Source organism: Acidocella aquatica, assembly GCF_030160635.1.
GTDB lineage: Bacteria > Pseudomonadota > Alphaproteobacteria > Acetobacterales > Acetobacteraceae > Acidocella > Acidocella aquatica.
Map to the genome: position 1 here is coordinate 56056 of NZ_BSOS01000007.1, position 56126 is coordinate 112181.

Below are 56126 nucleotides of genomic sequence, written 5' to 3' on the forward strand. Positions count from 1 at the left end.
AGATCATGCCGCGCTTCAAGCATCTGGTCGAAGGCGATGTGCGGACCAAATCCGGCCCGCTGGACCCGGTGACGGTGGCCGATGAGGCGGCCGAACGGGCGCTGGATGCGGGGTTGCGGGCACTCTTTCCGGGCGATGACGTGCTGGGCGAAGAGGCGGCTTCGGCCGATGAGTCGCTGCTGGGGCGCCTGGCGCGGCCGGGGCGGGTTTGGATTATCGACCCGATTGACGGCACCGCGAATTTTGCCGCCGAGCTGCCGCTGTTTGGCGTTATGGCGGCGCTGGTGGAGGAAGACCGGATTTTAGCCGGGTTCATCCATGATCCGGTGAGCGATGATACCGCGGTCGCGACGCTGGGTGGCGGCGCCTGGATGGTGGCGGCCGATGGCGCGCGGCGGCGGCTGCGGGTGGCGGCGCCGGTTCCCGTGGCGCGGATGACCGGCTCAATGTCCTGGCGGTATATGGAAGAGCCATTGCGCAGCCATGTGCTCCACCGGCTGGACCGGATGGCGGCGGTGACCGATTATCGCTGCGCCGCGCATCAATACCGCATGCTGGCCGCCGGGCATTGCCACGCGCAGATGTTCCGCAAGCTGCTGCCCTGGGACCATGCGGCGGGGTTTTTATTGCACCAGGAGGCTGGCGGCTATGGGCGGCGGTTTGATGGCTCGGCCTACACCCCCTCGGTCACCGGCGGCGGGCTGCTGCTGACACCCGATGCGGCAAGCTGGAAGGAACTGGCCGAGGCTTTGCTGCGATGAGCGCAGGGGGGCGCAAGGCGGTGCTGGTGCTGGGGATGCATCGCAGCGGCACATCGGCGCTGGCCAGATTGTTGAACCTGTGCGGCGCGGCGTTGCCGGAGGGGCTGGTTGAGGCGGCGGCGGATGTGAATGCCGCCGGATTCTGGGAAGCGCGGGCGCTGCTGGCGCTGCATGATGAGATTTTGGAAGCGGCGGGCGGCTCCTGGCATGATCTGCGGGCGCTGGATGCGGGCTGGTTCGCCGGTGCGCCGGCGCGGGCCTTTCGCGCGCGGCTGGGCGCATTGCTGGCCAGCGAATATGGCAAAGCGCCACTGCTGCTGGTGAAAGACCCCAGGTTGTGCCGGTTGCTGCCGCTGTGGCGCCCGGTGCTGGCGGAGCTGGGCATTGAGCCGCTGGTGGTGCTGGCGGTGCGCCATCCGCTGGAGGTCGCCGCCTCGCTGCGCGCGCGCGACGGGTTTGGCGAAGGCAAGGCGCTGTTGCTGTGGCTGCGCCATGTGCTGGCCGCCGAGCATGCCAGCCGGGGCATGAGGCGCGCGTTCGTGACCTATGAGCAGATGTTGGCCGATGCGCCGGGCACGGTTGAGCGGCTGGGCCGGGAGCTGGAGTTGGACTGGCCCCGCCCGCCAGAGACCGTGGCGGCGGAAATGGCGGCGTTTTTATCCCCTGCCCTGCGTCACCATGAATGTGATGCGGACGAGGTGCTGGGAAACTCGGCTGTACCCTGGGAAGTGCGCGAGGCGTATCGCTGGCACATAGCGGCGGCGGCCGGTGAGGCGCCCGGTGATGGGCTGGATGCGATCGCAGCTGATCTGGCCGTGGCGGAGCCGCTGTTTGGCGGTGCGCTGGCGGCGCTGGAGGATGCGGCACGCACCCGCGCGGCGGAGCTGCGGCACTGGATTGGTTCAGCCGTGGAACGCTATGAGGCAATTGTGACATTGCGGGCGTATATCGAGCATCAGCAGCGGGAAATTGATGCGCTGGCGGCGCATGCGCGGGCGATTGAGAGCAGCCGCATGTGGCGGGCGCTGGCGCCGGTGCGCGGGGTGGTGCGGCGGTTGCGCGGACGGGGGGAAGTGGCTTGAGGCTTTTCAGGCGGGGTGTGCTGGCCGGGCTGGCCGGGCTGGCGCTGAGCCGGGCCGCGCGGGCGGCCGGGCCGCTGCGCATTGTGGCGGCGGAGAATATGTATGGGGATATCGCCGCGCAGATAAGCGGCGGGCTGGCGCGCGTGACCAGCATACTGAAGAACCCGAACGAAGATCCGCATATGTTCTCGGCCAGCCCCTCGGTGGCGCGCGAACTGGCGGCGGCGGATGTCGTCATTGTCAACGGCGCCGATTATGACCCCTGGATGGCCCCCCTGCTGGCGGCCTCCGCGGCGCCGGGGCGGGTGGTGATAAATGTCGCGGCGCTGCTGGGGCGCAAGCCGGGGGATAATCCGCATCTGTGGTACGACCCGGCGGCGGCGCCGGCACTCATCGCGCGGCTGGTGGCGGTGCTGGCGGCGAAGGATGCTGCCAATGCCTCGGTGTATCAGCGCAATGGCGCCGGGTTGCTGGCCGCGCTGGCGCCGGTTTATGCGCGCGTGGCGGCGCTGCGTGCGAAATACGCCGGGACGCCGGTAAGCGCGACCGAGCCGGTGTTCGGGCTGATGGCGCGGGCGCTGGGGCTGGTGATGCGCAACCAGGATTTTCAGCGCGCGGTGATGAACGGCACGGAACCCGCACCTTCTGACGTGGGGGCGTTCGAGGATGATCTGCGGCTGCGGCGGGTGCGGGTGTTGTTCTATAACGCGCAGGTCACGGATGACCTGACCGCCTCGCTGCTGGCGCTGGCGCGGCGCTCCGGCGTGCCGGTGGTGGGGGTGAGCGAAACCGAGCCAGCGGGGGTGAATTATCAGGCCTGGCTGGCCAGTGGACTGGACGCGGCGGATAAGGCACTGGGTGGCTGATGATTTCACTGCAAAATGTCACCATCACGCGCGGCGGGCAGGATGTGTTGCGCGACATATCGCTGACGTTTCGCGACAGCGAATTTGTCGGCGTGCTGGGGCCGAACGGGGCCGGGAAAACCACGCTGTTCCGCGCGATTCTGGGGCTGCAGCCGCTCAGTGCCGGGCGCATTGAGGTGTTCGGCGCCCCGGCGCGGCGGGGGAACCAGGATATCGGCTATATGCCGCAGACGCGCAGCACCCTGCCCGCCTCCAACATCTGTGGGTTCGATGTTTTGGCCAATGCCGCGCGCGGACATGAGTTTGGCTTGCCGCTGAGCAGCCGGCGGCTGCGCGAAGAGGTGATGGCGGCGCTGGAGGATGTGGACGGGGTGGAGCTGGCGGCGCGGCCGCTGGCGCGGCTCTCCGGCGGGCAGCGGCAGCGCCTGTTGCTGGCCGCCGCCCTGTTGGGGGCACCGAAGCTGCTGCTGCTGGATGAGCCGCTGATCAGCCTGGACCCGGCGGCCCAGGCGGCGATGATCGCGCTGATCGCACGGCTGCGGCGCACGCGCGATCTGACCGTATTATTCGCCGCGCACGATATAAATCCGCTGCTCGGCAGCATGGACCGTGTGCTCTATCTCTCCGGCGGGCATGCCGCGCTGGGCACGGTGGACGAGGTGATCACCAGCGAGGGGCTTTCGAAGCTCTATGGCTCCGAAATTGAGGTGCTGCGCGCGGGGGGGCGGATTTTCGTCCTCTCCGACCGGCCCGATGCCCACCATGCGTGCGACCATGCTTGATTACGATTTCATGCGCCATGCGTTTCTCGCAGCCGGAATTGTGGCCGTGCTGGCGGGGTTTGTCGGCTATTTTCTGGTGCTGCGGGGGCAGGCATTCGCCGGGCATGCGCTGAGCCACGTCGGCTTTGCCGGGGCCACGGGGGCGGTGCTGCTCGGGGTGTCCCCACTGGCGGGGATGCTGGGGGTGACGGTGCTGGGCGGCGTGCTGATGGGCGCGCTGGGGGAAAAGCTGGCCGAGCGCGATATCGCCATCGGGGTGATTTTAACCATGTCGCTCGGGCTGGGGCTGTTGTTCCTGCATTTTTTCACCAGCTATGCGACCGCTGCGACGGCGCTGCTGTTTGGCGATGTGCTGGGGGTGGATCTGCCGACGATCTATGCGCTGCTGGGTCTGGCGGCGCTCTCGCTGGGGATATTGGGGGTGATTGCACGCCCGTTGCTGTTTGCCAGCCTTAACCCGGAGCTGGCGGAGGCAAAGGGGGTTTCGCTGCGCGGGCTGGGGCTGGTGTTTCTGGGGATCGTGGGGCTGACCACGGCGGCCAGCGCGCAGATTGTGGGCGTGTTGCTGGTGTTCGCGCTCATGGTTGGCCCGGCGGCGACGGCGCAGCGGCTGAGCACGCGGCTGGCGCCCGGGCTGGGGCTGGCGGCGGGGATTGCGCTGGCCGAGGCATGGGCGGGGATCGCGCTCAGCTATTACACAGACTGGCCGGCGAGCTTCTGGATTTCAGCGCTCAGCGGCGGGATGTATCTGTTGAGTCTGGCCCGCCGCAGATAGTTAATTCCGGTCTCCCATCAGGCAGCCCGGAAACTCACATTCGCGCCAAATCGCTCCAATCTATCCGAGCAGACCGCGCAGTTCTTCAAGCGCGGCGAGCGTTTCACTGAGCAGGGCGCGCAAACGCTGGTTTTCCTGGGTGACAGATGCATCGCTGACGGGGGCTGGCGCCGGGGCGTGCGGGAGCACCTCGAGCGGCTCGATCTCCGGCTCAGCCTCAGGCTCCGGCAGCAGCCCGGGCATCGGCAGTTGCGGGATGATTTGCGGCGCGGCGGCCTTTTTGGCTGTCACCGGCGCGGGTACGGGAACCACGCCGCGCACGGCCTCGGCCTCGGCCGCCAGGCGTTCTTCCTGCGAGGCGGGGGGGATGTTCTCATGCAGGGCGCCGCCGCCTTCACGCAGCAGGCGCTGCACACCCTTGATGGTATACCCCTGGGTATAGAGCAGATCGGCGACACGGCGGAGCAGCAGAACATCCTCGGGGCGGTAATAACGCCGCCCGCCGCCGCGCTTGAGCGGGCGCACCTGCGGAAACTTGGTCTCCCAGAAGCGCAGCACATGCTGCGGCACATGAAGCTCGTCGGCTACCTCACTGATGGTACGGAATGCATCAGCGGTTTTGCGCGGCCGCACCCGCCCAGACTCGGCGGCGGCTTCCGGCAATGCATCGTCATCTTCGGGATAATCTTCATCCACCATGCGAACCATCAATTATTCCGTTACTGCCCAACCGACGGGCGGGGCGGGGCATTTACCGCGTCCCGCAGCATCTGGCTGGGGCGGAAAACAAGCACACGGCGCGGCAAAATCGGAACCTCGACGCCGGTTTTCGGGTTGCGGCCCACGCGGCGGCCCTTCTGACGGACTGAAAATGTACCGAACCCGCTAATTTTAACGGATTTTCCCGATGTCAGCGCGTCCGCCATGCGGGTCAGTGTCAATTCCAGCAAATCAGCCGATTCGTTACGCGACAGACCAACGGCGGCATAGATCGCCTCGGTGAGTTGCGCGCGCGTCAATGTGTTCATTTTACAAGATTAGCACGCGTTCGCGCGTGGTCAACAATTGGTTTTAACTTTCCGTCATAAACGGAGAAGCGCAGAACCCCATGTCAAGCCACCACCGAGCGCTTCCAGCAGAACCAGCTGCCCGGGCTTGATCCGCCCGTCGTTGATCGCCTGCGCCAGCGCCAGCGGGATGCTGGCCGCCGAGGTGTTGGCGTGCTGGTCAACGGTGACCACCACCCGCTCCTGCGGCATGCCCAGCTTGCGGCCCACACCATCAATAATCCGGCGGTTGGCCTGATGCGGCACCAGCCAGTCAATATCCTTTGATGTTATGCCGTTAGCCGTTAAAGCTTCGTTAACGGCTGAAGCCAGCAGGGTAACCGCATGGCGGAAAACCTCGCGGCCATTCATCACCAGATGGCCCGGTTTATCGGGTTGGCCGACCGCGCCGTCGACATAGAGAATATCAGCCAGCGTACCATCGGAATGCAGATGGGTGGAGAGAATGCCGGGGCCATCCGCCGCCACATCGCGCGCGCTGAGCAGCACGGCGCCGGCGCCATCGCCGAATAATACGCAGGTGCCACGGTCGGCAAAGTTCAGAATCCGGGAATAAACTTCCGAGCCGATCACGAGAATGTGATCCGCCTGGCCGGAGCGGATCATGCCGTCGGCGATGCCGAGGCCATAAATAAAGCCGGAGCAGGCTGCCGCAATGTCAAACCCGAACGCATTTTTGGCGCCCAGCATCCCCTGCACATGCACGGCGGTTGAGGGAAATGCCTGGTCAGGCGTGGAGGTCGCGAGGATGATGGCGCCAACATCCTCAGGCGCCACGCCAGCCGTCGCCAGAGCCCCGCGCGCGGCGGCGGCGCCCATGAAGGCGCAGGTTTCATGCCGGCCGGCAAAATGGCGCTGGCGGATGCCGGTACGCTCCACGATCCACTCGTCGGAGGTGTCCACGCGCTCCGCCATTTCGGCGTTGGAGACGATTTTTTCCGGCAAATAGGTGCCGATGCCAGCCAGGATCGCGCGGCGGCGCAAGGGTTCAGACATCGGGGCTGCCGGCCTGCTCGGTGGCGAGAATCGCGCTGTCCATCGCAGCCAGCCCTTCGGCGATGCGGCTGTTGAAGTCGTTGGTTATCATATCCATCGCCACATCCACCGCATGCGCAAATCCTTCAGCATCCGTTCCGCCGTGGGATTTCACCACAACGCCGTTTAATCCCAGCAGCACCGCGCCGTTATAGCGGCGGGGGTCGAGCAACTCGCGCAGGCGCCTGAGGGCGCCCCGGGCCAGCATGTAACCGGCTTTGGCCAGCGGGCCGGAGGTGAACACCCGCTTGAGCAGGTCGCCAACCAGCTTGAAGGCGCCCTCCCCGGTTTTCAGCGCGACGTTGCCGGTGAAACCATCGGTGACGATAACATTCACAGTGCCCGCGGTGATGTCATGGCCTTCGATGAAGCCGTGAAACTGCGCGCCGATCGGGCTTTCGCGCAATGTGGCGGCGGCGGCGCGGAGGATGTCGTTCCCCTTGCCTTCCTCGGAGCCGACATTGAGCAGGCCGATGGTAGGTGCTGGCAGGCCCAGCACGATTTTGGCGAACATCTCACCCATCAGGGCGAATTCAACCAGATTGCGGGAGTCGCAGACCACGTTGAGGCCGAGATCAAGCATCACCACATCGCCCTTGGCCGAGGGGGCGGTAGCCGCCATCGCCGGGCGGTCGATGCCTTGCATGGTCTTGAGGACAATTTTGGACAGGGCGAGCAGCGCCCCTGTGTTGCCTGCCGAGATCACCCCGGCGGCCTCGTTATGGTGCACGGCATCGATCGCGCGGCGCATCGAGGAGTCGCGCATGCGCAACGCCACGGTGGGCTTCATATCCCCGGTGACGATGGCGCCGGCATGGTGCAGCGTGCTCTGGGCCTTGAGCCGCCTGGTTTTGGCAACCAGCGGCGCCAGCACCGCCTCGTCGCCAAACAACAGGAAGCGGGCCAGCGGATGCCGTACAGAGGCAATTTCGAGCCCGGCGATAATCGCCTCGGGCGCGTGATCCCCCCCCATGGCATCCACAGCCAGTATGTTGCTCCGGCTCATTGCATACCCTTGGGGGAGTTTCCTGTTGCCGATTTTACCGAAAGGAAGGCGCTAGACGCGAACGACGCCCTTGGCGGTCTTGCCGGAGGCAACGACTTCACGGTTATCGTAATGGCCGCAATGGGCGCAGACATGGTGCGGGCGCTTGAGTTCACCGCAGTTGCCGCATTCCGCATGCGCTTCCGCGCGCAGGGCCAGATGGCTGCGGCGCATGCCGGCGCGCGAGGGGGAGGTTTTACGTTTAGGAACGGCCATAGCTGCTGCAACCTTAAAAAATACGGTAAAGAGGAACGAGAGGCGCGGCGTAGCAGAGGCGCCGCCGTGTCGCAAGTCATAGATGCCACGCGAAGCCGGAAGGGCTGGCGCCGGGCCTAATTATTTAAGTATCCAAGCCGCCTTTACGGGCCTTGAGCACGGCAAACGGGTTCTCCGGCTCGCCTGTGAACTCATCCGGGAGGGTGGCGCCGGGCTTGCGCGGATAGGGATCGAGCGCCAGGGCGAGCTGTTCGGCCAGGGCCTCACCGAGGTCGAGCAGGTCGGCTGTGTAGGGGATTTCGTCAGGGCCTTCGAGGGTTTCCGGGTCCAGCTCCACCCCCTCTGACTCCGGCAGGCTTTGCGCCGGGACGAATCGCAGCTCACATTCCTCGTCGATGCGGGCATCGAAAGGCTCCAGCGTGAGGACGCAGGTTTGCGTGACCTTGGCCTGCATGCGCAGGCGCGCCGCGATAACCCCGGCGCGCTCATGGCGCAGCGTGAACTCGCCCCGCAGCAGGGCGATGCCCGGCAGGCTGAAGCGTGACGCCAGCTCACCGCGCGTGGCCTCGTCAGCCAGCAGTATATGTTCCTGCGTGGCGTCTTTAATGTGTGAGGCCCTGATGGGCCGGTGAAAATTCTGTTCCATGCCCTAGATATAGACTGACTGCATTGACACGGAAGCCCCTGCCGTGAGACCCAACCGCCTGAGATACCCTCTCCAAGCTCTTTAAGGACCTTAAGCGTGCGCCCTGCCCCGCTGACATTAACGACCCTGCTCTGCGCGATGCTGGCCTTGCCGGGCTGCGCCGTGTTTTCGGATGCGCCGCACTACCGTGGTATCGCCGTGTCGCAGCACGATCTGAACGAGCTGACGCCTGGCATTTCCAGCCAGACCGATGCGCAGGCGCTCCTGGGGCCGCCAACCTTCGTCGAACAGTTCGACAACAACAACTGGGACTATGTCAGCCAGGTCACGAAAATCCGCATCGGCCAGACCGAAGGGGTCAAGCAACAGCATGTCGTGGTGCTGAGCTTTGATAATAACGGCATTTTACAGGGCGTTTCGCAAAAAGACCTGAAAGACGGCGTGCGTGTGGCCATGGATGGCGCGCAGACGCCGGTGCCGGGCGGCAAGCCCGGATTCTTGCGCCAGCTGATCGGCGGGGTCGGCAGCTATAACCCGCTGGGAAGCGCCTCGGACACCAGCAGCGCCCGATCGAGCGCCAGTGGGCTTGGCGGCGCCGGTGCTGGCGCCCCCGGCAGCAGCAGCGGATTCTAGCCGATGAAACGGCGGGATCTGCTTAACGGCCTCTCACTCGCCACCCTCTCAATTACCAGCGCGCGGGCGCAGTCGATGCTGGGCGTTTCCAGCGCGCCCGCCCCCTCGGTGCCAGCCCCCGCCGCGCCGCTTGCGGCAGCGGCGCAAACGCAGGCGCCCAAACTCGACGATACCGTGGGCGCCGGGTTCAATCGCATTGTGATCGCCCGCTGGGGCGATGCCCTGTTGCCCGATGCACCGGCATTCAACCCGAACGCGCTCACCGCCGATCAGGCGCGCTCGCAATTTCCCTATGATGCCGTGATCGCCGGGCTGATCGCCCCTCCCCCGGCGCAGGATGGCATTCCCCGGCTGGTCATGGTCGTGGCCAACCCCACGGCCCCGGCCAGAATGGTGTTCCCCGGCGGGGTTGATATTCCCGATGTGGCCGGGCGGCTGCAGGGGGCGACCATCCTGAACCTGCAATACATGTCCGGCCGCTGGGTGACGGTGGATGGCGGCTATCAGTCGCGCCGCATCTCGGACGGCACGCTCTGCGAGATAACCGGGCCGGTGGCGGCCGTGATCGGGAGCACCGTGCAGGGATTGCTGGCGCCGCAGGCGGGATGCGCCACGCCCTGGGGCAATGCGCTGCTGGCCGAGGGCAACGCCGCCCCCTGGCTGAAGCGCCTCGCCGGGGTGGGTTATGGCTATGACGACCCGGCGCAGGCGCCGCGCTTTGGCTGGGTGGCGGAGCTGAACGCGCTCGACCCCGGGGCATTTCCGATTAAACGCACGGCACTGGGGCGGTTCGCGCGCGCGGGCATCGCCGCCACGGCAACGCAGGACGGGCGGGCGGTTATATTCATGAGCCAGGATGCGCCCGGCGGGTATCTGTTCCGCTTTATCGCCGCAACCGCCGCGACCGACGGCACGGCGCTGGATTCCGGCACGCTGGCGGTGGCACAGATTACCGGTGATGGCATCGGCTGGATTGATTTGCCCAATACGGTTCCGGCCCTGGTGGGAGCGGTGGACGCCGCCGCCAATGCCGGAGGCTCGCCCTTTGATGCGCCAGGCGGGATCGCCATCGCCACGGATAACAGCGCCATCTATCTTGCCTGCGGCGGCAACGCCGCGCGCACCGTGCCTGATGCGCTCAACCCGCGCACGGGCGATGACAACGGGCATATCGTGGCGCTAACCCCGCCGGGCGGCGATGTGACCGCGAAGAGTTTCGCCGGGAAGGTTGTCCTGAGCGCGGGCAACCCGGCCACCACGCCGGGCACGGACTATGCGGCAGGCTCCAACGGCTGGCTGCGCAAGCCGCGCACGCTCAATCTGGCCCCCTCGGGGGCGTTGTGGATCGGCACCGACCAGAAAGGCGATACCAGCCTGGGGGCGGATGGGTTGTTCATAATGCAGACCGGCGGCCCCAGCCCTTATCTGCTCTCAACCGCCTATCTGGCGCCCATCGGCGCGGCGATGGGCGGCGTGGGGTTTGGCGGCAAGACTGTTTTTGCCGCTGTGCGTCACCCCGGCGCGACGCCGGGTGCAAGCTTCAACGCGCCCGCGACACGCTGGCCGACACTGCGGCCGGACATGCCGCCGCAGACCACCATTATCGGGCTGGTGCGGGTTTAAGCCGCAGGGCATTATAAGCCTCCCGCAGGGCGGGGCTGAGCGGCACCGAGCGGCGCGCCTGAGGGTCAACCTGGACCATCACCGCCTCCGCCGTGGCCACGCAGCGCCCGTGCTGGAACAAGGCCTGCACCACGGTGAGCGAACTATTGCCCACGGATTTTACCGCCGTGCCGATTTCCACGGTGCCGGGCCAGGTGATTTCAGCCAGGTAATCAACCGTGATGCGGGCCAGCACGAAATTATAGCCTGGTTCGCTCAGCGGCCTGTCCCCGGCCTCGAGTACCGCGATGCGCCCGGTCTCGAACAATGTGGTGAACACGGCATTGTTGACATGGCCCTGGCGGTCGGTATCGCCATAACGGAGCTTGTCATAAGTCTGGGAGGGGAAATCCGTCAGCAGCGAGTGGGAGGTCATTCAGCTCAGGTCTTTCACTGGCAGCAGTTTGCCCGGATTGAGGAGGTTTTGCGGGTCCAGCGCGGCCTTGAGGGCGCGCATGAGGTCGAGTTCCACCGCTGATTTATGCGCGCGCATGCCCGCGAGGCGGAACTGGCCGATGCCATGCTCGGCGGAGAAACTGCCGCCACGGGCCACCGCCAGGGCTTCGACATCGATGGTGATGGCGGTTTTGCGGGTGGCAAGGCTGGCGAGGGTCTGGCCCGCCGGCGGGCGGATGTTGATGTGCAGATTGCCATCGCCCAGATGGCCGAAAATGTTCAGGCGGCAGTCCGGGTATTTTGTTGCCACCAGGGTTTCGATGGCGGCCACGGTTTCAGGGATGGCTGCCAGAGGCACGGCGATGTCATGCTTGACCGCGCCGCCCTCGCGCAACTCCCCCTCGGAGACAGCCTCGCGCATGGCGATGAACCCCTGCGCCTCGCGCGTGGACTGGGCGATCACGGCATTCTGGGCGAGGCCGGATTCGAGGGCTTCCGCCAACAGGCGCTCCAGCGTGGCGGCGGGGGTGGCGGCGGCATCAAGGGCTGAGAGTTCGAGCAAAACATAGGCGGGCGCGCCAAAGGGCAGCCGCCCGCCCGGGGTGTGGGCGGCGCCGAGCTGCATCGCCGGGCCGTCGATGAACTCGCATAAGGTAAGCGCGGGGCCGCATTGATGGCGAAGCCGCGTGAACAGCTCCAGCGCCGCCGCGACATCCGCCACCCCCGCCAGGGCGCAGGCCTGGGCGCTTGGCGCGGGGTAGAGCCGCAGGGTGGCCGCGGTGATGATGCCGAGCGTGCCCTCCGCGCCGATGAAAATCTGCTTGAGGTCGAGGCCGGTGTTGTCCTTGCGCAGGGCGCCGAGGCCATTCCAGATGCGGCCATCGGCCAGCACGGCCTCCAGCCCCAGCACCTGGGCGCGGGTGGAGCCGTAGGAGAGCACCTGCATGCCACCGGCATTGGTGGAGATGATCCCGCCGATCTGGGCCGAACCCTCCGCGCCGAAGCTGATGGGGAAAAGCTTGTTCGCGCGCGCCGCCGCCTCGCGCACCGCGTGCAGGGTTGCACCTGCCTCGGCGGTGATGGTGTCACCCACAGGGTCCAACGCGCGGATTTGGTGCAACCGGCGCAGGTTGAGGATGATCTGGTTGCCGCCAGGGGCTGGCACACCGCCCGCGACGAGGCCCGTATTGCCGCCCTGGGGGACGATTTTGACCCCGTTGTCCGCGCATAATTTCACAATTTCAGTGACTTGTGCTGTGGTTTGAGGAAATATGACGGCCACGGCTGGATTTTGCGCCAGCCCGCGCCAGTCGCGCTCAAACGGCGCGCGGTCTTCTGGGCCCGTGAGAACTGCGGAGTCGCCAAGAGCGGCGCGCAAGGCGTTGATGAGCTGCATGGTAGTGTGCCTGACGCTAGAGGCTGACTTGATCTAATGCCCGGCGCAAGCAACTGTGCCGCCGTTGGGGTTAAGTCCTGACCCACAAATTACGCTGAGCAAAGTATCTTCGTTAGATGAAATAACAGGCACCGCATCGGTGTTTGATTTAACGTCGGATACGTCACTTGCTATGCTGTCTAAGTCACGTTGAATTGTGGATATATCCGGGGCGCCTGGCTGGGAGTTCACCGCGTTCAGCGTCATCACGGTAATAGCTACATTTACCCATATCCCGCATGCAATAACAGCAAGTAAAACCCTGGTTGAACGGTCAGCCATCTCTATTTTCCCTTTATAAAGGCATACCCACTGACGCAGGTATACCGGGGAGCGTGAGTTTGAAAATCTTAGTCTATCCGGCCGGTTTCGCGGCTTTGCCCAGTTTATGGGCCAGAGCCTCCTCCGCCGTGCCGACGCCGCCATGCGCCGCCGACCAGGCCATGGGGTTCTCCAAAAACTTGCGCACGCCGGTGAGCGCCGAGTCGGAGAAATAGGGCTGGCTCTTGGCTGCCTCCAGAACGTCCCACCAGGTGCATAGGTGATGCAGCGAAATATCCATGCTCGCCAGGGTCTCGAAGCTGCCGGGGAAGACGCCGTAGAAAAACACCACGAAGGTATGGTTGCAGATGGCCCCGGCGTCGCGCAGGGCCTTGGCGAACTGGATTTTGGAGCCGCCGTCGGTGGTTAAATCCTCCACCAGCAGGGTGTTCATGCCCTCCGGCACATCGCCCTCGATGAGGGAATTACGGCCAAAACCCTTGGGTTGCTTGCGGATATAGGCCATGGGGGCGCTCATGCGCTCGGCGATCCAGGCGGCGAAGGGAATGCCCGCGGTCTCGCCGCCAGCCACGGCCTGGATGGCCTCATAGCCGATATGGCGGCTGATTTTCTCGACCGCGAGGTCACAGATTTTGGCGCGCGCGCGGGGGAAGAAGATGATCTTGCGGCAGTCGATATAAACAGGCGATTTCCAGCCGGAGGTGAGCGTATATGGCTCCTCCGGGCGGAAGTTCACCGCCTTGATCTCCAGCAGCAGCTTGGCTGTGGTCAGCGCCGCGTCCCTGTCCCAGTCGCTCGCCCAGTCAATTTTCGCCGCAATCCGCCCACTCATGGTTCAACTCCTCAGAATCCTGGGGTTTTCCTATCCCGAGTTGCGCAACCCGTCCATGCGGGGGCTGACCCTTGGGCAGGCTTGTCTCCCCGGCCTGGAATGATATGGAAGTTGCCATAATACAAGGAGCGTTGCGCATGGCGAAAATCAAGGTAAAAACCCCGGTCGTGGAGATGGACGGCGATGAGATGACCCGGATCATCTGGGGGTTCATCAAGGAGAAGCTGATCCTCCCGTATCTCGACATCGACCTGAAATATTACGACCTCGGCATTGAATATCGCGACCAGACCGACGACCAGGTGACGCTGGATGCCGCCCATGCCACCAAAAAATACGGCGTGGGCGTTAAATGCGCGACCATTACGCCTGACGAGGCGCGGGTTGTTGAATTTGGCCTGAAGAAGATGTGGCGCAGCCCGAACGGGACCATCCGCAACGTGCTGGACGGAACCATCTTCCGCGAGCCGATCATCTGCAAGAACGTGCCGCGCCTGGTGCCGCACTGGTCAGAGCCGATCGTGATCGGCCGCCACGCCTATGGCGATATTTACCGCGCGGTTGAGATGAAAATCCCCGGCGCCGGCAAGGTGGAGCTGACCTACACCCCCGCCGATGGCGGCGCGCCCGTGAGCCTGGAAGTGCATGACTTCAAAGGTGCGGGCGTGACCATGGGCATGCACAACACCCTGGCCTCGATCGAGGGGTTCGCGCGCGCCAGCTTCAACTACGGGCTGATGCGCAAATACCCGGTTTATCTCTCGACCAAGAACACGATTTTGAAAGCCTATGACGGCACCTTCAAGGATGCCTTCGAGGCGATCTTCAACAACGAGTTCAAGGCGAAATACGATGCCGCCGGGCTGACCTATGAGCACCGGCTGATCGACGACATGGTCGCCTGCGCGCTGAAGTGGAGCGGCGGGTATCTGTGGGCCTGCAAGAACTACGATGGCGATGTGCAGTCAGACATCGTGGCGCAGGGCTTTGGCTCGCTCGGGCTGATGACCTCGGTGCTGCTCAGCCCCGATGGCCAGACCGTTGAGGCCGAGGCCGCGCACGGCACGGTGACGCGCCATTACCGCGACCACCAGAAGGGCAAGCAGACCTCGACCAACCCGATCGCCAGCATTTTCGCCTGGACGCGCGGGTTGATCTATCGCGGCCAGTTTGACGGCACGCCAGATGTGGTGGCCTTTGCCGAGACGCTGGAGAAGGTCTGCGTGCAGACGGTGGAAGCCGGGTTCATGACCAAGGATCTGGCAACGCTGATCTCCAAGGATGCACCCTGGATGAACACCCAGGACTTCCTCGACAAGCTCGACAGCAACCTGAAAATCGCGATGAAATAGCCCCTGCCCTGGCCGCCGGTTTTTGCCGGTGGCCAGGGAGTTGTTTTTTAACGAAGGTCAGGCGGGGTTGCTTCGGCCTTGAGCAGGGCGATGGCTTCGGCCAAAGGCAAAACTTGCTGCGCGGCACCGCCTAGGCGGCGGATGGCGACCGTGCGTTCCTCAGCCTCCTTGCGGCCCACCACCAATATGTTGGGAACATAATGCAGGGAATGGTCGCGGATTTTTGCGTTGATCTTCTGGTTGGAGACATCAGCCTCGGCGGCAAGACCGGCGGCGCGTAATGCGGCCACCACCTCCTCGGCATAGGCATCAGCATCGGAGACGATGGTGGCGACGACGGCCTGTGTCGGCGCCAGCCAGAGCGGGAAGCGGCCCGCGTAGTTCTCGATGAGGATGCCGATGAAACGCTCGAAACTGCCGATGATGGCGCGGTGGAGCATGACCGGGCGGGCGCGGGTCGATTCGGCGGTGACGTATTCCGCGTCGAGACGCTCGGGCAGCACGAAATCAACCTGGATGGTGCCGCATTGCCAGTCACGGCCGATGGCGTCGCGCAGGACGAATTCCAGTTTCGGGCCGTAGAAGGCGCCCTCGCCGGGATTAAGCTCATAGGAGACACCGGCGGCTTCGCAGGCGGTTTTCAGCGCGGCTTCGGCGCGGTCCCACACATCGTCAGCCCCGGCGCGCTCGTCCGGACGGTCGGAGAATTTGACCGCGAAGCTCTCGAAGCCGAAATCCTTATAGACGGATTCGAGCAATTCCACGAATTTGACCGTCTCCGAGGCGATCTGGTCCTCGGTGCAGAAAATATGCGCGTCGTCCTGCGTGAAGGCGCGCACGCGCATGATGCCGTGCAGCGCGCCTGAAGGCTCGAAGCGGTGGCAGGCGCCAAATTCGGCCATGCGCAGCGGGAGCTGGCGGTAGGAGCGCAGGCCCTGCTTGAAGATTTGCACATGGCAGGGGCAGTTCATCGGCTTGAGCGCCAGGGTGGATTCTTCGTCCACGACTTCGGCGATGAACATGTGTTTGCGGTATTTGTCCCAGTGGCCGGATTTTTCCCACAGCCTGCGGTCAACCAGCTGCGGGGTGCGCACTTCTTCATAACCCGAGGCATCGAGGCGGCGGCGGATGTAGGACTCCACCGTGCGGTAGAGTTTCCAGCCCTTCTGGTGCCAGAAGATGCTGCCCACGGCCTCTTCCTGAATGTGGAAGAGGTCCATCTCACGGCCGATGCGGCGGTGGTCGCGGCGCTCGGCTTCCTCGAGTTGCAGCAGATAGGCGTCCAACTCCTTCTGGTCGCGCCAGGCCGTGCCGTAGATGCGGCTGAGCATGGGGTTTTTGGAATCGCCACGCCAATAGGCGCCCGCGGTTTTCATCAGCTTGAAGGCGGTGCCGATGTCGCCGGTGGTGCGCAGATGCGGGCCACGGCAGAGGTCGAACCAGCCGCCCTGGTGGTAGATGGTGATGGTCTGGTCAGCCGGCAGGTCGCGGATCAGCTCGGCTTTGAAACGCTCGCCCTTGCTCTCGAACAAAGCAATGGCGTCGTCGCGGGCGATGACTTCGCGGGTGAAGGGCGTGTTGGCGGCGATGAGTTCGCGCATTTTGGCTTCGATGGCCGGGAAGTCATCAGGGGTGAACGGCTCGTCACGGGCGAAATCGTAATAGAAGCCGTTCTCGATGGAGGGGCCGATGGTGACCTGGGTGCCGGGGAAAAGCGCCTGCACGGCGGCGGCCAGCACATGCGCGGTGTCATGGCGGATCAGCTCAAGGGCGGCATCATCCTTGCGGGTGATGAACTTCACCGAGGCATCCTCGGTGATTTCGCGGGCAATGTCCTGCTCGGCGCCGTTGACAACCATCGCCAGCGCCGCGCGGGCAAGGCCGGGGCCGATAGCGGCGGCAATATCCGTGCCCGTAACGGCACCGTCGAACTGGCGTGTGCTTCCGTCGGGCAGGGTGATGACAGGCATATGAACTCTCAGATGTTAAGGATGGCGCGTTATGGCAGGGAGGCGAGCACCTGCGCAACCGGGAGATCGCGCAGGTTTGGCGCGCGGAGAATGACGGGCCAGCCGCCATCGGGGTAGCGCGGGGCGGTGAGTGCGGGATCAGACGCGGCGGAGAACAGCACGACCGAGGGGATGCCCAGCACCGCCGCGAGGTGCATGGGGCCGGTGTCGTTGCCGATGGCGAGCGACGCGCGGGCGGTGATGGCGGCAAGTTCAAAAAAATCCGTCTGCCCCGCGAGGTTGAGGCCGGGGATGGCGCGCGCGAGTTCAACCTCCGCCTTGCCACCCACGATGACGGCGGGCAGCGGCAGGGATTGCGCCAGCTTAGCGAAATTTTGCTCCGGCCAGCGTTTTTCCGGCCGGTGCGGGGCGGCGCCGGGAACCAGCAGGATGAATTGTTCCGGCAGGTTGAAGCCGGAGATGTCAGCGCGCAGGAGCCAGGAGAGGTTGGGCGCGGGCAGACCGGCGATCCCGGCGGCGCGCATCTGGCCCTCCAGGCGCTCGCGGGTGTGGGTTGTCTCGCGGGCGGGGTCAGCATCGGGAAAGGCGCAGCCCTTGGCGATGCCCGACCAGGGCGGGCGCCCGGCCAGGGTGAAATAACCTGAGCTGCGGCCGGAGGTTTGCAGGTCATACACCATGGCGAAGCCGCGCAGCTGGCGGCGCAGGCGCCACAGGGCCGGCAGGTTCCAGAATTTGGGGCGGGCGTCGGTCTCGATCGCGTCAAACCAGGGGCTCGCGGCCAGCAGCGGCGCGAAGGGCCTGGTGGTGAGCAGGGTGATATGCGCCCGCGGATGGGCGGCGCGGATGGCGGCCATGGCGGGCAGGCTGAGCAATATGTCACCCAATGCGCCGTGCTTGATGACGAGGATTTTCATGCCAGCAGCTCCGCGTAGACGTTGAGCACCGCCTGCTGCATGGCGGCGATTGAATGATGGCGCAGGATATGGTCGCGGGCGTGGCGGCCCCAGGCGATGCGTTCACCGGCTGACATGTCCAGTGCCGCGTCAATGGCCTGCGCCAGGGCGGCGGCATCGCCGGGCGGGACGAGGAAGCCGGTCTCGCCGGGGATGATCGTCTCGCGCGCGCCGCCATGGTCAGTGGCGATGACGATCCGGCCCATGGCCTGCGCCTCGACGATGGTGCGCCCGAAGGCCTCGGGGTTGGTGGAGGCGTTGACCACGATGTCAGCCAGCATCATGGCGGCGGGCATGTCCTCATTATGCCCCACGATGCGCAGGCGCCCCGCCACGCCAAGGCTTTCAGCCAGCGCGGTGAGGCTGGCGGCATAGGCGCCGCGCCCCTGGTCGCCGCCGGCGAGAATGGCGATGGCATCCGCATGGCGCAGCCGGGCCAGGGCGGCGATGAGGGTTTTCTGGCCCTTCCAGGAGGTGAGCCGGCCGGGGAGCATGATGAGGGGTTTGTCCATATCCACCCGCCAGTCACGGCTCAGGCGGGAGACGCGGTCGCCCAGAACGCTTGCGGGATCAAATTTTACCGTGTCGACGCCGCCGAGGATGACGCGGAGCCTATCACTGCCAAGGCCGTAGCGGGAGTGGATGAGTTCCGCCACGTAGGCGCTGACGGCGATCACCCGCTCGCCGCGCGCCATGACCGCATTATAACGGTGCTTGAAGGCGTTATTTTCGCTGTAGACGCCGTGATAGGTGGTGACAAACGGGGTGTGCGTGCGCCGCGTGGCCCAGTAGGCGGACCAGGCGGGCGCGCGCGAATGGGCATGCACGAGATCCACCCTGTGTTCGCGGATCAGCTTTTCCAGCCGTTTGGCGTTGCGGCGGATGGTGAAGGGCGATTTGCTGGCCAGCGGCAGGTTGATGATCCGCGCCCCCGTGCGCAGGGCCGCGTTGCTGAGCGCGCCGGGTTCGGCGGCGATGAGCGCGATATGCCCGCAGGACTGCACGGCCTCGGCGATTTCGATCACGACCCGTTCGGCGCCGCCGGTATCGAGCTTGGGCAGCACCTGGAGAATCGTCATGGGTCGATCAATCATGGCGGGGGCGCTATCACGGATTGCAGCTTAAGGGGAGATTACAGTGGCGGTAACATTCCGGGTGCCTGATATGGCGCTGGCGTATGAGTTTTTGGAGGGTGCGGGGCCGGTTGTGGTGTTCTGCCCCGGGTTTGCCTCCGACATGGGCGGGACCAAGGCGATGGCGCTGTGGGAGATGTGCCGCGCGCGCGGGCAGGCGATGCTGCGGTTTGATTATGGGGGGCATGGTCAGTCAGCCGGGGCGTTTGAGGATGGCTGCATCGGTGACTGGGCGGCGGATGCGGCGCATGTGGTGGAGGTGGCCACGGCGGGGCGGGAACTGCTGTTGGTGGGGTCCTCGATGGGCGGATGGATCGCGCTGCTGCTGGCGCGCGCGCTGGCGCAGGTGCGGGCGATGGTGCTGGTGGCCCCTGCCCCGGATTTCACCGAGCTGCTGATGAAGCCGCTGCTGGGCGAAGCGGAATGGGCGGAGCTGCGCGCCAAAGGGGTGATCTACCAGCCCAGCGAATACGGCGCGCCAACGCCGCTGACGCTGAAACTGCTGGAGGATGGCGCCCGCAACCTGGTGCTGGAGGCGCCGATCGGCTTCAACGGCCCGGTGCGGGTGCTGCATGGCATGCGCGATGCCGATGTGCCCTGGCGGCACAGCCTGCTGCTGGCGGAGCGGCTGGCGAGCGAGGATGTGAGGCTGGTGTTCGTGAAGGATGGAGACCACCGGCTCTCACGGGAGGGGGATTTGGCGTTGTTATGCGCGAGCGTTGGCGCGTTCCTCGGCGAGGATGGCGGCTAACCCTTCCCGGTAGGTCGGGTAGAGCCATTCAAGCTGTAAGGCCGCCTTGGTTTTTTTGTTGGAAACGCGGCGGTTCTCGGCCCAGAAGCTCAGGCCCATGGGGGTCATCTTTGGCGCGGCTTGTTCAAATGGAACAGGCGCTGGCGGCGGGACGCCGAGCAGGCGGGCGGCTTCCACCACGACATCCGCGCTGGCGGCGGGTTCGTCGTCGGAGAAATTGAAGATGTTGACGCCGGGTTTAGCCGGGCGCCGCATGGCCTTGAGCACGCCCGAAGCGATGTCGTCACGGTGGATGCGCCCGAACAGATGGCCGGGTTTGACGACGCGCCGGGCGCTGCCTTCGCGCAGATCATCGAACATCGAGCGGCCGGGGCCGTAGATGCCGGCGAGGCGGAAGATGTCGAGGGTGATGGGGGTTGAGGGCGCGGGGATGCCAGCCTTCGCTGGCATGACGGGGGAGGCCGGCATGACGGAAGGGGCCGGCATGACGGGGGAGGCTGGCGTGGCGGGAGCGAGGCGGCTCCATGCCTGTTCGGCGGCGGCGCGGCGTTGCGCGCGCGGCGATTGCGGGTTGGGGGGGGTGTCTTCATCCACCCAGGCGCCGCCCGCGTCGCCATAAACCCCGGTGGTGGAGAGATAGCCGATATAGCGCAGGTTTTGCGCGGCGGCGATTTGCGCGGCGTAGCGGGCCAGCACCGGGTCGCCGTTTTCATCCGGCGCGGCGGTGGCGATGATATGGGTGGCGGCGGCGATGGCGGGGGCGGCGGCATCGAAGGCGATGACGCTGACACCGGGTTGCACCCCCTGCCCCGCCGGGTTGCGCGATGTGGCGATAACGGTGAAACCAGCGGCAACGGCGGCGGTTGCGATGGCCCGGCCGGAATAGCCAAGGCCGAAGATGAGGAGGGTTTGGCTCAAAAATCCAAATCCGCGTAATGCGGCGGCGGGGCCTGGCCGTTGATGCGGTCCGCCAGCACGGCGCGGAAGGCGGGGCGGGATTTCATGCGCGCATACCAGTCCTTGGCGGCGGGAGAGACGCTCCAGTCAACATCGCCAATGAAATCCAGCGAGGAGAGCTGCGCGGCGGCGGCGAAATCGGCCAGGGAGAGGTTTTCACCCGCCAGCCAGCGGCGGTGCTCAGCCAGCCAGCCGATGTAGAGCAGATGCTGCTTGAGGTTCGCATAGCCCGCGCGCAGGGCGCCAGCCTCCGGCGCGCCCAGCCGCAGCGCCTGTTTCATGGTTTTTTCCCAGAGGAGGTTGCGGGTGACCTCGGCGAAGAATTTCTCGTCGAACCATTTGACCAGGCGGCGCGATTCCACGCGCTCGGGCATGTTCAGGCCCAGCAGGGTCATGTCCGGGTAGGCTTCTTCCAGATATTCGCAGATGACCGCTGAATCGGGGACGACCAAACCGCTGTCCTCAACCAGCGTGGGCACCGTGCAGGCCGGGTTCAGCTCCAGATATTCCGGGCGGCGCTCCCAGACTTTTTCCAACCGAAGCTCGAAGGGCAGCCGCCGTTCGGCCAGGACCAGACGCACTTTGCGGGCGAAGGGCGACAGAGGCAGATGATACAGGACTCGCATGGCTGACTTTATGCCATCAGAGCGGGCGCACTTAAAGTGAGCCCGCTCCGGCGCTGCTTACGCGCTTTTTTCGGCGGCTTCGTCAGACAGGGGCGCTGGCAGGTATTTTACGTATTCCTTAGGCACGACCTGCCAAAAATGCCCTGATTCACGCGACCAGCCGTTGAGGATGGCAGCGGCGTAGCGGCTTTGCGTCTCCGCGGCGTGGCGCTCGACGAGGGATTTGAGCACCCCCTCCCAATGCGGCGTGGCGACTCGCTGCCAGGTGAGCGATTCAGGGTTGAGCCGCAGCTCAAACTGCTTGGCGGGGTCGTAGACAAAGGCCATGCCGCCGGTGAAGCCGGCGCCGAAATTATCGCCCACCTCGCCCAGCACCACGACCGTGCCGCCGGTCATGTATTCGCAACCGTTGGAGCCGATGCCCTCGACCACCGCGGTGCCGCCGGAGTTGCGCACCGCGAAGCGCTCGCCCGCGCGGCCGGCGGCGAAGAGATTGCCCGAGGTGGCGCCATAGAGGCAGGTGTTGCCCACAATCGTGTTTTCGTTGGTCTTGAGCTTGGAGGACGGCACCGGGCGGACCACGATGGTCGCCCCGGAAAGCCCCTTGCCGACATAATCATTGGAGTCGCCAAACACTTCCAGCTTCAGCCCGGCCACCGCGAAGGCGCCGAGCGACTGCCCGGCGGAGCCGCGCAGGCGCACTGTCACATGGTCAGGCTGCAGCTTCGCCTTGCGGTATCTGGCGACGATCTGCGAGCTGAACTTGGTGCCGATGGCGCGGTGCGTGTTGCGGATGTTGTATTGCAACTGCATCTTCTCGCCGTTCTGGAAGAAGGGCTGGGCGTCGGCTATCATCTGCGCGTCCAGCGTCTCGGGCACCTCGTTGCGGCCGATGCGGGTGCAGTAGCGCGCGTGCGGGCCGGGGTCGGCCTGGGCGAGGATGGGGTTGAGGTCGAGGTCATCAAGGTAGTCAGCGCCGCGGCTGACCTGATGCAGCAGATCGGTGCGGCCGATGATCTCTTTCAGCGATTTGAAGCCGAGCGAGGCCAGGATGCCGCGCACGTCCTCGGCGATGAAGGAGAACAGGTTGATGACCTTCTCGGGCGTGCCCTCGAATTTTTTGCGCAGCTCCTCATCCTGCACGCAGACGCCGACCGGGCAGGTGTTGGAGTGGCACTGGCGGACCATGATGCAGCCCATGGCGACCAGCGAGGCGGTGCCGATGCCGTATTCCTCGGCGCCGAGCATGGCGGCGATGACGACATCGCGCCCGGTTTTGATCCCGCCGTCAGCCCGCAGGGTGACCTGATGGCGCAGGCGGTTGAGCATGAGCACCTGATGCGCCTCGGAGAGGCCCATCTCCCACGGCATGCCCGCGTATTTGACTGAGGATTGCGGCGAGGCGCCGGTGCCGCCGACATGGCCGGAGATGAGAATGGCATCCGCCTTGGCCTTGGCAACGCCGGCGGCGATGGTGCCGATGCCCGAGCGCGAGACCAGCTTGACGCAGACGGTGGCGCGCGGGTTGATCTGCTTGAGATCGTAGATGAGCTGCGCCAGATCCTCGATGGAGTAGATATCGTGGTGCGGCGGCGGGCTGATGAGCGTGACGCCGGGGGTGGCGTGGCGCAGTTTGGCGATCAGCTCCGTCACCTTGAAGCCGGGCAGCTGCCCGCCCTCGCCCGGTTTCGCGCCCTGGGCGATCTTGATCTCGATCTCCTTGCAGTCGTTCAGATATTCGGCGGTGACGCCAAAGCGCCCGGAGGCGATCTGCTTGATGGCGGAGGAGGCGTTGTCGCCATTGGGGCGCGGCTCGGCGCGGGAGGGGTCTTCGCCGCCCTCGCCGGAATCCGAGCGCGCGCCGATGCGGTTCATCGCGATGGAGAGGGTCTCATGCGCCTCGGGGCTGAGCGCACCCAGAGAAATGCCCGGCGCGAGCAGAACCTTGCGGATTTCGGTGATGCTCTCGACATCGTCGACCGGGATGGGGGTGAGGCCGTCGGTGCGGAAATCCAGCAGGTCGCGCAGCGCGATCGGGCGTTGCTGGCGCACGGATTCAGCGTAGCGGCGGTAGAGCTGGTAGCTGTTGGTGCCAACCGCGGTTTGCAGCAGATGGATGGCGTTGTTGTCGAAGGCATGCGCCTCGCCGGCGCGGCGCAGGCGGTACATGCCGCCGATTTCCAGCGGCACGATGTTGCCGCCCCAGGCGGCCTCGTGCAGCCCCAGCACCTTATGCGCAATGCCGGGAAGGCCGATGCCGGAAATGCGCGAGTTCATGCCGGGGAAAAACTCGCCGACCAGCGCGCGTGAGAGGCCGATGGCCTCGAAATTATAGCCGCCGCGATAGGAGGCGATGACGGAGATGCCAAGCTTGCTCATGATCTTGAGCAGGCCCTTGTCCACCGCTTTTTTATAGCGATAGACGCATTCCTTTAGGGAAAGCTTGCCAAACAGCCCGCGCGCGTGGCGGTCGGCGATGCACTCCTGGGCCAGATAGGCGTTGATGGTGGTGGCGCCCACGCCGACCAGCACGGCGAAATAATGCACATCGAGGCACTCGGCCGAGCGGACATTGAGGCTGGTGAAGGTACGCAAGGATTGGCGGACCAGATGGGTATGCACCGCGCCGGTGGCGAGGATCATCGGGATGGTCGCGCGCTCCGGCGAGATCGCCTCATCGGTGAGGATGACATGGGTGCAACCGGCGCGCACACCTTCCTCGGCCTCGCGGCGGATGCGCTTGATGGCGCGGCGCAGGCCATCCTCGCCGTTGATGACCTTGAAGGTGCAGTCCACCACGCAGGCGTTGCTGCCCATGGTCTTGCGCATCGCCTCGAACTCGGCGGTGGAGAGCACGGGGCTGTCAAGCTGCAACAGGTCGCACTGCTCGGAGTCTTCATCGAGCACGTTGCCGAGATTGCCCAGCCGGGTTTTCAGCGACATCACGCGGGTTTCACGCAGGGAGTCGATGGCCGGGTTGGTGACCTGGGAGAAGCTCTGGCGGAAAAAATGATGCAGGCCGCGGTATTTGTCGGAGAGCACGGCGAGCGGCGTGTCATCGCCCATGGAGCCGGTGGCTTCCTGTGCGTCATCCACCATCGGGTGCAGCAACAGCTCCATGTCCTCCAGCGTGAAGCCGACGGCGAGCTGGCGGCGGCGCAGGGCGAGCGCGTCGAGGCGGACCGGCTCAGGGGCGTCGGTTTTCACGATATGGTCGATGACGGTGATGCGCTTCACCCAGGCGCCAAAATCCTGGCGGGCGGCCAGCATGTCCTTGATTTCAGCGTCGTGGTAGAATTTCGCGGCGGCGAGGTCGACGCCGATGGATTGGCCGGGGCCGACATGGCCCTTCTCGACAATGTTATCCTCATCCAGCTTCACCATGCCGGTCTCGGAGCCGACGATGAGCATGTTGTGGCGCGTGACGGTGTAGCGCAGCGGGCGCAGGCCGTTACGGTCCAGCCCGGCGAGGACGAAATTGCCATCCGTGGCGGCGACCGCCGCCGGGCCGTCCCAGGGTTCCATCACCGCGTTGCAATAGCTGAACAGGTCGCGGTGGGCCTTGGGCATTGTCGCGTCGTTGGCGATGGAGGGCGGGATCATCAGGGTTTTGGCCATCGGCGCGTCGCGCCCGGCGCGCACCAGCAGCTCGAACACGTTATCAAGCGCGGCGGTGTCCGATCCGCCGGCCTGCACCACGGGTTTCACGTAGTTGAGGAAGTCGTCCAGCCCTTCGGCGGCGAGCCGTGTCTCATGGCTCTGCATCCAGTTGATGTTGCCGGCGACGGTGTTGATCTCGCCGTTATGCGCCAGCATGCGGAAGGGTTGCGCCAGCTTCCAGGTGGGGAAGGTGTTGGTGGAATAGCGCTGGTGATAGATGGCGAAGCGCGAGATGAAGCGCTGGTCCAGCAGATCGGGATAGAAATCGGTCAGCGAGGCGGCGAGGAACATGCCCTTGTAGATGATTGAGCGGCAGGACAGCGAGCAGAGATAAAGCTCGGGGATCTGCGCCTCGATCGCGGCCTTCTCGATTTTGCGGCGGATGATGTAGAGTTCGCGCTCAAACACGTCCTCTGGCACGCCGCGCGCGTTCCAGAGCATGATCTGCTCGATCTCCGGGCGGGTGGCGTTGGCCTTCTCGCCGATGCATTCGACATTGATGGGCACCTGGCGCCAGCCGTAGATGCGGTAGCCGAAGTCGAGAATCTCGGTCTCGACGATCTGGCGGCAGCGCTCCTGGGCGCCGAGGTCGGTCTTGGGCAAAAACACCATGCCGAGGGCGATCGGCCCCTCGCGCAGGCCATCGCCCGAGCGGCGGACCTCGGCGGCGAAGAAATCCTGCGGAATTTCAATATGGATGCCAGCCCCGTCGCCGGTCTTGCCGTCGGCGTCCACGGCGCCGCGGTGCCAGACGGCCTTCAGCGCGTCGATGCCGGCCTGCACGATGTCGCGGCGCTTTTTGCCGTCGAGCGCGGCGACCATGCCGACGCCGCAGTTGTCGTGCTCTTGCCCCTGGTTATAGGTTTCTTTTAAAATCTGAGCATTGGCGGACCAAGCCGCGAGAAATTCCGCACCGGTTTCATGGGTCATGTGTGTTACTCCGCAGCCTGGGAAAGGCTTTGCGCCTTGAAATACTGTTGGATGGAGGCGGCGGCGTCACGGCCGTCGCGGATGGCCCAGACAACCAGCGAGGCGCCGCGCACGATATCGCCAGCGGCAAACACGCCAGGCAGGCTGGTCTCGAAGGTTTTGGGATTGGTCTTGAGCGTGCCCCAGGCGGTAAGCTTGAGGAAAGGATCGTTGAAGGCGCCTGGCATGTCCTCGGGGTCGAACCCAAGCGCCTTGATGACCAGATCCGCCGGGAGGGTGAAGGACGACCCCTCAATGGCCTCGACCGATTGGCGGCCGGAGGCATCGGGCAGGCCCAGATGCATTTTTATCGCGCGCACGGCGGTGACGCCGATGTCGCCCAAAAACGCCTCGGGTGCCGCGAGCCAGCTGAAGATCACGCCTTCATCCTCGGCATTGGCGACCTCGCGCAGGGAGCCGGGCATGTTTTGCTTGTCGCGGCGGTAGAGGCAGGTGACTGATTTGGCGCCTTGGCGGATGGCGGTGCGCACACAGTCCATCGCCGTGTCGCCGCCGCCGATGACCACCACGTTTTTGCCCGCCGCGTTGAACTTGCCGGAGTCGAATTCCGGCACCGCATCGCCCAGGCTCTTGCGGTTGGAGGTGATGAGATAATCCAGCGCGGGCACGATGCCGGGCAGGCCAGAGCCGGGGGCGGCGATTTCGCGCGGCTTGTACACGCCGGTCGCGACCAGCACCGCGCCATGTTGCGCGCGCAGCGCGGCGAAGCTGATCTTGCCGCCGATGTCAGCGTTCAGCACAAATTTGACGCCGCCTTCCTCCAGCCATTTCCAGCGGCGCAACACGATGTCCTTCTCCAGCTTGAAGCCAGGGATGCCGTAGATGAGCAGGCCGCCGACGCGATCGTGGCGGTCATAAACCGTTACCTGATAGCCCTGCTGGCGCAGCGCCTCGGCGGCGGCGAGGCCGGCCGGGCCGGCGCCGATGATGCCGACTGATTCAGCGCGCTCATGGCGGGGCTGGATCGGCTTGACCCAGCCCTGCTCGAAGGCGGTGTCGGTGATGTAGCGCTCGACCGCGCCGATGGTGACGGATTCGAAGCCTTTTTCGATAACGCAATTGCCTTCGCACAGCCGGTCCTGCGGGCAGATGCGGCCGCAAATCTCGGGAAATGTGTTGGTTGCGGAAGAAAGCTCATACGCTTCCTCAAGCCGCCCCTCGGCTGTGAGCTTCAGCCAGTCAGGGATGTTGTTGGAGAGCGGGCAGTGGATCGAGCAGAAGGGGATGCCGCACTGGCTGCACCGGCTGGCCTGTGCCTTGGCCGATTGCACGTCGAAGCGCTTGTAGATTTCCTCGAAATCGGCGCGGCGTTCCAGGGCTTCACGCTTTTCCGGCGTTTGCTGGGGCAGATGGGTAAATTGCAGCATACGCTCGGCCATGTTTTCGGTCCCGCCTCATCAAGCATAGTGACAAGCCGCGCGGCGTTTGGGGCCGCGCAGCCAATTGATGCAGGGTCTTAACCGAGTTTTTGGCAGGATACCAGCGGTTTTTTCAGTATAAGACAACAAAGCTGACTTATAATCAGAGAAAAATTCCAGCGAGAGGCGCAAACCAGATATGCTTGAGGAAAATTACGTCCGCTTTAAACCCTATATTATTTCACAGCCCCCGGAATTCAGCTCCTCTTGCGAAAACGCGCGAGGTAGCGCGGCACGATCATATCCATCGGGGTGGGTATGATACCGAGGGTGGACAGGCCAGGAGCGTCGTCTGAAACGACATTGTCGCTCTGGAGCAGCTTGACCTGATCCCTGGTCAGCAGCTTGCCCGGCAGCCGCTCAAGGAACAGCGCCTGGAAGCTGGCGAGGCCCGGCGGCAGGTCCAGCACCCAGCCCTTCCGGTTGATGATATTTAACATGAATTCAATGAGTTCCTTGAAACTTTTCACATCAGGTCCGCCAAGCTCGAAGGTCTGGCCCTGGGCGGCGGGGGAGAGGGAGGCGAGCACGGCATCGGCCACGTCACCGGCATAAACCGGTTGAAATTTCACGCCGCCGCCGGTGATGGGGATCACCGGGAACAGGCTGGCCATGGCGGCGAAGCGGTTGAAGAAATGGTCCTCGGGGCCAAAGATGATCGAGGGGCGCAGGATGACGGCGGCGGGAAAGGCGGAGCGCACCGCGGCCTCGCCGGCGGCCTTGCTCTGGGCATAGAGGCTGGGGCTGGCGGGATTCGCGCCGATGGCGGAGATATGCACCAGATGGCGGACACCCGAACTACCGGCGATGCGGGCGATGCGCCCTGCCCCTTCGGCATGGGTGCGCATGAAATCGCCCTTGCGGCGCTCGGCCAGAATGCCGGTGAGGTTGACCACCACTTCGGCGCCCTCGATGGCGCGGGCGGCCTGGGCTTCGGCATGCAGCGGCGCGTAAAGCGGCACGATCTGGCCGGGGCCGCCCATCGGGCGCAGCGTTTTGGCGGATTCGGTGTCGCGCACCGCGATTCGCACGATATAACCCTGGTCAGCCAGACGCTTGACCACATAATGGCCGAGAAACCCTGACCCGCCGAAAACTGTCGCAATTCTATGTGCTGCCGCCATATCAACCCCCTGTTGCCGCCGTGGCGTTGTAGGCGCGCGTAACAACTCACTCAAGCCATGGTTGACGGCACTGATTCGTGGGGCTAAAGCCCGCCACGGCGTTCCTTCGGGACGCAAAATTGGACTGCCCAGGTGGCGAAATGGTAGACGCACTAGCTTCAGGTGCTAGCGATCGCAAGGTCATGGAAGTTCGAGTCTTCTCCTGGGCACCAATTTTCCTCACAACATTCTGTCCGCGCGGCGGACCAGGCGCCCTGCGCTTTGCAAGGTCTCAATGAGCAATATCCAGCTGCATAAGCACGACCTGCCGGCCGGGCTGAGCCTGGGGCCGGTTGTTGCCGTCGATACCGAGACCATGGGCCTTGACCCCAGGCGCGACCGGCTGTGCCTGGTGCAGCTCTCCTCGGGTGATGGCAGCGCGCATCTGGTGCAGATCATCCCCGAGCGCCTCGGCGGCCAGGGGGCAAACTGCCCGAACCTGAAGGCGCTGCTGGCCGACCCGGCGGTGACCAAGCTGTTCCATTTCGCGCGGTTTGACATCGCGGCGATGCTCAACGGCCTGGGCGTGCTTACAGCGCCGGTCATCTGCACCAAAATCGCCTCGAAGCTGGTGCGCACCTATACTGACCGGCATGGCCTGAAAGACCTCTGCCGCGACCTCGCCGGGGTGGAAATTTCCAAGCAGCAGCAAACCAGCGACTGGGGCGCGCTTGAGCTGACGCCCGAGCAACTGACCTATGCGGCGTCGGATGTGCTGTATCTGCACAAAATATGGTCCAGGCTGGAGGCCCTGCTCCTGCGCGAGGGGCGCATGGACATCGCCCAGGCGGCCTATGCATTTTTGCCCACGCTGGCGAAGCTCGACCTGCTTGGCTACGCCGACCCGGATTTGTTTCACCACTGAGATTTTCCGGCGTCCCGGCCGCGCCGGACGCCCCCTCCCCGGCTCCGGCAAATTTATTTACGCGGCGCTCTTGCACCGCTCAGGCTGGTTCTATATCTTTTCTCTAGTTGCGAATGATTTGCATTTGCAGTTCTTGACGCGGAGCGGGCCAGGGCATGTTTGTGAGTATGATCATCGTTTTTCGGGAAGCGATGGAAGCGGGGCTGATCATCGGGATCATCCTGGCTGCCACCGAAGGCGTTGCCGGCCGGCGGCGCTGGATCGCCGGGGGTGTCGCCGCCGGGCTGGCCGGGGCGAGCCTTGTCGCGGTGTTCGCCAGCCGCCTCTCCAACCTCTTCGAGGGCGCCGGGCAGGAGGTTTTCACCGCCTCCATTCTCTGCTTCGCCGTGGTCATGCTGAGCTGGCACATATTGTTCATGTCCCGCCACGCCCGCGAGATGACGCGCGACATGCGCGACCTTGGCGCATCGGTGCAGCTTGGCCAACGCTCGCTCGCGGCGCTGGCCGCGGTGGTCGCGGTGGCGGTGCTGCGCGAGGGCACCGAGGTGGTGCTGTTTTTATACGGCATCCTCATGGGCTCGGGCGTTGCCGGGATGCAGCTGGGGCTTGGCGGCGTGGCCGGGCTGGCGCTGGCGGCCGGGCTCTCGTTCCTGCTTTATCGCGGGCTTGTCGTCATCCCGCTCGCGCGCCTGTTTTCAGTCACCAATGCGCTCATCGCGCTGCTCGCCGCCGGCATGGCCGGACAGGCGGCGGCGCTGCTGAGTTCGGTGGATATTCTGCCCGCCTGGGGCCAGCAATTATGGAACTCCAGCGGCTTTATCGCCGATAACAGCTTTGCCGGGCGCAGCCTGCATGCGCTGGTGGGCTATTCGGCGCGGCCCTCGGGCATTCAACTGGCGGCCTGGGCGGCCACGCTGGCGCTGCTGCTGGGCGCTGCCCGGCTGATCAGCCGCCTGCCGCCGCCAAAACTGGCGCCGGCGGTGCTGCTGGGCGTTATGGCGCTGGGGTTTCATCCGGCGCATGCGGATGATCCGCCGCTGGTGGTGTTCAAGAACCACCGCTTCGTGCCCGCCACGATCAACGTGCCGGCGGGGCGCAGGTTCAAGCTGCATGTGATGAACAGCGACAACACCGCCGATGAGTTCGAGAGCACCGACCTCAACCGCGAGATATTGGTGCCGCCGGGGAGCACCATCACCGTGTTTCTCGGCCCGCTGGACCCGGGAAGCTATAAATTCTTCGGCGATTTCCATCAGGATACGGCGCAGGGCGTGGTGGTGGCGAAGTGAGGCGCTGGATTTTGGCCGGGCTGGCGGCCACGGCGCTGGCAGCGCCAAAACCGGCCGCCGCCGATTATCATGTGACCTCGCCCTATGAGATCGACCTGGGCGAGCTGGAGATCGAGACCAATGGCGATGCGGTGTTCGACCAGCGCCAGGACCAGAAGGCCGCCGCCAGCTACACCGCCGAGCTTGGCACCGGGCTTACGCCCTGGTGGCACAGCGAGCTGGAGCTTGGCTTCAACCGTGCCCCCGGCGGCAACCAGCCGGTGCTGCTTACCCAGGCGGTGTCGGAGAATACCTTCGAGCTGACCTCGCCGGGTGAGGATTTCGCCGACTGGGGGTTCTATTTCGAGTATGGCCAATACACGGCCACCGGCCGCCATGCGGGCGCCAACGAGGTGACCTTCGGACCGCTGATCGCCAAGGACATCGGCCACACCACGGAGACGGTGAATTTATACCTGACCCGCCAGTTCGGGCCGGACCAAAGCGCGCAGGGGCTGGATTTCAGCTACGCGCTGCAAAGCCGATGGAATCTCTGGACCCCGCTTTCCCCCGCCGTCGAGGTGTATGGTGACACCGGCGTGGTGGGGAACAGCCCGCGCGTCTCGCGTCAGCAACTTCTGGTTGGGCCGGTGGCCATGGGGCTGATGCGGCTGAGCGCTCTGGGACTCGGCAATGCGGGCCAGGTGAAATATGAGCTGGGCTGGCTCTTTGGCGCGACTCCCGCCAGCCCGCGCGGCGTTTTGCGCTGGCGGCTGGAGCTGGAAATACCATTCTGAGGCTGGGTTTATTCCGGCGGGCAAGTGCGCCGTTACCCTGCGTTGCCAATACATCAGTTGACCGGCGGGGCGGCGCTGTTCATACCGCTCCCATGTCTGACGATCTCCATGATGATCTTGCCATCGCGAGAGATGTTCTTACGACCGAAGCTGCGGCGCTGAGCGCCCTGGGTGCCGGCCTCGGGGAAGATTTCCGCGCCGCTGTTAATCAACTCATCGCCATCCCCGGCCGCGTCGTGGTGACGGGCATGGGCAAATCCGGCCATGTGGCGCGCAAAATCGCCGCGACCCTGGCCTCCACCGGCACCCCCGCGCTCTTCGTACATCCGGCCGAGGCGGCGCATGGCGATCTGGGCATGATCATCGCCGGGGACGCGGTGATCGCGCTCTCCAACTCCGGCGAGGCCACGGAGCTTGCCGCGATCGTGGCGCATGCCAGCCGCATCGGCCTGCCGCTGATCGGCATCACCGCTGTGGCGGGCAGCACGCTGGGCACCGCTTCCACCATCGCGCTCATCCTCCCCCCCGCCCCGGAGGCCGGGCCGATCGGCCTGGCGCCGACCACCAGCACGACCATGCAGATGGCCCTGGGCGACGCGCTGGCCGTGGTGCTGCTGGCGCGGCGCGGGTTTTCGGCGCGCGATTTCAGGGATATTCACCCCGGCGGCAAACTCGGCGCGCGGCTGAAGCGCGTGCGCGACCTGATGCACAAGGGCGGCGAGCTGCCCCTGGTTTCCCCCGGCACGACCATGGACCGCGCGCTGATCACCATGACCGCGAAGCGTTTTGGCGCGCTGGGTGTGGTGGACGGCGCCGGCAAATTGCTCGGTGTGGTGACGGACGGCGATTTGCGCCGCGCCATGGGGCCGGACCTGCTCGGCCGCAATGTCGAGGATATCATGAACGCCAGCCCGCGCACCATCGGCCCGGAGGCCCTGGCCGAAGAGGCGCTGCGCGAGATGAACAGCGAAACCCGCCCCGTTACCGCCTTATTTGTGGTGGATGACGCGCGGATGATTAAGGGCATCCTGCATATCCATGACCTTTTGCGCGCGGGACTGGCATGAGCCGGATCGCGCGCGAGCGGTTGCTGGACGGGTTGCGCCGGCACAACCCGGAGCAAATCGCCAGCATCACGCGGCGCAGCCTGACCGTGACCACGCTGAAGAAGCTGTTGCCCGTGGCGGCGGTGCTGCTGTTGCTGGCGCTGGCGCTGGCGCCCTCGTGGCACGCCGGGCCGGATGCGAACCGCGTGAGCTACCATATTCAGAATACAGCGCCGCAGAGCACTGCCTCGCACATGCAGGGCGCGCAGTATCGCGGCACGGATGACCAGGGCCAGCCCTTCAACCTGACCGCCACCAGCGCCGACGAACAGGGCGACGGCAATGTCGTGCTGCAGGCGCCCAATGGCGACCTGACCCTCAAATCCGGCGCCTGGCTGCTGCTGAAATCAGATACCGGGCTGTATCACCAAAAAACCGATACGCTGGGGCTGACCGGCAATGTCATGCTGTATCGCAATGACGGCACGACCATGACGGTTGAACATGTACGGATCGATCTGCATGCGGGCAGCGCCACCAGCACCAACCCCGTGCAGGTGCAGGGGCCGTTTGGCACGCTGAACGCCGCCAACGGCTTTACGCTGACCAATCACGGCACGGATATAACCTTCAACGGTCCGGCGGCGATGACGCTGACACAGGCGCAATGATGAAATTTCGCTCCCTTGGCGCGGGTCTGATTCTGGGCGCGGCGCTGGCCGTGCCCGCGGGCGCGCAGAGTCTCGACCTTGGCGGCACGCCCGGTGCGGCGCCGCAGCCGATCCAGATTACCGCGTCCCAGGGCATTCAGTGGCAACAGGAAAATCAGGTTGTCATCGCCATGGGCAACGCCAAGGCCGTGCGCGGCGATGTGACGGTGACGGCTGACCAGCTGATCGCGCATTACCGCAAAAAGGCCACGGCAGCGGCTGACGCCAAGGCCGCGCCGGGCGCCGCCACCGACATCCTCAACCAGGGCAACACCTCGCTTTATGAAATCGAGGCGAGCGGGCATGTGCATATCTATACCGCGACCGATAACGCCTGGGCCGACCACGCGGTTTACAGCATGGACGACGCGGTGCTGGTGCTGACCGGGCAGCATCTGAAGCTGACGACGCCGCATGACACCATCACGGCGCGTGATTCGGTTGAATATTACGCGGCCAAACGCCAGGCGGTGGCGCGCGGCAATGCGTTGATCGTGGCTGATGACGGCCGCTCGATCGCCGCCGATACGCTGATTGGCGATCTCGCCCCCGCGGTATCCTCCCCTGCCCCGGCGGCACCCGGCGCCGATGCGCTAGCCCAGGCCGGGCAGTTGCAGAAGGTCGAGGCAATCGGCCATGTGGTGATCCGCACCACGGAAGACACCGCCACCGGCGACACCGGCGTGTATCTGCCGCAACAAGGCCGCGCGCGCCTCGGCGGGGATGTGCATATCATCCAGGGGCCAAACGAAATGAGCGGCAGCGATGCGCTGGTTGACATGAAGACCGGCATCGCCACCCTGTTGGCTGGCCCCGGCGGGCAGGTCGCGGGGACCATCACCCCCGGTTCGGCGCCCCAGAAATGAGCGGATCGGCATTGGACCACGGCGGGCTGGTCGCAACTGGCATCGGCAAGCGTTTTAAAAAACGCCCGGTGGTGCGCAACGTCTCCATCTCGGTAAAACGCGGCGAGGCGGTGGGGCTGCTCGGGCCGAATGGCGCCGGCAAGACCACGACTTTCTATATGATCGTCGGGCTGATCGCGCCCGATAGCGGCACCATCACCCTCGATGGCGCGGAAATCTCGGGCCTGCCGATGTATCGGCGCGCGCGCTTAGGGATCGGCTACCTGCCGCAGGAAGCCAGTATTTTCCGCGGCCTGAACGTGGAACAGAATATCATGGCGGCGCTGGAAGTGGTGGAGCCGGAGCGCGACCAGCGCGAGGCCCTGCTGAACGAGCTGCTGGCCGAATTCGGCATTACCCATCTGCGCCGCACCCCGGCGCTGGCGCTCTCCGGCGGGGAGCGCCGCCGGGTGGAAATCGCCCGCGCGCTGGCGACGGCCCCCAACTACATCCTGCTCGATGAACCACTGGCCGGAATCGACCCCATCGCCGTGGGCGAAATCCGCGATCTTGTCTCGCATTTGAAACACCGGGGTCTCGGCGTACTGATTACCGACCATAACGTGCGCGAGACACTGGAAATCATCGACCGGGCCTATATCCTCTATGACGGCGAAGTGCTGATGGAGGGCAAGCCGGACGCCGTGGTTGCGCACCAGGACGTGCGGCGCGTTTATTTAGGCGAGAAATTCAGCCTTTGAGGCGATGCCGGGGGGCTGCCCCGGCTCATCCAATGTTGAACTAGAGTGTCTTTCAGCCGATGAAAAACACTCTAACTTTGTTTGAGCGAGCAATTTCAATCATCTGATATGAACCGGCCGGTTCATATCAGATGATTATTGCTCTAAAACCTCCCGGAAATCGCGATCGAGCCGTATTGGAACGCCGGGGCGGAGTGGTGGAATTGCGGGGATTCAAGGACCTCGGTGGCGGAGATACGCAGGCCATAGAGGATTACGGCGGCGCCGATTTCCGCTTCACCCTGCAGCGGCGTGAGAGCCACATGGCGGCTGGAGCGGAAGTCGTTGCCCTGGACAAAAATATCATGCCCGACCAGGCGGCCATCAGCCCCGGCGAAGATATACCAGACCAGGGGCTGCGACGGCGTGTAGGCATCCGTGCCGTTCAGGCCGTTGCCGAGCAGCGAGGGGCCAAAATCGGAGTCCAGCCCCTGGCCGAGGCGCACAAGGCCGCCGGCCTGGGCATAGATTTCCGTATTGCCGGCCTGGGCGGAGACCTGCGGCAAAATCTGCAGGCCAAGGGCGCCGCCGCAAAGGGTGGCGATATCCTCGCGCCAGATGCGGCTGCCGAAGAGGTCGAGCGTCGGCTCGTCATGCAGCTGATAATGCCAGCCGCGATTGGGCGTCTGGCCGATCAGCTCGTGGAACCCGTTCTGCACCGACTGGCCGAGCGCGGCCGGCCCCACCACGCCAAGGCTCAACCCCGCGACGCTGCGCGTGGCCGTGGTGTCCTGGATCAGGCTGGTGCTCAGGGCCAGATGGCCGGAATAGGGCATGTCGCGCGGGTTGGGATTATAGAGCTGGGTGTTGCTCGGCGTGAAAATCACCTGTTCCAGGCTGAACTCGAGCCGCTGCGTGCCATCCCCGAACAGATCGTTGCCGAACTGGCTGAGGAAACCGGGCAGCACGCCGGTCGGGGTGACGTAACCCAGGCGCGCGCCGGCGGTATATAACTCGTCCGTGCTGGGAAGAGAAAATGCATCGTTCTCCCCCTGGATGGTGAGAATGCTCCCGGGATCCTGCGGCGGGCTGCTGGCCCATGCCAGGCAGGTGGACCCCAGCAACAAGCCGATGGAAACGGTGGCGCTACGAACACAATGCATCTTTCTCATCGGCTTTTCATGACTCTCATCGGTTTAAAACCGTTTAATTCCAAGTTTAACTGGCGGACATGTCATGGAATATCACCGCTCACGGCTGGTGCAAGTGGCGAGGTCCAGCAATCGCTCCAGCACCTCGGTTTCCTGTGCCCCGGCGATGGCGTGGTCGCCGTCGATTACAAAACAGGGCACACCATTAATCCCCAGGCGGTGCGCGTGCAGATTTTCAGAATGCACCACATCCGCCCCCTCGTTGGAGGCCAGAAACAGCCCGGTTGCGGCTTGGTCCATGCCCTGCCCCGCTGCCAGGGCCTTGAGTGTTGCATGGCTGCCGATATCGGCGCCATCGACAAAATGCGCGTGAAAAATACTCTTCACCAGCCCGTCCGCCGCGCCGTGCTGAGCGGCATAACGCACCAGCCGGTGGGCATCCACGCTGCTCGGCGTGCGCCGGATGGCCGCGAAATTAAACATGATGCCCTCCGCCGCGCCAAGCTCGGCGATAGAGGCATACAGGCGCCGCGCACGGTCCTCGGCGCCAAATTTGCGGATCATGTAATCAGCGCGCGACATGCCGGTGCGCGGCATGTCCGGGTTGAGCAAAAATGGCCGCCAGAGCAGTTCCACGGCAAGATCCTGCCGCCGTTCCAGCAGAAAGGACAGGCGCTTGATGCCCAGATAGCACCAGGGGCAGACGAAATCGAAAACGACTTCAACCACCAGCCGCGCCGGGAGAGGGGCGAGGATATTCATGATAAAATCTTAGTCCGGATTTTGCCTTTCCGCGAGACAGTGTTTTCGGAGCCTGCCATGACTTGACGCCGCCGCGCGGAGCGCGATGATGCGGCTTGGCGGACATTGCCGGCTTTGGAGATAAAGTATTGAATATCAAATGGTTGTGTGTTGTTTTCGCTGCCGTGTGCGGCGTTGGGGCGGCCCAGGCCCGCCAGCCTCCCAACCCGCCACCTTCGGGCGAAGTGGTGCATCTGTTCGGCCCTGGTTCGCTTGCCACCCATTTTCTCCCCAGCGGCAATGGCGCCGCCCCGGCCGGCGCCAGCGGGGAGAACAATTATGTCGAACCCAGCACGAGCGATATTCTCCATCAGATGTTCGTGACGGGCGACCCCAATCTGAAACCGGGACAGGCCGTCTCCAAAGGCCGGAACGGCGGGAACTAGAGCGTAATTGACGTGAGGCAATCACGCTCTGGCCATTTTTTGAGGGCGATTCACGCTTTCGGCTCGCTCGGTTGAGCGAACCTCAAACGATCGCACTCTAAAGCGATCCTGCATCACAATAAAAGCATTTTAAACAAAAACCCGCCGGGATCGCTCCTGGCGGGTTTTGCAATATCCACGCCTTAGCGGCGGATTCAGACCCCAGATTGGCCCGCAAAGCGGGTCAGTCTGCGGTCATCGCATTTTAGCGCGGGGTGAGCACCATGACCATTTGCCGGTTTTCCATTTTCGGCATCTGCTCGACCTTGGTTTCCACGTCCATATCGGCGCGAATGCGCTCCAGCACCTTAACACCCAGCTCCTGATGCGCCATTTCACGGCCACGGAAGCGCAAGGTCACCTTCACCTTATCGCCCTCGCCGATGAAGCTCTTCATCGCGCGCAGTTTCACCTGGTAATCATTCTCGTCGATATTCGGGCGGACTTTAACTTCCTTGATCTCGACAACCTTCTGCTTCTTGCGAGCTTCGTTGCGCTTTTTCTGCTGCTCGTACTTGAACTTGCCGTAGTCGAGAATTTTGGCGACCGGGGGTTCGGCGTTCGGGCTGATCTCAACCAGGTCGAGACCTACGGCAAAAGCGCGCGCAATGGCTTCGCGGGTGCTCATCACCCCCTGCATTTCGCCGTCCTGGTCGATGAGACGTACCTGCGGAATTCTGATTTCATCGTTGACCCGGGGTCCTTCACGCGAGGGAGGGGCGGGTGGCGCTGGCGGTCTGGCTATGGAAGTCTCCTGTAAGGGTTACGGGACACCGGCTTAGTGCAAAATGGTCAACAAATGCAATCGCCTGCGCCGCGCGCCCCAGAGATTCATAAAATTTCCGCGACTTTTCGTAAGTTTTACGCTAATTTGGCGCCACTTACCGATAATGCCCGGAAGACACGGGCGAGGTCAGAAGGATCCGAACATGCATATTCGCAATCCAATGGAGTGGATAGCCGGGCAGATCAGCTCAACCAACGTCATCGGCAGCGCGACTCCGCAGGAGTATTGGCCGGTCAGCAGCGGCGGCGCGATGCCGGTGGTGCGCAAAATCACCGTTGAGGACGTGCGCGACGCAATCCGGCGCGGGCTGGATGATTTCGCCGCGGCGCGCACCGATGTCATATTCCTGTGCATGATCTATCCGCTCATCGGGGTGTTGATCTCGATGGCCGAGGCCCATGGCCGCCTGTTGCCGCTGCTGTTCCCCACGGCGGCGGGCTTTGCGCTGGTCGGGCCGCTGGCGGCGGTCGGGCTGTATGAAATGAGCCGCCAGCGTGAACTCACCGGCAAAATAAGCTGGCTTGACACCTTCAAGGTCATCCGCTCGCCATCGATTGGCGCCATCACCGGGCTCGGCCTGCTGCTGATCGGCCTGTATTTCGCCTGGCTGGCGGTGGCGCAGGTGATCTACGATTTTACCATGGGGCCGATGCCGCCCGCCTCGGCGCGGCTGTTCATCGAAGGTATGTTCACCACTTCAGCCGGGTGGACGATGATGATCGCCGGGCTGGCCGCCGGAACCATGTTCGGGGCCGGGGTGGTGGCGATCAGCGTGGTCTCCTTCCCCCTGATGCTGGACCGCCCGGTGGGCTTTTCCACCGCCATCGCCACCTCCGTGCAGGTTTTGTTGCGCAACCCGGGGCCGCTCACCGTGTGGAGCCTCATCGTCGCCGCGAGCCTGTTTGTGGGCGCCCTGCCCTTCTTTATCGGGCTGATCGTGGTGCTGCCGGTTCTGGGCCACGCGACCTGGCATTTATACCGCAAGGTTGTCGTGCCGCCCGCGGGGATGAATGCAATCAATTCAGGGCGCGATCAGGAGACGCAGACATCCGGCGCATAAAAAATCCGCCCGTTTTTGATTTAGGTCAACGACGAGGGATCAAAACAGGTGTTTATTCTGTTTATCCGAAAGCGGATACACTCCCCACACTGGCCCTGCCGCAGAAATGCGCGCAGGGCTTTTTTTGCCGCGAGCGTTTCCAACCGATCCTGATTGGGCATGCCTGTTTGCAAATGTTTCGCATTCCGAACGCACCGCAAAACGCGCATCATCCGCAACAAACCGGCTGTTAATTTATTTGATCATTGATGCGCGCCGCTACGCCGCCGCTACACCGCCACGGCATGGCGCGGGGATGACGTTTGCTGCGCCAGATACTGGTCGAACAATGCCGCGACATTGCGCACAAACGGCCGGCCGGCCTCGGTCACCTCAATGCGCGTGCCGTCCCAGTTCACCAGCCCGTCGGCCTTGAAGCCCGCCAGCGCCCGCGCATCGGCCAGCAGCGGTGCCGGGTCGGCGCCAAAGGCTCCGGCCTGCGCCAGCAAATCCACCTCCAGCTCACACATGATGCTCTCGATCACCGCGCGGCGCAGCCTGTCATCGGGGTTGAGGGCGGCGCCACGGCTGGTTGCCAGCCTGTCCTCGTTGATGGCGGCGCTATAGCCGGGCACGCCGGAGGCATTCTGCACATAGCCCTGCGGCAGGCTGCCAATCGCGCTCGCCCCCAGGCCGATGAGGGCCGGTGCTGCGTCGGTGGTGTAACCCTGGAAGCTGCGGTGCAGCTGCCTGCCCAGCGCCGCCTGCGCCATGGCATCGCCGGGGCGGGCGAAATGGTCCAGCCCGACCGGAATATAGCCCCCTTCGCGCTCCAACACCCGGCGCACCATTTTCGCCTGCGCGAAGCGCGCCCGCGCGCCCGGCAGCGAGGCTTCGGGGATCAGCGACTGGTGCTTCTTCATCCATGGCACATGCGCGTAGCCGAACACGGCCACCCGGTCGGCGCGCAGCGCCAGCGCCTGCCGCGCGGTCCGCTCCAGCGATTCCTCGCTCTGGTGCGGCAGGCCATAGATCAGGTCCAGGTTGAGCGAGGTTATGCCGATCCCGCGCAATGCCTGCGCGCAGGCCGCGGTTTCCTCAAAGCTCTGCTGGCGGCCGATGGCGTCCTGCACCGCCTGGTCAAAATCCTGCACGCCCAGGCTGGCGCGGTTGATGCCCATTTGCGCCAGCGCCGCCAGGCGGTCCGGCGACAGCGATGTGGGGTCGATCTCGATGGCGATCTCGGCATCGGGGAGCAGCTCGAAATGGCCGCGCACGCTCTCCATGATATCGGTAAGGCAATCGGGCGGCAGCACCGTGGGCGTGCCCCCGCCCCAATGCACATGCGAGACCTGCAAGCGCCGCCCCACGGTCCGCGCAACCAGCGCGATCTCACGCATCAGCGTCCTGGCGTAAATGCGCTTGGGGCGCTCCAGATGCACGACCGAGGTGTTGCAGCCGCAATACAAACACAGCCGGTCGCAGAACGGCACATGCAGATAGAGCGAAACCGGCCCCGCCTCCGGCAGGTTCGCCAGCCACCCGGCATAAGTCTGCGCTCCTACCTCGGGGGTAAAATGCGGCGCGGTCGGGTAGCTCGTATAGCGCGGCACGCGGCCATCGTAGCGGGCAATCAGGTCTGCATCTGTCATCATGGGCTTCTTTTGAACGGATGCAGCCCCGCGCTCATTGATTCAGGTCAAACCGGCAGCATGTTCACGCCGGCAAAAACTCCGGCACCGAGAGGTAGCGCTCGCCGGTGTCATAATTGAAGCCGAGGATTTTCGCCCCGGCGGGCAGTTCCGGCAGCTTCTTGGCGATTGCCGCCAGCGTCGCGCCGGAGGAGACGCCAACCAGCAGCCCCTCCTGCCGGGCGGAGCGGCGGCCGTATTCGCGCGCCTCCTCGGCATCCACCAAAATCACCCCATCCAGCGCCGCGACATGCAGATTGACCGGAATGAACCCGGCGCCGATCCCCTGGATCGGGTGCGGCCCTGGCGCGCCGCCCGAAATTACCGGCGAGAGAGCAGGCTCCACGGCAAAGACCTTCAGATTTGGCCAGTGTTTTTTCAGCTCCTCCGCGCAGCCGGTGATATGCCCGCCGGTGCCGACGCCGGTAATCAACACATCCAGCCCCTCGGGGAAGTCCACCAGAATTTCACGCGCGGTGGTGCGGGCATGCACCTCAATATTCGCCGGATTCTCGAATTGCTGGGGAATCCACGCGCCCGGATTCTCCGCCGCCAGCACGGTGGCGCGCGCGATGGCGCCCTTCATGCCCAGTTCCTTGGGCGTCAGGTCAAAGCTCGCTCCGTAAGCCTGCATCAGGCGGCGCCGCTCGACCGACATGGACTCCGGCATCACCAGAATCAACCGGTATCCCTTCACCGCCGCCACCAGCGCCAGGCCGATGCCGGTATTGCCCGAGGTCGGCTCGATAATCAGCCCGCCGGGCTTGAGCGCGCCCGAGGCCTCCGCCGCCTCCACCATGGCGAGCGCGATACGGTCCTTGATCGAGCCGCCAGGGTTGGTGCGCTCTGATTTGACCCAGACCTGCGCCGAGGGAAACATCCGCGCCAGACGAATATGCGGGGTTTTGCCGATGGTTTCGAGAACGCTGCTGGCTTTCATGCTCTGGCTCCTTGGGGTGTTTCACGCCGTTGCAACCAAGATGCCCCGATTTATGCGAAGTGCAAGCCCCGGCCCGGATCGTTGCGCACAACAAAAAGCCGGAACGGCACACTGCCGCCCCGGCTGTCGCTAATATCGCCGCGCCTGAATTCAGGCGGCAGCGGCGTCCTGGAACGCCAGCGCGCGTGCCGCCAGCAGCGCACGCACGGCAACCGGCACCTGGCGCTGCGACTTGGCGCGCGGAATGTCCATTTCCTCAATCGGCGCGGTCTCGCCCAGGGCCTCGTGCTCGGCCCAGTTGGCAAAACCCATGCGGTCCACATTGTCAACGAAGCTCTCAGTTGCCGCGCCCTCGGCCAGCAACAGCTCGTGGGTGGCAAGCTCCACATGGTAATAGGTGAAGCACTCCGGCACATCAGCCTCGCGGATGATGCTGCTGCCATTCACCATTGCCCCGGCCTGCACCAGCACGCCGCCAATGAACATGGCGTGGTCCGGCGAGACCAGCAGGTCGCGCAGCGGCAGGCTCTCGCCCAGGGCACCGGCCTTGATACGGATCGGCAAAACGCGCAGCGGATCAGCAAAGCGGGTGGAAACTTCGGAGCGCCCAAGCCAGCGCACCGGCTTGATCTCGCCCGAGGCGGTCTTCATCCGCGTCGCGGCGGTAATATCCTCCACCGCGATATCTCCATCCGCCGTGGCCAGGCGTGTACCGGCGTAGAAGCAGGGCGGGGCGCCGTTGTATAAGAGGGTGCCGCCCGAACTTATGAAATTACTTGGCGCGGTGCCGGGAGCCAAGGTTACATTGCTGGAAACAACCGTTGAATAGCTGCCGCCATGGTCATCGGTGAGCGTATAAACCGACGTGCTGCCGGCGTTCAACGTCAGCGACATCGTGTTTCCACTACCTAGCCTGATTTGGTCGCCAAAGCCGAGGTTTTGCAGGACCAGCCCCTTGCTCTGGTCCGTGACTGCCAGAATATTGGCGCTCCCGCTGCTGCTCACGGAGTCAAAAATAAACGTCCCCGTCGCGGCCGAACCGCCGCCGGTCACCGTGGCGCCGTTGAGGGTTATGGTGCCGCCGTTTGCCACGCCGAGCGGCGAGGTGGTCGAGAATTTGGTGGCGCTCAGCGTCACGTTATAGCCAGCGGGCGGTGTAAGGCCGTTGTTGAAGGAGAATGAGCCACCGGCGAGCGTCACGGTTCCGGCGGGACCCGTCATCACCAGGCCATCCAGAGTAGCCTGGTTGCCAAATGGCACAACAATGGTTGTTCCGGTTGGAACCGCAATCGTCCCGTAGGTCGGGACTGCGAGGGGGTTCCAGTTCGCCGCCAGAAAAAAATTCCCCGAAGCGCCGCCAACCCAAGTAAAATCAGCCATTTATATTACATCCCCAAAAAGCAACGCCCGCGCCCGGCCCGGCATCCGTAACGCAGCCGCCGGGCCAAAAATTCCGCGAAACGATATGTATCGTTGCCTTTGTCACCTTATCGGAGAGAAATCGTCTCAAAAAATCGTGATTAACGTATTCGTGACACCGATAAACATTTTGTGATACATTGTTTACCGATGTTAGAATGCCGTACGGCCGCCTGTCAGACGGGCAGCCTCAAGCCTGAATCAAATTTTTTGAATGACTTATAGCGGTTTCAAGGCCGCCAGCATGGTTTGCGCCATGGCGGCCCAGTCCGCTGACGCATCCACCGGCCCCCGGCCTCCCGCCAACATGGCAGCACCGGCTAAATCCACCGTTAGTTGTATCAGGCCGCGGGCAATGGCGGCGGCGGTGGGCGCGCACAGGCTCGCACCGGGCACCCCGGCCAGTTGCTCGGGCAGCCCCCCCACTTCGGTCGCCAGTACATACCGCCCGGCCGCTATCGCCAGGGCCGCCACGCCGGACTGGCTCGCCTCCTGGTAGGGCAGCACCACCGCGTCGGCCCAGGCCAGCAGGGCTGGCACTTCCTCCTCGCCGACCCAGCGCTGCTCCACCCTCACCCCCGGCATCGCGCGCAGCCGCTTGAGCCCCGGCGAATCCGGGCCATCGCCACACACACGAAGCTGGAGCGGAACATCCGGCGCGATGCGCTCCATGGCTTCAGCCAGCAGATCAAGCCCCTTGTAGGGCAGCAGCCGCCCGAAATAGAGCAGCCGGGGCGGCCCGCCATGCGCCATCACCGGCGCCATGGCCCCCAGGCTGATCGGCGGATGCCAGAGCTTGACCACACGCTGCCCCGGCCCGCCAAACCCCTGACGGCGCAGAGCATCCTCCACATGCCGGGTCAGCGCAAACAGCACCCGCGCATCCCGCTGCTGGCGCCACTGCCCCATGATACGGAAGTTAAGCGCCTCGCCCGGGTGCGCCGCGGCATCATGAACAACCATGGCGTAAGGAATACCCGCGCGGCGCAGGGCCATGGTCATGCGCGGGTCCAGCAGGGCGGGCATGGCGCAGATGGCAAAATCGGGCCGGTCTTCCATGAGGCGGCGGGTCACACGGCCGCGAACCAGCGGCCCTGTCAGGCGCTGCACCGCATAGCCCAGCGCATTGTCATAAGTCGGCTCACGCCAGCCGCATAAAGGCGCCGCCGCGCCCGCGAGGATTTCCGCCCCCCCCGCCAGCGACAGGCGCACGTTCAACCCCGGAATATCCCCCAGAGCCGCGGCCAGACGCAATGTGAACAACGGCCCCCCGCCGCGGCGCCCCCAATGCCAGACCAGCAGCTTCATGCGCGCGCTCTCACCCCCCAGCCGCGCCGCAATGCTGGCTCACATAAGGGCCAAACCGTTTTTGCAGGGCCGCCGGGCTGAGTTTGAAACTTTCCAGCGAATAAGGCGCATGTTTCGCGTACCCTCCGCGCGGCTTGGCCGCGATCTGGCGTGACATCGCCCCCCTCGCCTCGTCACGAAGCGGCAGGCCGAACCGGGCATAAATCCGCGCGATGACAGCCAGCGGCGCGCGGGCCAATTCATCGTAATGAATATGAATTTTCCGCTCCGGCTCAACATCCGCGCGCCGGTCAAAATCCAGCAGCCGGTTGGCCCCCTCAATCCAGCGCTCCGAAACCTGCGCGCCGATCTCGGCGAGATCGATCTTGCGCAGAAAAGGCTTACGTAAAATCCAGGTGAGCCGCGCCACCGAGGCCAGCACCGCGATGGGATCGCGATGCACGACGACAAAACGCGCATCCGGATAAACGCGCAATATCGCATCCAGCGTGAAGGTATGGTCCGGGCATTTGAGCACCCAGCGCCCTGGCTCACCGTTTTGCAAAAACTGCAGGAATTTTTTGTGGAAATGAAAAGCCGGGAGATGCCCGTGCGCCTCCAGCCAGGCAAAATAGGAGGGCACGCGGTGCGTGGCATCGAAGCGCAGGCTCTGAAACACATGCGCCATAATCTCGGTGCATTCCTGCGGGCTGTCCGCCGTGATCGGGTGCAGCTCCGAAAATCCTGGCGCCAGCCCTGCGAAAACCCGCAACTGCCGGTCAACGGCGCGCACCCGCTCGTCCCGCGCGGGGTTGAAACCGGCGGGGCGCGGCGCGGGGTAGATGGTCTGCCAGTTGCGCGGCACCAGGCTCTCGCTGTCCTGCGCCATCAGCTCATGCAAAAACGTGGTCCCGCTGCGGGGCAGGCCGAGGATGAACACCGGCTGGCTGATGGGCGCGCGCGCCAGGGCCGGGTTGGCGCGGTGCGCATGCTCCACCATTTCCGCGTTGCGCAGCAGCCGCAGCGCATCCCAATGCAGCGAAATCCTGCCGAAAAAGCTCAAATCGGACTCCGCCGTGATGGACGCCATGAGCCGCTCCAGCCCCGCGCGCGCATCCGGCCCCGGGTTGGCGCCAGCGGCGGCGATCAGCGCCGCCGGCTCAAGCCCGGGCAGCCAGGATTTGGGCACCACGGCATCGGCAGCGCCAAAGCCCAGACTTAGGGCCCGGTACAGCGTATCCATGGTTTTACTTCGGTTTGCGTTCGATCAGCTCGATCTTGTAGCCGTCCGGGTCCTCGACGAAGGCGATGATCGTGGTGCCGAACTTCACTGGCCCCGGTTCGCGGGGGATTTTTGCCCCGGCGGCGCGCAATTTGTCGCAGGTCGCGTAAATATCCGGCACGCCGATGGCCAGATGCCCAAAGGCTGTGCCCAGCTCATAGGAGGAAACGCCCCAGTTATAGGTGAGCTCAAGCACGGTATGGGTTTTCTCATCGCCATAGCCAAGAAACGCCAGCGTATATTTTCCCTCTGGCACCTCGGTGCGGCGCAGCTCGCGCATGCCCAGCAGGCTGGTGTAGAAATTGACACTGGCATCCAGGTTCCCGACCCGCAGCATCGTGTGAAGATAAGAGAAATTTTCGCTCATGGTCCCGCCTTCAGGTTAAATTCCGACCACCTTTGGCCCGCGCGCCTTGCGCGGCAGCCGTGGGCGTGAATCGGCCTATATGAAACAATTAAAATGAAACAATTAAAACATAAAACCATTACGCTCATCGAAATGCTGAATGCCTTAGCACCTGATTGCTTTAAGTGCGATCAGGCGTTAGCCGTTTTTCTGAGGGTGATTCACGCTTTCAGCTTGCCCGGTTGAGCGAACCTCAAACGATCGCACTCTAGGGCTGCACCCCCAGCAAAAACATCCCCGCCTCGTCAGCCGCCTCGATCATAGACCTCCTGTCCGCCAAGATAGTCCCGCCCGCTTCAAATGCCACGCCCAGCAGCCCGGCTTCCCGCGCATGGCGGATGGTCGCCACGCCGATGGTCGGCATATCCGCGCGCAGCTCCTGCCCTGGCTTGGCCAGTTTCACCAGCACCCCCGCCGGGCCTGGCCGCGCCACCGATGGAATGCGCGCCAGCATCGCATCAGTGCCCTCCACCGCCTCCACCGCCAGCACAATGCCCTGTTGCACCACGCAGGCCTGGCCGATATCCGCCGCGCCGATGATCTTGAGCACCGCGATGCCGCGCTCGATATCCGCCAGCGCCGCCGCATCCGGCGCGCGGGTGGTGAGCAGCCCCGGCGGCGCCAGCACGTCGCTCAAAATATCGTGCGCGCCCAGCACATGGAACCCTTCCTCGCTTAGCACGCGCACCACAGCGGCCAGCAGCCCGTCATCCCCGGCAAAGGCCGCGCGGCCGATTTTGGCGAGCAGCCGCGCGCCCTCGGCATCCGGGCGCAGCGCCAGCAGCGAGGGCCGCTTGACCGGGCCGATCATCACCAGATCAACGCAATGGGCCTCCTCGACCGCGCGGCGGATGGCCCCGATCGCGCCAAGGCGAAAAAACCGGTGCGGATAGGGCGCCACCACCGCAGGCTCGGCAAATCCCTCGAGCGCGGCGATAAACACCGGCCGCCCCAACGCCCGCGCGGCGGCGGCAACCTGGCCCGGCAGCGCGCCGCCGCCAGCAATAATGCCCAGGGGCGTCGCATTCATATCAGTGGCTGCCTATTCGTCGCTCTGCCCGCTGGCACGCGCCACGTTGGTGAGAATACCGTGCCGCCCTGGGCTGGCGATGAAGTCGAGCATTTCCGCCACATAGACGTTGCCGCCATATTCACCGCGCGCGGCGGCCACACGCTCGGCGAACACGCCGGGGCCGGAGAAGATGAACTTATGCGCGGCGCGGATTTCATGCAGCTGCGCCTTGGTCAGCCCGCGCCGGCGCAGGCCGACGACATTCAGCCCCACCATCTGCGCGCGCGGCCCGAACACGAAGCAATAAGGCGTGACATCACTCGGCACGCCGCTCAAACCGCCGATCATGGCGCCGGCACCGATCCGCACAAACTGCAAAATCGCCGCCGCGCCGCCGATCACCGCGCGATTGCCCACTTCGACATGCCCGCCCATGACGACATTGTTGGAAATCACCACGCCGTCGCCGATTTCACAGTCATGCGCGACATGCACCACCGCCATCAGCAGGCAATCCGCGCCGATTTTGGTAATGCCGGTGCCGGTGACCGTGCCGCGATGGATCGAGCAATGCTCGCGGATCTGCGTGCGCGGCCCGATGCTGGTCTCGGTTTCCTCGCCGTTATATTTCAGATCCTGCGGCGCCAGGCCGACCGTGCAGAAGGGAAACAATTTTGCCCCGGCGCCGATGCGGGTCTTGCCGTCCACGACGACATGGGAGACCAGCTCAACCCCGTCCTCCAGCACCACCTGCGCGCCTACCGTGCAGAACGGGCCGATTTTCACCCCGGCGCCGATCACGGCACCTTCGGCGATGATGGCGGTCGGGTGGATCATCTCATGCACCGGCTTCAACATTCTCTGGTCCAACTCTCATTGCGCCGCTTGCTGTAAAGCGGCGCCCGAAGCACCGCCAGTCAATCATTGTTTCCGTCCATTTCCGTATCAACATGCCGGAAACCGCGCCCGTATGGCTCAGACCTCGTCCATGATCATAGCCGTGATCGAGGCTTCCGCCACCACCACGCCATCGACCCGCGCGGTGCCGTTAAAGCGCCAGACATTGCCGCGCTTGCGGTCCTTCACGAGTTCCAGCCTGAGCTGGTCGCCAGGGGTGACCGGCTTGCGGAACTTCGCGTTCTCGATCGACATGAAATACACAATCGGCGAGCCAGCCTTCGGCCCCAGCCCGCTGATGACCAGCGCCGCCGCCGTCTGCGCCATGCTCTCGATGATCAGCACGCCCGGCATGACCGGATGCCCCGGGAAATGCCCCTGGAAAAACGGCTCATTCATGGTGACGTTCTTGATCCCCGTCGCCGAATGGCCGTAGCGGACATCCACCATGCGGTCGAGCAGCATGAAGGGGTAACGATGCGGGATCAGCTGCAAAAGCTGTTTCACATCGAAAGCGCTTACATCCACCGGGGGGAGATCAGCCTGGGGCACGTCGTTCATGGGTTTCAACCACCTGCTTTTTTAGGTTTGCGGCCATATTGGGCCAGTTTACGAAGCGTTATAACTTCTCTGAAAAAGGTTTTCGACGGCTGCGACGGTGAACCCATGACTTCCTCGCCGGGGCCTATATCCGTCATCACGCCCGCCTGCGCGCCAATGCGCGCGCCGCGCCCGATGGTCAGATGCCCGGTCAGCCCGGCCTGCGCGGCGATCATAACCTGAGGACCGATCGTCGTCGACCCTGAAACACCCGCCTGCGCGACGATCACGGTATGCGCACCGATGTTCACGTTATGGCCGATCTGCGCAAGATTATCGATATGCACGCCGGGCCCGATCACGGTATCCTGTGCTGAGCCACGGTCGATGCAGGTATTCGCGCCAATTTCCGCGCCGTCGCCGATCAGCACCCGGCCCAACTGCGGCACCGGGGTGAAGCCGGTGGGGCTGATGGCGAAGCCGAAACCATCCTGGCCGATCCGCGCGCCCGGATAGAGCACGACGCGATTGCCGATGATGGCATGCGAGACCGAAACCTGGGCATGAATCCGGCACTGGGCGCCGATGATTACCCCCTCGGCGATCGAGGTCAGGGGCCCGACAATGGTCTCAGCACCGATCTCCACCCGCGCGCCGATGACGGCATTGGCGCCGATCTCAGCGGTGGGGTCTATCGTCGCGGAAGGATCGATCACCGCGCTGGCGTGGATACCGGGCTTGGCCCGCGGAAAGGGATGAAACAAGGTTGAAATTTTGGCCCAGCCCACATAAGGCTCCCGCGTTACCAGGGCCGCGGTCCCTTCCGGCACACGCGCCGCGAGGTCTGGATGCACGATCACCGCACCAGCCTTGATGCCGGGCAGCAGATCGGCGTAGCGCCGGTTATCCAGAAACGTCACATCCCGCGGCCCCGCCGTCTGCAGCGGCGCCACGCCGTAAATCAGCCGTTCCGGCGCTTGCGTTTGCGCGCCTGTCAGCTCGGCGAGGGTTTGCAGGCTATGCGGCCCGGTGCGCTCGAAAAATCGGGCATCACCGGGTTTTCCAACGTCAGTCATCAGACTACTGGCCGGCGCCCTGGTCGCCACTCTGGTCCGGCGGGTTAACCGCCATGCCGGGGGTCACCACGCTGGGGGGCACAGGCACGGAAGGCAGCAGCTTGTTGAGCTGCTTCACCACATCGCCGGTGATGTCGAACGCATCGACATTCAGCGCGACCTGCTCACGGTGCAGCACCAGATTCATGCCGCGCGCCTCCGCCTCCTGGCGGATGATGGCGATCAGCTCGGATTCGATGATCCCCAGCGCCGCCTGGCCGGAGTTCTGGATCGCCTGGTTGCGCTCCTGGAACGAGGTCTGCGTCGCGGCGACTTCATCGCGCAGCGCCTGTTCCTTGGCTTCAAGCTGGGTGTCGGTCAGTGTCGAACGATCGGCCTCGATCTGCGCCTGCTCGGCCTGGATTTTCGCCCGCGCGGTCTGCGCCTCCTTGGCCAGCGCGTCCTGGCGCTGGCGGATCACCGCCTGCACGCCTTGCGCCGCGGTGGATTTCTGCATCACCTCAGGCACGCTGAGCACGCCGATGACGGCAACCGGCGGCGGCGCGCCCTTGGGCAGGGCCGGAAGCTGGGGAATGGCTGGAACCTGCGCCTGAGCCTGCGGCGCGGGTGCCGGGGCGGGCGCGGGCGCATGCGCTGGTGCGGAGGCAGGCGCCTGGCTCGGCGGGATGAAATAACCCGGCGACGACTGCGCAAGCGCGGCCGGTGCCACGGCGAGAGACGCGAAGGCAACAAGAACCGGAGAGAATCGGGTGAAAAATGCCACTTAGAACCTCGTACCAAAAGAAACGCGGAATTGCTGTGTCTGGTCGCCCTTCTGCTTCACAACAGGATCGGCGAGCGAAAGATTGATCAGGCCGAACGGCGTGTTCCAGGAGAGCCCAACACCCGCGCCCACACGCGGCGCCGTGGTGTTGTTGAGCGGTTGGGGGCCGTAGCTCCCGCCCGATATCTGCCGGGCGCCAGAGAGCGAGCCGACATCGACGAAGGCAAACCCGCTCAGCCCCAGGTCAGGCGAGACCGGCAAGGGGAACTTTACTTCCGTCGACTGCGTCCACATCACCCGGCCGCCCACCGACTGCCCACCGTAATTGACCCCCGCCGCGCTATCGGCCGCCGTTTGCACGGTCGTCGGCCCGACGCCGCCATCGGCAAAGCCGCGCAGCGAATCGCCACCCAGGAAGAAGCGGTCCGTGATGCGGTCATGATAGCCAAACAGCGGGATAAGATCGCCGCCGGTGGCCGAGAGCTTGAGCACCCAGTCGTTGGAGCCGAAGATGCGCTCCAGCGGAATGTAGAAGGTGATATCCGGGCTGATACGGACAAATTTGGCGGTGCCGCCGGCGCCTGCGAAATCCGTGGTCAGGTCCGCCAGCAGGCCGCTGGTCGGGTTCAGATCGTCATCGACATAGTCAAACGTCATCGTCTGGCTGATCTGGCTCAGGCTGGAGACGCCCTGCTCACTCGTAATATAAATACTGGAACCAGCCGGAACGTTGTAAACATTACGCTCGCTGATCGTGTAGCTGAACGACTGGCGCACATGATCGTTGAAGCGGTAGCCAAGCCGCGCATCAGCGCCGATGTCGCTCTCGGAATAGCTGTAGCTGGTCGACTGCGCGGTGTAGGAATAGGTCGACGAGCGGAACAGATCGAACCCGGCGATCAGGTTGCGGTCCAGGAAATAGGGGTTGGTCACGCCCAGGTTAACCTGCGTGCCGCGCTGTGCGAGCATGGCGTTGATCGAGGTGTTAACACCCGTCCCCAGGAAGTTGTTCTGGCTCAGGCCGGTATTGAGCAACGCCCCAAGGCTGCTGGAATAACCGCCGCCCAGCGAGAACTGCCCGGTCGCCTGTTCGGTGACCGCGGTGTTGAGGATCACCTGCTGCGGCGTCGAGCCTGGCGAGGAGGTGATCTTCTCATCCTTGAAGAAGCCAAGATCCTTCAGATGCTTGGTGGATTGGTCAATCTTCGCCTGGTTGTAGCCATCGCCCTCGGCCACGGTCAGCTCGCGGCGGATCACCTTATCCTCGGTACGGGTATTACCGGTGATATCGATACGCTGAATATAAACGCGCGGGCCGTTGATGACGTTGAGCGTGATGGCGACGGTCTTGTTCACCGGGTCGCTCTGCACCTGCGGGTTCACCTGGGCAAAGGCGTAGCCAAGGTTGAGCGCGCGGGTGTTGAGCGCGGTCACGCCTTCCACCAGCGCATCACCATCGAACCAGTCCCCGGCTGAGAGCGGCACCAGCCCGCTCAGATCCTTGCCGGTAAGGGTACGGATGCCCGAGACGATCTTGAGGCTGCTCACGCGGTAGCGCGGGCCTTCATGAATATCATACGTCAGATAGAAGGACTTACGGTCGGGGCTCAGCTCCGCATTGGCACTGATCACGCTAAAATCAACGTAGCCCTTGTGCAGATAGAACTTGCGCAGAAGATATTCGTCATACTCAATCCGGTCCGGGTTATACTGGTCCGAGCTGGAGAGAAAGCGGAACCACGCCGACTGGCGGGTTGAAACCACCTCACGCAATGCACCCTGGCTGAAATGCTCGTTGCCGATGAAGGCGATGCGGCTGATCTTCGTCTGCACGCCATCGCTGCACTGAAACACAACATTGACGCGATTATCGGGCAACTGAATGTAATTGGGCGTCACCGTCGCGTTGAAATAGCCTTTTTTTGCATAGGCATCGAGCAAAGCCTGGCGATCGGCCTCGGCGGCCTCAGGGGTAAACACCGAACGGGATTTCAGCGACACCGCCGCCTGCGCGTCCTTATCGGCGATCGCCTTGTTGCCACTGAACAGCACCTGATCGACGGTCGGGTTTTCCACCACCGCGACATCGAGATTGTTGCCCGCGCGCGTGATCGAAACCGTTTTGAACAGGCCGGTCGCATAAAGTGTCTTCAGCGATTCGTTGATCCGCTGCGGGTCGAACGGATCGCCCGGCTGAACCACCATGTAGGAGGTGATCGTATCGGTCTGGATCCGGCGGTTGCCGCTGACATTAATCGCCGCGATGCTTCCGCCAGGAGCCACCTGGGCGGAGACCGTTTGAGCAAGGGCGCCACCATGCGGGCCGCAGACCAGCAAAACCGGCAGAAGACAGACGGAGGCCAAAAGGACCGAGCGCGGCTTAAGCAACAGATAATCTCCCAAACCATACAGGCCTCCGGCGCGCCGGAGTGTTTTCGCTGTGGCGCGTTTGGCACGGGCCGGGCTTATCGGCAAGGCCAACCGCTTAAAGTACCGGCCGCGAAGCCGGCTATCCAAACAGATGCATTACCCAGTTGACCGCGCCCATCCGGCTCAGATCGTTGAAAGTCGTCAGGAAAAACAACGAGATGATGAGTGCGGCGCCAAAGCGCAGCCCGATGTCCATGGCGCGCGCGGGCAGCGGCCGGCCGTAGATGGCTTCCGCCAGATAAAACAATAGATGCCCGCCGTCCAAAATAGGAATGGGCACCAGATTGATCAGGCCAAGATTGATCGAGAGAAACGCGATGAAGCTGATGACGCTGATGATCCCCAGCGCGGCAACCTGGCCCGTCACCTCGGCAATCCCCAGCGGCCCGGCCAGCTGCCCCAGCCCCTGGCGATGCACCGCCAGATTATAAAGCCCGGCCAGCATGCCGGAGCCGTCATGCCACGTCTCCACCGCCGCCGCCGCCACCGCCTCGGGGGGGGAGAAATGCTGGATGCTGGAGACACTGCCCGCCACACCCAGATGCCCTATTTTCGTGCCGTCCAGCGTGACATCGCCCAGCGTCACCTGCTGGTCGATCACCTTCCCCTGCCGCAGCAGGGTAAAATCCATCGAAACATCGGGATGCTGGCTGACAATATCCTGCAACCGGTTGAAGGTTTTTACCTGCTCGCCATCAACCGCCAAAACCCGGTCTCCGGCGCGCAAACCAGCCGCCGCCGCGGGAGACGCAGGCTCCACGGTGCTGAACACCGGCTGCACCACGACTCGCCCGACCGTCATGAACAATCCCGAAAACAGCACGAACGCGAGCAGCAGATTGGCCAGCGGACCGGCCGCGACGATAAACGCCTTGGAGCCCAGCGACGCCCCGGCAAACGAACCAGGGACCGGCGGCGCCGGATCGTTCGGCTCGCCCCAGCCCTGCATTTTTACATAGCCGCCCAAGGGCAGCACCGAAACCTTCCACACAGTGCCCGATTTCGCCCGCCAGGAGACCAGCGCCGGGCCAAAGCCGACGGAGAACACCTCCACCACCACGCCGCGCGCGCGCGCCGCCAGATAATGGCCAAGCTCGTGAAAAAACACGAGCACGCCAAGTACAAAAGCATAGGTCAGAATTGTGCGTGCGGTATCGAACATCAGGCGGCCCTTGCTGTCGCCAGCCCGTTGGCGGCGGTGCGCGCGGCCGCATCCAGCGCCAGCACGGCCTCAAGATCAGGCACCGGCGGCGCGCCCAGCTGTTGCAACACCTGCTCCACGATCCCCGCAATGTCGAGAAAGCCGATCTTGCGCTCCAGGAAGGCCGCGACCGCGATCTCATTGGCCGCATTCAACACCGTCGGCGCCCCGGCTCCGGCCTCCAGCGCCGCGCGGGCGAGGCGCAGCGCCGGGAAGCGGATTTCATCGGGGGCGGAGAACTCCAGCTTCATCACAGCGGCCAGATCAAGCCGCGGCGCGGCCGTGGCAATCCGCTGCGGCCAGGCCAGGGTATGGGCGATGGGGATGCGCATGTCAGGCGAGCCAAGCTGCGCCAGCACTGAGCCATCGGCGTAGCAGACCATGCCGTGGATCACCGATTGCGGATGCACCAAAACCTCGATCTTCTCCGAGGTCAACCCAAATAATCTTGCAGCCTCAATAACTTCCAAACCCTTATTCATCATCGTGGCGCTATCGATGGAAATCTTCGCGCCCATCGACCACACCGGATGGCGCAGCGCCGCTTCGGGGGTAATGCCGCGCATGTCCTCAAACCCATGATTCCTGAACGGCCCGCCCGAGGCGGTGAGGATTATCTTGTCGATGGATTTGGCATTGCCGTCGGCCATTGCTTGCATAATGGCGTTATGTTCGGAATCCACCGGCAACAGCGTCGCCTTCGCCTCGGCCACGGCGCGCAAAAACACATCGCCGGCTGAAACCAGCGCCTCCTTGTTGGCGAACGCGATGGTCCCGCCATGTTTCACCGCCGCCAGCGTCGGCTCCAGGCCGATCACCCCGGTAATCGCCGACATCGTCCAGTCCACCGGCATCGCCGCGGCTTCGAGCACAGCCGCGCGCCCGGCCGCGCAGGCCAGCCCGGTGCCGGCCAAAGCCAAGCGCAACGCACCCAGCAGCGATTCTTCCGCGATCACAGTGAGTTCCGGCCGAAACTGCTTCGCCTGCGCCGCCAGCAGCGCCACATTGCGCCCGCCCACCAGCGCGCGGAGCTGATAACCGTTTTGGTTTTCAGCTATAATATCAAGGGTTTGTGTGCCGACGCTCCCCGTGGAGCCGAGCACCGATAAAATCTTTACCCCCATAACGGCAAGCCTCCATGGACGCTGAGCGCCAATATCGCCGCCACCGGAGCGGCCGCCAGAAAACCATCCAACCGGTCGAACAATCCACCATGACCGGGGATGGTTCGTCCAGAATCCTTAACCCCCAGTTTGCGCTTTATCCAGCTTTCCAGCAAATCCCCCGCCTGCGCAAACAGGCTCAAGGCGAAGCCAGCCGGCAGAGCGGCCAAATCCACCCCATGCCCCTCGGCGGCCAGCATGGCCGCGGCCAGTCCGCCGATCAACAATCCGCCGATCGAGCCGCTCCAGGTTTTGCCCGGTGAGATTTTTGGCGCGAGTTTTTTGCCCCCGGCCAGCCGCCCGACCAGATACGCGCCGATATCGGTGCTCCAGATCACCACGACCAGAAACATCGTATCGTAGAGCCCATGCGCGGGCTGCAGGCGCAGCCACAGCAGCGAAAGCGCGCCAACACCGGCATAAGGGATCCCCGCGGCGGCAAACCAGCCGCAGCTCAACCCCGCAATCCCCGTGGCCAGCGCCAACGCCGCGAACCCAAAAATCACCCCGAAATGCCCCAGCGCCAGCGCGGCCAGCAGCCCGGCCACGATCAGCCACGTCCCGGCATTATTCAGCCCCAGCGAGGCCAGCTTCGCCCACTCAAATCCCATGCCCGCAACGGCCGCCGCTATAAAGAGCGACCACGCCAACCCGCCATGCCACAAACAGAGCAGCGCGATGGGCCCCAGCACCATGGCCGAGGCCAGGCGCACGCCAAAATCAGCCCAGCGGCCGCTCGTCTGCGGTGCCTGCATCTCAGGCCGGACGGGCGCCAAAGCGCCGCTCCCGCGTGGCGAATTCGTCCAGCGCGGCGGCAAATTCGGCAGCGCCAAAGTCGGGCCACAGCACATCGGTGAACAGCAGTTCGGAATAGGCCGTCTGCCACAGCAGGAAATTGGAAATCCGCAGCTCCCCGCTGGTACGGATCAGCAAATCCGGGTCAGGAATGCCATCGGTCGCCAGCAGTGCCGCAAAATTCTGCTCGGTCAGCGCCTCTGGCGCCATGCCCGCGGCAATTGCCTTGCGCGCCGCCGCCACAATATCCGCCCGCCCGCCG

The 56126-nt window shown here is 64.3% G+C and carries 55 protein-coding genes and 1 tRNA gene (2 of these 56 only partly in view); 19 read left to right on the forward strand and 37 right to left on the reverse strand.

Going from position 1 to position 56126, the window contains the following annotated elements; translation table 11 throughout:
• The 5 genes in view from QQJ84_RS02365 to QQJ84_RS02385 are tightly spaced (each overlapping or abutting the next) and all read left to right on the forward strand, a layout consistent with a single transcriptional unit that may run on beyond the window.
• On the forward strand, positions 1-761 hold the 3' portion of the coding sequence (locus QQJ84_RS02365) for an inositol monophosphatase family protein (RefSeq protein WP_408861671.1). Its footprint begins 46 nt before the window's first position; the window shows 761 of its 807 coding nt (coding positions 47-807); its start codon lies beyond the left edge, outside the window; it ends in the stop codon at positions 759-761.
• Positions 758-1843: a sulfotransferase family protein gene (locus QQJ84_RS02370; protein WP_284256332.1), complete on the forward strand. Its 1086-nt coding sequence runs from the start codon at positions 758-760 to the stop codon at positions 1841-1843. The genes QQJ84_RS02365 and QQJ84_RS02370 overlap by 4 nt, the downstream gene beginning before the upstream one ends.
• Positions 1840-2709, forward strand: a complete 870-nt coding sequence (locus QQJ84_RS02375) for a metal ABC transporter solute-binding protein, Zn/Mn family (protein ID WP_284256333.1) — start codon at positions 1840-1842, stop codon at positions 2707-2709. The genes QQJ84_RS02370 and QQJ84_RS02375 overlap by 4 nt, the downstream gene beginning before the upstream one ends.
• Complete coding sequence (locus tag QQJ84_RS02380) at positions 2709-3491, forward strand: metal ABC transporter ATP-binding protein (RefSeq protein WP_284256337.1); 783 nt, start codon at positions 2709-2711, stop codon at positions 3489-3491. The genes QQJ84_RS02375 and QQJ84_RS02380 overlap by 1 nt, the downstream gene beginning before the upstream one ends.
• Positions 3484-4266 carry a metal ABC transporter permease gene (locus QQJ84_RS02385; protein WP_284256338.1) on the forward strand — a complete coding sequence of 261 codons (783 nt, stop codon included), beginning with the start codon at positions 3484-3486 and terminating at the stop codon, positions 4264-4266. Before QQJ84_RS02380 ends, QQJ84_RS02385 begins: the two co-directional genes overlap by 8 nt.
• A gap of 60 nt (positions 4267-4326) precedes the next feature.
• Here QQJ84_RS02385 and QQJ84_RS02390 read toward each other — a convergent pair whose 3' ends face one another.
• The 6 genes from QQJ84_RS02390 to QQJ84_RS02415 all read right to left on the reverse strand — a co-directional run bounded on the left by QQJ84_RS02390 (position 4327) and on the right by QQJ84_RS02415 (position 8275).
• Positions 4327-4974, reverse strand: coding sequence for a MerR family transcriptional regulator (locus QQJ84_RS02390; protein ID WP_456304804.1), 648 nt, complete (start codon positions 4972-4974; stop codon positions 4327-4329).
• Positions 4975-4985: 11 nt separating this feature from the next.
• Positions 4986-5294: an integration host factor subunit alpha gene (locus QQJ84_RS02395; protein ID WP_284256339.1), complete on the reverse strand. Its 309-nt coding sequence runs from the start codon at positions 5292-5294 to the stop codon at positions 4986-4988.
• Positions 5295-5348: 54 nt separating this feature from the next.
• Positions 5349-6329 (reverse strand): beta-ketoacyl-ACP synthase III, encoded by a 981-nt coding sequence (locus tag QQJ84_RS02400; protein WP_284256340.1) that lies wholly within the window; start codon positions 6327-6329, stop codon positions 5349-5351.
• Complete coding sequence (gene plsX / locus QQJ84_RS02405; RefSeq protein ID WP_284256341.1) at positions 6322-7374, reverse strand: phosphate acyltransferase PlsX; 1053 nt, start codon at positions 7372-7374, stop codon at positions 6322-6324. Before plsX ends, QQJ84_RS02400 begins: the two co-directional genes overlap by 8 nt.
• A gap of 51 nt (positions 7375-7425) precedes the next feature.
• Positions 7426-7629: a 50S ribosomal protein L32 gene (gene rpmF / locus QQJ84_RS02410; RefSeq protein WP_284256342.1), complete on the reverse strand. Its 204-nt coding sequence runs from the start codon at positions 7627-7629 to the stop codon at positions 7426-7428.
• A gap of 124 nt (positions 7630-7753) precedes the next feature.
• Positions 7754-8275, reverse strand: coding sequence for a YceD family protein (locus QQJ84_RS02415; RefSeq protein ID WP_284256343.1), 522 nt, complete (start codon positions 8273-8275; stop codon positions 7754-7756).
• 96 nt (positions 8276-8371) lie between these two features.
• On the opposite strand from QQJ84_RS02415, the gene QQJ84_RS02420 reads away from it, so the two are divergent.
• Positions 8372-8908, forward strand: coding sequence for an outer membrane protein assembly factor BamE (locus tag QQJ84_RS02420; protein WP_284256345.1), 537 nt, complete (start codon positions 8372-8374; stop codon positions 8906-8908).
• Positions 8909-8911: 3 nt separating this feature from the next.
• Complete coding sequence (locus QQJ84_RS02425; RefSeq protein WP_284256346.1) at positions 8912-10531, forward strand: PhoX family protein; 1620 nt, start codon at positions 8912-8914, stop codon at positions 10529-10531.
• On the opposite strand, the gene QQJ84_RS02430 is transcribed toward QQJ84_RS02425, so the two are convergent.
• From QQJ84_RS02430 to QQJ84_RS02445, 4 genes are all read right to left on the reverse strand, one after another.
• On the reverse strand, positions 10509-10946 hold the full coding sequence (locus tag QQJ84_RS02430) for an acyl-CoA thioesterase (protein WP_284256347.1): 438 nt from the start codon (positions 10944-10946) through the stop codon (positions 10509-10511). The genes QQJ84_RS02425 and QQJ84_RS02430 overlap by 23 nt on opposite strands.
• Positions 10947-12362 carry an FAD-binding oxidoreductase gene (locus QQJ84_RS02435; protein ID WP_284256348.1) on the reverse strand — a complete coding sequence of 472 codons (1416 nt, stop codon included), beginning with the start codon at positions 12360-12362 and terminating at the stop codon, positions 10947-10949. It abuts the gene before it with no gap.
• A gap of 33 nt (positions 12363-12395) precedes the next feature.
• Positions 12396-12683 (reverse strand): hypothetical protein, encoded by a 288-nt coding sequence (locus QQJ84_RS02440; protein WP_284256350.1) that lies wholly within the window; start codon positions 12681-12683, stop codon positions 12396-12398.
• Positions 12684-12756: 73 nt separating this feature from the next.
• Positions 12757-13515 carry an orotate phosphoribosyltransferase gene (locus QQJ84_RS02445; RefSeq protein ID WP_284256351.1) on the reverse strand — a complete coding sequence of 253 codons (759 nt, stop codon included), beginning with the start codon at positions 13513-13515 and terminating at the stop codon, positions 12757-12759.
• A gap of 137 nt (positions 13516-13652) precedes the next feature.
• On the opposite strand from QQJ84_RS02445, the gene QQJ84_RS02450 reads away from it, so the two are divergent.
• Positions 13653-14867 (forward strand): NADP-dependent isocitrate dehydrogenase, encoded by a 1215-nt coding sequence (locus QQJ84_RS02450; protein ID WP_284256353.1) that lies wholly within the window; start codon positions 13653-13655, stop codon positions 14865-14867.
• Between the two features lie 47 nt (positions 14868-14914).
• Here the strand turns inward: QQJ84_RS02450 and thrS are convergent, their stop codons facing one another.
• The 3 genes from thrS to QQJ84_RS02465 are packed head-to-tail and all read right to left on the reverse strand — an operon-like array spanning position 14915 to position 18869.
• Positions 14915-16837 carry a threonine--tRNA ligase gene (gene thrS / locus QQJ84_RS02455; RefSeq protein WP_284256354.1) on the reverse strand — a complete coding sequence of 641 codons (1923 nt, stop codon included), beginning with the start codon at positions 16835-16837 and terminating at the stop codon, positions 14915-14917.
• Between the two features lie 29 nt (positions 16838-16866).
• Positions 16867-17751, reverse strand: a complete 885-nt coding sequence (locus QQJ84_RS02460; RefSeq protein ID WP_284256356.1) for a glycosyltransferase family 9 protein — start codon at positions 17749-17751, stop codon at positions 16867-16869.
• The gene (locus tag QQJ84_RS02465) at positions 17748-18869 is read right to left on the reverse strand and encodes a glycosyltransferase (protein WP_284256358.1); all 1122 of its coding nucleotides are present in this window, start codon (positions 18867-18869) and stop codon (positions 17748-17750) included. Before QQJ84_RS02465 ends, QQJ84_RS02460 begins: the two co-directional genes overlap by 4 nt.
• 58 nt (positions 18870-18927) lie before the next feature.
• Between QQJ84_RS02465 and QQJ84_RS02470 the strand changes: the two genes are divergently transcribed.
• Positions 18928-19674, forward strand: coding sequence for an alpha/beta hydrolase (locus QQJ84_RS02470; RefSeq protein ID WP_284256361.1), 747 nt, complete (start codon positions 18928-18930; stop codon positions 19672-19674).
• Here QQJ84_RS02470 and QQJ84_RS02475 read toward each other — a convergent pair.
• The 5 genes from QQJ84_RS02475 to QQJ84_RS02495 form a co-directional block, all read right to left on the reverse strand.
• Positions 19630-20592 carry a Rossmann-fold NAD(P)-binding domain-containing protein gene (locus QQJ84_RS02475; protein WP_284256363.1) on the reverse strand — a complete coding sequence of 321 codons (963 nt, stop codon included), beginning with the start codon at positions 20590-20592 and terminating at the stop codon, positions 19630-19632. The genes QQJ84_RS02470 and QQJ84_RS02475 overlap by 45 nt on opposite strands.
• On the reverse strand, positions 20589-21257 hold the full coding sequence (locus tag QQJ84_RS02480) for a glutathione S-transferase family protein (protein ID WP_284256364.1): 669 nt from the start codon (positions 21255-21257) through the stop codon (positions 20589-20591). The genes QQJ84_RS02475 and QQJ84_RS02480 overlap by 4 nt, the downstream gene beginning before the upstream one ends.
• A 57-nt stretch (positions 21258-21314) precedes the next feature.
• On the reverse strand, positions 21315-25847 hold the full coding sequence (gene gltB, locus QQJ84_RS02485) for a glutamate synthase large subunit (RefSeq protein WP_284256365.1): 4533 nt from the start codon (positions 25845-25847) through the stop codon (positions 21315-21317).
• Positions 25848-25852: 5 nt separating this feature from the next.
• Positions 25853-27286: an NAD(P)-dependent oxidoreductase gene (locus tag QQJ84_RS02490; protein WP_284256367.1), complete on the reverse strand. Its 1434-nt coding sequence runs from the start codon at positions 27284-27286 to the stop codon at positions 25853-25855.
• A gap of 236 nt (positions 27287-27522) precedes the next feature.
• Complete coding sequence (locus tag QQJ84_RS02495; protein ID WP_284256369.1) at positions 27523-28449, reverse strand: complex I NDUFA9 subunit family protein; 927 nt, start codon at positions 28447-28449, stop codon at positions 27523-27525.
• Positions 28450-28575: 126 nt separating this feature from the next.
• Here QQJ84_RS02495 and QQJ84_RS02500 point away from each other — a divergent pair.
• From QQJ84_RS02500 to lptB, 8 genes are all read left to right on the forward strand, one after another.
• Positions 28576-28661 (forward strand) — tRNA-Leu (locus QQJ84_RS02500).
• A gap of 62 nt (positions 28662-28723) precedes the next feature.
• Positions 28724-29353: a ribonuclease D gene (locus QQJ84_RS02505; RefSeq protein ID WP_284256370.1), complete on the forward strand. Its 630-nt coding sequence runs from the start codon at positions 28724-28726 to the stop codon at positions 29351-29353.
• A gap of 167 nt (positions 29354-29520) precedes the next feature.
• The gene (locus QQJ84_RS02510; RefSeq protein ID WP_456304805.1) at positions 29521-30642 is read left to right on the forward strand and encodes an FTR1 family protein; all 1122 of its coding nucleotides are present in this window, start codon (positions 29521-29523) and stop codon (positions 30640-30642) included.
• Complete coding sequence (locus tag QQJ84_RS02520; RefSeq protein WP_284256371.1) at positions 30639-31418, forward strand: hypothetical protein; 780 nt, start codon at positions 30639-30641, stop codon at positions 31416-31418. The genes QQJ84_RS02510 and QQJ84_RS02520 overlap by 4 nt, the downstream gene beginning before the upstream one ends.
• 92 nt (positions 31419-31510) lie before the next feature.
• A complete protein-coding gene (locus QQJ84_RS02525) occupies positions 31511-32485 on the forward strand; it encodes a KpsF/GutQ family sugar-phosphate isomerase (RefSeq protein WP_284256372.1) in 975 nt (324 codons plus the stop codon).
• Positions 32482-33135, forward strand: coding sequence for an LPS export ABC transporter periplasmic protein LptC (lptC, locus tag QQJ84_RS02530; protein ID WP_284256373.1), 654 nt, complete (start codon positions 32482-32484; stop codon positions 33133-33135). The genes QQJ84_RS02525 and lptC overlap by 4 nt, the downstream gene beginning before the upstream one ends.
• Positions 33135-34040 carry an LptA/OstA family protein gene (locus tag QQJ84_RS02535; RefSeq protein ID WP_284256374.1) on the forward strand — a complete coding sequence of 302 codons (906 nt, stop codon included), beginning with the start codon at positions 33135-33137 and terminating at the stop codon, positions 34038-34040. The genes lptC and QQJ84_RS02535 overlap by 1 nt, the downstream gene beginning before the upstream one ends.
• Positions 34037-34780, forward strand: coding sequence for an LPS export ABC transporter ATP-binding protein (gene lptB, locus QQJ84_RS02540; RefSeq protein WP_284256376.1), 744 nt, complete (start codon positions 34037-34039; stop codon positions 34778-34780). Before QQJ84_RS02535 ends, lptB begins: the two co-directional genes overlap by 4 nt.
• 143 nt (positions 34781-34923) lie before the next feature.
• Here lptB and QQJ84_RS02545 read toward each other — a convergent pair whose 3' ends face one another.
• Positions 34924-35931, reverse strand: coding sequence for a lipid A deacylase LpxR family protein (locus QQJ84_RS02545; protein ID WP_284256378.1), 1008 nt, complete (start codon positions 35929-35931; stop codon positions 34924-34926).
• 72 nt (positions 35932-36003) lie between these two features.
• Positions 36004-36672: a DsbA family oxidoreductase gene (locus tag QQJ84_RS02550; protein ID WP_284256380.1), complete on the reverse strand. Its 669-nt coding sequence runs from the start codon at positions 36670-36672 to the stop codon at positions 36004-36006.
• Positions 36673-36800: 128 nt separating this feature from the next.
• Between QQJ84_RS02550 and QQJ84_RS02555 the strand changes: the two genes are divergently transcribed.
• On the forward strand, positions 36801-37097 hold the full coding sequence (locus QQJ84_RS02555; protein WP_284256381.1) for a hypothetical protein: 297 nt from the start codon (positions 36801-36803) through the stop codon (positions 37095-37097).
• 244 nt (positions 37098-37341) lie between these two features.
• Here QQJ84_RS02555 and infC read toward each other — a convergent pair whose 3' ends face one another.
• Entirely contained in the window at positions 37342-37881 is a 540-nt protein-coding gene (infC, locus tag QQJ84_RS02560) for a translation initiation factor IF-3 (RefSeq protein WP_284256603.1), read from the reverse strand.
• Between the two features lie 184 nt (positions 37882-38065).
• Between infC and QQJ84_RS02565 the strand changes: the two genes are divergently transcribed.
• The gene (locus tag QQJ84_RS02565) at positions 38066-38983 is read left to right on the forward strand and encodes a DUF2189 domain-containing protein (RefSeq protein WP_284256383.1); all 918 of its coding nucleotides are present in this window, start codon (positions 38066-38068) and stop codon (positions 38981-38983) included.
• A gap of 269 nt (positions 38984-39252) precedes the next feature.
• Here the strand turns inward: QQJ84_RS02565 and hemN are convergent, their stop codons facing one another.
• The 16 genes from hemN to uppS all read right to left on the reverse strand — a co-directional run.
• Complete coding sequence (gene hemN, locus QQJ84_RS02570; protein ID WP_456304806.1) at positions 39253-40614, reverse strand: oxygen-independent coproporphyrinogen III oxidase; 1362 nt, start codon at positions 40612-40614, stop codon at positions 39253-39255.
• Positions 40615-40678: 64 nt separating this feature from the next.
• Positions 40679-41593, reverse strand: coding sequence for a cysteine synthase A (gene cysK / locus QQJ84_RS02575; RefSeq protein WP_284256386.1), 915 nt, complete (start codon positions 41591-41593; stop codon positions 40679-40681).
• Positions 41594-41743: 150 nt separating this feature from the next.
• The gene (locus QQJ84_RS02580) at positions 41744-42973 is read right to left on the reverse strand and encodes a Hint domain-containing protein (RefSeq protein WP_284256389.1); all 1230 of its coding nucleotides are present in this window, start codon (positions 42971-42973) and stop codon (positions 41744-41746) included.
• 258 nt (positions 42974-43231) lie between these two features.
• Positions 43232-44320: a glycosyltransferase family 4 protein gene (locus QQJ84_RS02585; protein WP_284256390.1), complete on the reverse strand. Its 1089-nt coding sequence runs from the start codon at positions 44318-44320 to the stop codon at positions 43232-43234.
• Between the two features lie 10 nt (positions 44321-44330).
• Complete coding sequence (locus QQJ84_RS02590; RefSeq protein ID WP_284256392.1) at positions 44331-45542, reverse strand: sulfotransferase family protein; 1212 nt, start codon at positions 45540-45542, stop codon at positions 44331-44333.
• Positions 45543-45546: 4 nt separating this feature from the next.
• The gene (gene gloA / locus QQJ84_RS02595; RefSeq protein WP_284256394.1) at positions 45547-45948 is read right to left on the reverse strand and encodes a lactoylglutathione lyase; all 402 of its coding nucleotides are present in this window, start codon (positions 45946-45948) and stop codon (positions 45547-45549) included.
• Positions 45949-46195: 247 nt separating this feature from the next.
• Positions 46196-47017, reverse strand: a complete 822-nt coding sequence (locus QQJ84_RS02600; protein WP_284256396.1) for an LpxI family protein — start codon at positions 47015-47017, stop codon at positions 46196-46198.
• Between the two features lie 12 nt (positions 47018-47029).
• Positions 47030-47857 carry an acyl-ACP--UDP-N-acetylglucosamine O-acyltransferase gene (gene lpxA, locus QQJ84_RS02605; protein WP_284256398.1) on the reverse strand — a complete coding sequence of 276 codons (828 nt, stop codon included), beginning with the start codon at positions 47855-47857 and terminating at the stop codon, positions 47030-47032.
• Positions 47858-47974: 117 nt separating this feature from the next.
• Complete coding sequence (gene fabZ, locus QQJ84_RS02610) at positions 47975-48457, reverse strand: 3-hydroxyacyl-ACP dehydratase FabZ (RefSeq protein ID WP_284256399.1); 483 nt, start codon at positions 48455-48457, stop codon at positions 47975-47977.
• 5 nt (positions 48458-48462) lie between these two features.
• Positions 48463-49512 (reverse strand): UDP-3-O-(3-hydroxymyristoyl)glucosamine N-acyltransferase, encoded by a 1050-nt coding sequence (gene lpxD / locus QQJ84_RS02615; RefSeq protein ID WP_284256400.1) that lies wholly within the window; start codon positions 49510-49512, stop codon positions 48463-48465.
• 4 nt (positions 49513-49516) lie between these two features.
• The gene (locus QQJ84_RS02620; protein ID WP_284256401.1) at positions 49517-50275 is read right to left on the reverse strand and encodes an OmpH family outer membrane protein; all 759 of its coding nucleotides are present in this window, start codon (positions 50273-50275) and stop codon (positions 49517-49519) included.
• Positions 50276-52663, reverse strand: a complete 2388-nt coding sequence (bamA, locus tag QQJ84_RS02625) for an outer membrane protein assembly factor BamA (RefSeq protein WP_284256402.1) — start codon at positions 52661-52663, stop codon at positions 50276-50278.
• Between the two features lie 121 nt (positions 52664-52784).
• On the reverse strand, positions 52785-53867 hold the full coding sequence (gene rseP / locus QQJ84_RS02630; protein ID WP_284256403.1) for an RIP metalloprotease RseP: 1083 nt from the start codon (positions 53865-53867) through the stop codon (positions 52785-52787).
• Positions 53867-55030 carry a 1-deoxy-D-xylulose-5-phosphate reductoisomerase gene (gene dxr / locus QQJ84_RS02635; RefSeq protein WP_284256404.1) on the reverse strand — a complete coding sequence of 388 codons (1164 nt, stop codon included), beginning with the start codon at positions 55028-55030 and terminating at the stop codon, positions 53867-53869. Before dxr ends, rseP begins: the two co-directional genes overlap by 1 nt.
• Positions 55021-55845: a phosphatidate cytidylyltransferase gene (locus QQJ84_RS02640; protein WP_284256405.1), complete on the reverse strand. Its 825-nt coding sequence runs from the start codon at positions 55843-55845 to the stop codon at positions 55021-55023. Before QQJ84_RS02640 ends, dxr begins: the two co-directional genes overlap by 10 nt.
• Positions 55826-56126, reverse strand: partial view of a polyprenyl diphosphate synthase gene (gene uppS, locus QQJ84_RS02645; RefSeq protein ID WP_284256406.1) — the 3' end only. 410 nt of this gene lie beyond the right edge of the window; the window shows 301 of its 711 coding nt (coding positions 411-711); the start codon falls outside the window, past its right edge; the stop codon is at positions 55826-55828. Before uppS ends, QQJ84_RS02640 begins: the two co-directional genes overlap by 20 nt.

What these genes read in the sequence shown, in the direction of transcription:
- lptB (WP_284256376.1), top strand. Translation starts at nt 34,037, where the DNA reads ATGAGCGGATCGGCATTGGACCACGGCGGGCTGGTCGCAACTGGCATC.
- QQJ84_RS02505 (WP_284256370.1), top strand. Translation starts at nt 28,724, where the DNA reads ATGAGCAATATCCAGCTGCATAAGCACGACCTGCCGGCCGGGCTGAGC.
- QQJ84_RS02565 (WP_284256383.1), top strand. Translation starts at nt 38,066, where the DNA reads ATGCATATTCGCAATCCAATGGAGTGGATAGCCGGGCAGATCAGCTCA.
- QQJ84_RS02440 (WP_284256350.1), bottom strand. Translation starts at nt 12,683, where the DNA reads ATGGCTGACCGTTCAACCAGGGTTTTACTTGCTGTTATTGCATGCGGG.
- dxr (WP_284256404.1), bottom strand. Translation starts at nt 55,030, where the DNA reads ATGGGGGTAAAGATTTTATCGGTGCTCGGCTCCACGGGGAGCGTCGGC.
- QQJ84_RS02385 (WP_284256338.1), top strand. Translation starts at nt 3,484, where the DNA reads ATGCTTGATTACGATTTCATGCGCCATGCGTTTCTCGCAGCCGGAATT.
- QQJ84_RS02460 (WP_284256356.1), bottom strand. Translation starts at nt 17,751, where the DNA reads ATGAAAATCCTCGTCATCAAGCACGGCGCATTGGGTGACATATTGCTC.
- QQJ84_RS02590 (WP_284256392.1), bottom strand. Translation starts at nt 45,542, where the DNA reads ATGGATACGCTGTACCGGGCCCTAAGTCTGGGCTTTGGCGCTGCCGAT.
- QQJ84_RS02445 (WP_284256351.1), bottom strand. Translation starts at nt 13,515, where the DNA reads ATGAGTGGGCGGATTGCGGCGAAAATTGACTGGGCGAGCGACTGGGAC.
- QQJ84_RS02395 (WP_284256339.1), bottom strand. Translation starts at nt 5,294, where the DNA reads ATGAACACATTGACGCGCGCGCAACTCACCGAGGCGATCTATGCCGCC.
- gltB (WP_284256365.1), bottom strand. Translation starts at nt 25,847, where the DNA reads ATGACCCATGAAACCGGTGCGGAATTTCTCGCGGCTTGGTCCGCCAAT.
- QQJ84_RS02550 (WP_284256380.1), bottom strand. Translation starts at nt 36,672, where the DNA reads ATGAATATCCTCGCCCCTCTCCCGGCGCGGCTGGTGGTTGAAGTCGTT.
- QQJ84_RS02580 (WP_284256389.1), bottom strand. Translation starts at nt 42,973, where the DNA reads ATGGCTGATTTTACTTGGGTTGGCGGCGCTTCGGGGAATTTTTTTCTG.
- QQJ84_RS02600 (WP_284256396.1), bottom strand. Translation starts at nt 47,017, where the DNA reads ATGAATGCGACGCCCCTGGGCATTATTGCTGGCGGCGGCGCGCTGCCG.
- QQJ84_RS02535 (WP_284256374.1), top strand. Translation starts at nt 33,135, where the DNA reads ATGAAATTTCGCTCCCTTGGCGCGGGTCTGATTCTGGGCGCGGCGCTG.
- QQJ84_RS02380 (WP_284256337.1), top strand. Translation starts at nt 2,709, where the DNA reads ATGATTTCACTGCAAAATGTCACCATCACGCGCGGCGGGCAGGATGTG.
- QQJ84_RS02415 (WP_284256343.1), bottom strand. Translation starts at nt 8,275, where the DNA reads ATGGAACAGAATTTTCACCGGCCCATCAGGGCCTCACACATTAAAGAC.
- QQJ84_RS02495 (WP_284256369.1), bottom strand. Translation starts at nt 28,449, where the DNA reads ATGGCGGCAGCACATAGAATTGCGACAGTTTTCGGCGGGTCAGGGTTT.
- rseP (WP_284256403.1), bottom strand. Translation starts at nt 53,867, where the DNA reads ATGTTCGATACCGCACGCACAATTCTGACCTATGCTTTTGTACTTGGC.
- rpmF (WP_284256342.1), bottom strand. Translation starts at nt 7,629, where the DNA reads ATGGCCGTTCCTAAACGTAAAACCTCCCCCTCGCGCGCCGGCATGCGC.
- gloA (WP_284256394.1), bottom strand. Translation starts at nt 45,948, where the DNA reads ATGAGCGAAAATTTCTCTTATCTTCACACGATGCTGCGGGTCGGGAAC.
- QQJ84_RS02480 (WP_284256364.1), bottom strand. Translation starts at nt 21,257, where the DNA reads ATGCGAGTCCTGTATCATCTGCCTCTGTCGCCCTTCGCCCGCAAAGTG.
- QQJ84_RS02400 (WP_284256340.1), bottom strand. Translation starts at nt 6,329, where the DNA reads ATGTCTGAACCCTTGCGCCGCCGCGCGATCCTGGCTGGCATCGGCACC.
- QQJ84_RS02435 (WP_284256348.1), bottom strand. Translation starts at nt 12,362, where the DNA reads ATGCAGCTCATCAACGCCTTGCGCGCCGCTCTTGGCGACTCCGCAGTT.
- lpxD (WP_284256400.1), bottom strand. Translation starts at nt 49,512, where the DNA reads ATGACTGACGTTGGAAAACCCGGTGATGCCCGATTTTTCGAGCGCACC.
- QQJ84_RS02390 (WP_456304804.1), bottom strand. Translation starts at nt 4,974, where the DNA reads ATGGTTCGCATGGTGGATGAAGATTATCCCGAAGATGACGATGCATTG.
- lpxA (WP_284256398.1), bottom strand. Translation starts at nt 47,857, where the DNA reads ATGTTGAAGCCGGTGCATGAGATGATCCACCCGACCGCCATCATCGCC.
- QQJ84_RS02465 (WP_284256358.1), bottom strand. Translation starts at nt 18,869, where the DNA reads ATGACGATTCTCCAGGTGCTGCCCAAGCTCGATACCGGCGGCGCCGAA.
- QQJ84_RS02425 (WP_284256346.1), top strand. Translation starts at nt 8,912, where the DNA reads ATGAAACGGCGGGATCTGCTTAACGGCCTCTCACTCGCCACCCTCTCA.
- QQJ84_RS02585 (WP_284256390.1), bottom strand. Translation starts at nt 44,320, where the DNA reads ATGAAGCTGCTGGTCTGGCATTGGGGGCGCCGCGGCGGGGGGCCGTTG.
- thrS (WP_284256354.1), bottom strand. Translation starts at nt 16,837, where the DNA reads ATGCCTGTCATCACCCTGCCCGACGGAAGCACACGCCAGTTCGACGGT.
- QQJ84_RS02370 (WP_284256332.1), top strand. Translation starts at nt 758, where the DNA reads ATGAGCGCAGGGGGGCGCAAGGCGGTGCTGGTGCTGGGGATGCATCGC.
- QQJ84_RS02545 (WP_284256378.1), bottom strand. Translation starts at nt 35,931, where the DNA reads ATGAGAAAGATGCATTGTGTTCGTAGCGCCACCGTTTCCATCGGCTTG.
- hemN (WP_456304806.1), bottom strand. Translation starts at nt 40,614, where the DNA reads ATGACAGATGCAGACCTGATTGCCCGCTACGATGGCCGCGTGCCGCGC.
- QQJ84_RS02525 (WP_284256372.1), top strand. Translation starts at nt 31,511, where the DNA reads ATGTCTGACGATCTCCATGATGATCTTGCCATCGCGAGAGATGTTCTT.
- fabZ (WP_284256399.1), bottom strand. Translation starts at nt 48,457, where the DNA reads ATGAACGACGTGCCCCAGGCTGATCTCCCCCCGGTGGATGTAAGCGCT.
- QQJ84_RS02510 (WP_456304805.1), top strand. Translation starts at nt 29,521, where the DNA reads ATGATCATCGTTTTTCGGGAAGCGATGGAAGCGGGGCTGATCATCGGG.
- QQJ84_RS02490 (WP_284256367.1), bottom strand. Translation starts at nt 27,286, where the DNA reads ATGGCCGAGCGTATGCTGCAATTTACCCATCTGCCCCAGCAAACGCCG.
- QQJ84_RS02430 (WP_284256347.1), bottom strand. Translation starts at nt 10,946, where the DNA reads ATGACCTCCCACTCGCTGCTGACGGATTTCCCCTCCCAGACTTATGAC.
- plsX (WP_284256341.1), bottom strand. Translation starts at nt 7,374, where the DNA reads ATGAGCCGGAGCAACATACTGGCTGTGGATGCCATGGGGGGGGATCAC.
- QQJ84_RS02450 (WP_284256353.1), top strand. Translation starts at nt 13,653, where the DNA reads ATGGCGAAAATCAAGGTAAAAACCCCGGTCGTGGAGATGGACGGCGAT.
- lptC (WP_284256373.1), top strand. Translation starts at nt 32,482, where the DNA reads ATGAGCCGGATCGCGCGCGAGCGGTTGCTGGACGGGTTGCGCCGGCAC.
- cysK (WP_284256386.1), bottom strand. Translation starts at nt 41,593, where the DNA reads ATGAAAGCCAGCAGCGTTCTCGAAACCATCGGCAAAACCCCGCATATT.